At 72.5% G+C, this 57671-nt stretch carries 47 protein-coding genes (2 of these 47 cut by a window edge); 21 read left to right on the forward strand and 26 right to left on the reverse strand.

All coding sequences use genetic code 11. The annotated features are described in order from the left end of the window. The 3 genes in view from ADL15_RS09405 to rubN8 are tightly spaced (at most 29 nt apart) and all read left to right on the forward strand, a layout consistent with a single transcriptional unit that may run on beyond the window. Positions 1–553 carry the 3' end of a DegT/DnrJ/EryC1/StrS family aminotransferase gene (locus ADL15_RS09405; protein WP_067687248.1) on the forward strand. 569 nt of this gene lie to the left of the window's left edge, so only the last 553 of its 1122 coding nucleotides appear in the window; the start codon falls outside the window, past its left edge; it ends in the stop codon at positions 551–553. A gap of 29 nt (positions 554–582) precedes the next feature. Further along, a complete protein-coding gene (locus ADL15_RS09410) occupies positions 583–1818 on the forward strand; it encodes a methyltransferase domain-containing protein (RefSeq protein ID WP_394326921.1) in 1236 nt (411 codons plus the stop codon). Next, the gene (gene rubN8 / locus ADL15_RS09415) at positions 1818–3146 is read left to right on the forward strand and encodes an amino sugar nitrososynthase RubN8 (protein ID WP_083971045.1); all 1329 of its coding nucleotides are present in this window, start codon (positions 1818–1820) and stop codon (positions 3144–3146) included. Before ADL15_RS09410 ends, rubN8 begins: the two co-directional genes overlap by 1 nt. A 16-nt stretch (positions 3147–3162) precedes the next feature. On the opposite strand, the gene ADL15_RS09420 is transcribed toward rubN8, so the two are convergent. The 14 genes from ADL15_RS09420 to ADL15_RS09485 form a co-directional block, all read right to left on the reverse strand. After that, positions 3163–4689 carry an FAD-dependent monooxygenase gene (locus ADL15_RS09420; protein ID WP_067687254.1) on the reverse strand — a complete coding sequence of 509 codons (1527 nt, stop codon included), beginning with the start codon at positions 4687–4689 and terminating at the stop codon, positions 3163–3165. Positions 4690–4770: 81 nt separating this feature from the next. Continuing rightward, positions 4771–6549, reverse strand: a complete 1779-nt coding sequence (locus ADL15_RS09425) for a CocE/NonD family hydrolase (RefSeq protein WP_067687257.1) — start codon at positions 6547–6549, stop codon at positions 4771–4773. Between the two features lie 72 nt (positions 6550–6621). Then, a complete protein-coding gene (locus ADL15_RS09430) occupies positions 6622–7479 on the reverse strand; it encodes a flavodoxin family protein (protein ID WP_067687260.1) in 858 nt (285 codons plus the stop codon). Continuing rightward, positions 7476–7898, reverse strand: coding sequence for a VOC family protein (locus ADL15_RS09435; protein WP_067687262.1), 423 nt, complete (start codon positions 7896–7898; stop codon positions 7476–7478). Before ADL15_RS09435 ends, ADL15_RS09430 begins: the two co-directional genes overlap by 4 nt. Beyond that, positions 7891–9222 (reverse strand): FAD-binding oxidoreductase, encoded by a 1332-nt coding sequence (locus ADL15_RS09440; RefSeq protein ID WP_067687265.1) that lies wholly within the window; start codon positions 9220–9222, stop codon positions 7891–7893. The genes ADL15_RS09435 and ADL15_RS09440 overlap by 8 nt, the downstream gene beginning before the upstream one ends. After that, the gene (locus ADL15_RS09445; RefSeq protein ID WP_067687268.1) at positions 9222–10430 is read right to left on the reverse strand and encodes a family 1 glycosylhydrolase; all 1209 of its coding nucleotides are present in this window, start codon (positions 10428–10430) and stop codon (positions 9222–9224) included. The genes ADL15_RS09440 and ADL15_RS09445 overlap by 1 nt, the downstream gene beginning before the upstream one ends. Beyond that, a complete protein-coding gene (locus tag ADL15_RS09450; RefSeq protein ID WP_067687271.1) occupies positions 10430–11200 on the reverse strand; it encodes an ATP-binding cassette domain-containing protein in 771 nt (256 codons plus the stop codon). Before ADL15_RS09450 ends, ADL15_RS09445 begins: the two co-directional genes overlap by 1 nt. Further along, positions 11197–12219: an ABC transporter permease gene (locus tag ADL15_RS09455; RefSeq protein ID WP_067687274.1), complete on the reverse strand. Its 1023-nt coding sequence runs from the start codon at positions 12217–12219 to the stop codon at positions 11197–11199. The genes ADL15_RS09450 and ADL15_RS09455 overlap by 4 nt, the downstream gene beginning before the upstream one ends. A 2-nt stretch (positions 12220–12221) precedes the next feature. Beyond that, positions 12222–13199 (reverse strand): sugar ABC transporter substrate-binding protein, encoded by a 978-nt coding sequence (locus tag ADL15_RS09460; protein ID WP_067687277.1) that lies wholly within the window; start codon positions 13197–13199, stop codon positions 12222–12224. Between the two features lie 129 nt (positions 13200–13328). Then, positions 13329–14261 carry a ketopantoate reductase family protein gene (locus ADL15_RS09465; RefSeq protein ID WP_067687281.1) on the reverse strand — a complete coding sequence of 311 codons (933 nt, stop codon included), beginning with the start codon at positions 14259–14261 and terminating at the stop codon, positions 13329–13331. Then, positions 14258–15226, reverse strand: a complete 969-nt coding sequence (locus ADL15_RS09470) for a GlcG/HbpS family heme-binding protein (protein ID WP_198170670.1) — start codon at positions 15224–15226, stop codon at positions 14258–14260. Before ADL15_RS09470 ends, ADL15_RS09465 begins: the two co-directional genes overlap by 4 nt. A gap of 84 nt (positions 15227–15310) precedes the next feature. Beyond that, positions 15311–16483 (reverse strand): MFS transporter, encoded by a 1173-nt coding sequence (locus ADL15_RS09475; protein ID WP_083971051.1) that lies wholly within the window; start codon positions 16481–16483, stop codon positions 15311–15313. 73 nt (positions 16484–16556) lie between these two features. Further along, positions 16557–18260, reverse strand: a complete 1704-nt coding sequence (locus tag ADL15_RS09480) for a 2-isopropylmalate synthase (RefSeq protein ID WP_067687288.1) — start codon at positions 18258–18260, stop codon at positions 16557–16559. A 28-nt stretch (positions 18261–18288) separates the two neighbouring features. Continuing rightward, positions 18289–18627 carry a hydroxyisourate hydrolase gene (locus ADL15_RS09485; RefSeq protein ID WP_067687420.1) on the reverse strand — a complete coding sequence of 113 codons (339 nt, stop codon included), beginning with the start codon at positions 18625–18627 and terminating at the stop codon, positions 18289–18291. A 291-nt stretch (positions 18628–18918) separates the two neighbouring features. Here ADL15_RS09485 and ADL15_RS09490 point away from each other — a divergent pair, with 291 nt between their 5' ends. Beyond that, positions 18919–19107 carry a hypothetical protein gene (locus ADL15_RS09490; RefSeq protein WP_067687291.1) on the forward strand — a complete coding sequence of 63 codons (189 nt, stop codon included), beginning with the start codon at positions 18919–18921 and terminating at the stop codon, positions 19105–19107. Between the two features lie 85 nt (positions 19108–19192). Here ADL15_RS09490 and ADL15_RS09495 read toward each other — a convergent pair whose 3' ends face one another. The 5 genes from ADL15_RS09495 to ADL15_RS09515 all read right to left on the reverse strand — a co-directional run bounded on the left by ADL15_RS09495 (position 19193) and on the right by ADL15_RS09515 (position 28554). Continuing rightward, positions 19193–22336, reverse strand: a complete 3144-nt coding sequence (locus ADL15_RS09495; RefSeq protein ID WP_083971065.1) for an AfsR/SARP family transcriptional regulator — start codon at positions 22334–22336, stop codon at positions 19193–19195. A gap of 198 nt (positions 22337–22534) precedes the next feature. Next, positions 22535–23227, reverse strand: a complete 693-nt coding sequence (locus ADL15_RS09500) for a 4'-phosphopantetheinyl transferase family protein (protein WP_067687296.1) — start codon at positions 23225–23227, stop codon at positions 22535–22537. A gap of 8 nt (positions 23228–23235) precedes the next feature. Next, entirely contained in the window at positions 23236–25992 is a 2757-nt protein-coding gene (locus tag ADL15_RS09505) for a helix-turn-helix transcriptional regulator (protein ID WP_067687299.1), read from the reverse strand. A 149-nt stretch (positions 25993–26141) separates the two neighbouring features. Then, a complete protein-coding gene (locus tag ADL15_RS09510; RefSeq protein WP_067687302.1) occupies positions 26142–27335 on the reverse strand; it encodes an FAD-dependent monooxygenase in 1194 nt (397 codons plus the stop codon). A gap of 610 nt (positions 27336–27945) precedes the next feature. Next, positions 27946–28554, reverse strand: coding sequence for a hypothetical protein (locus tag ADL15_RS09515; protein ID WP_067687305.1), 609 nt, complete (start codon positions 28552–28554; stop codon positions 27946–27948). Between the two features lie 86 nt (positions 28555–28640). On the opposite strand from ADL15_RS09515, the gene ADL15_RS09520 reads away from it, so the two are divergent. From ADL15_RS09520 to ADL15_RS09530, 3 genes are read left to right on the forward strand one after another with little or no spacing between them, the layout of a single operon-like run. After that, positions 28641–29975: an AfsR/SARP family transcriptional regulator gene (locus ADL15_RS09520; RefSeq protein ID WP_067687308.1), complete on the forward strand. Its 1335-nt coding sequence runs from the start codon at positions 28641–28643 to the stop codon at positions 29973–29975. 8 nt (positions 29976–29983) lie between these two features. Next, positions 29984–31318: an ATP-binding protein gene (locus ADL15_RS09525; protein ID WP_067687311.1), complete on the forward strand. Its 1335-nt coding sequence runs from the start codon at positions 29984–29986 to the stop codon at positions 31316–31318. 18 nt (positions 31319–31336) lie between these two features. After that, entirely contained in the window at positions 31337–31924 is a 588-nt protein-coding gene (locus ADL15_RS09530) for a TetR/AcrR family transcriptional regulator (RefSeq protein WP_067687314.1), read from the forward strand. A 7-nt stretch (positions 31925–31931) separates the two neighbouring features. Here ADL15_RS09530 and ADL15_RS09535 read toward each other — a convergent pair whose 3' ends face one another. From ADL15_RS09535 to ADL15_RS09545, 3 genes are all read right to left on the reverse strand, one after another. Then, positions 31932–32270: a hypothetical protein gene (locus ADL15_RS09535; protein ID WP_067687317.1), complete on the reverse strand. Its 339-nt coding sequence runs from the start codon at positions 32268–32270 to the stop codon at positions 31932–31934. A 367-nt stretch (positions 32271–32637) separates the two neighbouring features. Further along, a complete protein-coding gene (locus ADL15_RS09540; protein ID WP_067687320.1) occupies positions 32638–33681 on the reverse strand; it encodes an MsnO8 family LLM class oxidoreductase in 1044 nt (347 codons plus the stop codon). Between the two features lie 52 nt (positions 33682–33733). Continuing rightward, positions 33734–34150: a VOC family protein gene (locus ADL15_RS09545; RefSeq protein ID WP_067687323.1), complete on the reverse strand. Its 417-nt coding sequence runs from the start codon at positions 34148–34150 to the stop codon at positions 33734–33736. Positions 34151–34231: 81 nt separating this feature from the next. On the opposite strand from ADL15_RS09545, the gene ADL15_RS09550 reads away from it, so the two are divergent. Then, a complete protein-coding gene (locus ADL15_RS09550; RefSeq protein ID WP_067687326.1) occupies positions 34232–35173 on the forward strand; it encodes a helix-turn-helix transcriptional regulator in 942 nt (313 codons plus the stop codon). On the opposite strand, the gene ADL15_RS09555 is transcribed toward ADL15_RS09550, so the two are convergent. Continuing rightward, positions 35170–35613 carry a chemotaxis protein CheW gene (locus tag ADL15_RS09555; protein ID WP_067687329.1) on the reverse strand — a complete coding sequence of 148 codons (444 nt, stop codon included), beginning with the start codon at positions 35611–35613 and terminating at the stop codon, positions 35170–35172. The two genes, ADL15_RS09550 and ADL15_RS09555, sit on opposite strands and share 4 nt — an antisense overlap. 160 nt (positions 35614–35773) lie before the next feature. Continuing rightward, entirely contained in the window at positions 35774–38026 is a 2253-nt protein-coding gene (gene lon / locus ADL15_RS09560) for an endopeptidase La (RefSeq protein ID WP_232343989.1), read from the reverse strand. 284 nt (positions 38027–38310) lie between these two features. Here lon and ADL15_RS09565 point away from each other — a divergent pair, with 284 nt between their 5' ends. From ADL15_RS09565 to ADL15_RS09610, 10 genes are all read left to right on the forward strand, one after another. Continuing rightward, positions 38311–39558, forward strand: coding sequence for a L,D-transpeptidase (locus tag ADL15_RS09565; protein ID WP_067687336.1), 1248 nt, complete (start codon positions 38311–38313; stop codon positions 39556–39558). A 50-nt stretch (positions 39559–39608) separates the two neighbouring features. Continuing rightward, positions 39609–41273, forward strand: coding sequence for a GGDEF domain-containing protein (locus ADL15_RS09570; RefSeq protein ID WP_157441261.1), 1665 nt, complete (start codon positions 39609–39611; stop codon positions 41271–41273). Positions 41274–41546: 273 nt separating this feature from the next. Continuing rightward, positions 41547–43913 (forward strand): sensor histidine kinase, encoded by a 2367-nt coding sequence (locus ADL15_RS09575; protein ID WP_083971054.1) that lies wholly within the window; start codon positions 41547–41549, stop codon positions 43911–43913. Between the two features lie 47 nt (positions 43914–43960). Next, positions 43961–44386: a roadblock/LC7 domain-containing protein gene (locus ADL15_RS09580; protein ID WP_067687340.1), complete on the forward strand. Its 426-nt coding sequence runs from the start codon at positions 43961–43963 to the stop codon at positions 44384–44386. Continuing rightward, entirely contained in the window at positions 44383–44799 is a 417-nt protein-coding gene (locus ADL15_RS09585; RefSeq protein ID WP_083971056.1) for a DUF742 domain-containing protein, read from the forward strand. Before ADL15_RS09580 ends, ADL15_RS09585 begins: the two co-directional genes overlap by 4 nt. Continuing rightward, a complete protein-coding gene (locus ADL15_RS09590) occupies positions 44783–45385 on the forward strand; it encodes a GTP-binding protein (protein ID WP_067687342.1) in 603 nt (200 codons plus the stop codon). Before ADL15_RS09585 ends, ADL15_RS09590 begins: the two co-directional genes overlap by 17 nt. Continuing rightward, positions 45382–46338 (forward strand): ABC transporter substrate-binding protein, encoded by a 957-nt coding sequence (locus tag ADL15_RS09595; RefSeq protein WP_232343981.1) that lies wholly within the window; start codon positions 45382–45384, stop codon positions 46336–46338. The genes ADL15_RS09590 and ADL15_RS09595 overlap by 4 nt, the downstream gene beginning before the upstream one ends. Before the next feature lie 321 nt (positions 46339–46659). Next, positions 46660–47184, forward strand: a complete 525-nt coding sequence (locus ADL15_RS09600; protein WP_067687346.1) for a PadR family transcriptional regulator — start codon at positions 46660–46662, stop codon at positions 47182–47184. Then, on the forward strand, positions 47181–47858 hold the full coding sequence (locus ADL15_RS09605; RefSeq protein WP_067687348.1) for an ABC transporter ATP-binding protein: 678 nt from the start codon (positions 47181–47183) through the stop codon (positions 47856–47858). The genes ADL15_RS09600 and ADL15_RS09605 overlap by 4 nt, the downstream gene beginning before the upstream one ends. Beyond that, on the forward strand, positions 47855–50104 hold the full coding sequence (locus tag ADL15_RS09610) for an FtsX-like permease family protein (RefSeq protein WP_067687350.1): 2250 nt from the start codon (positions 47855–47857) through the stop codon (positions 50102–50104). The genes ADL15_RS09605 and ADL15_RS09610 overlap by 4 nt, the downstream gene beginning before the upstream one ends. Positions 50105–50181: 77 nt before the next feature. On the opposite strand, the gene ADL15_RS09615 is transcribed toward ADL15_RS09610, so the two are convergent. Continuing rightward, complete coding sequence (locus ADL15_RS09615; RefSeq protein ID WP_083971058.1) at positions 50182–53820, reverse strand: alpha-L-rhamnosidase; 3639 nt, start codon at positions 53818–53820, stop codon at positions 50182–50184. Positions 53821–54026: 206 nt separating this feature from the next. On the opposite strand from ADL15_RS09615, the gene ADL15_RS09620 reads away from it, so the two are divergent. The 3 genes from ADL15_RS09620 to ADL15_RS09630 are packed head-to-tail and all read left to right on the forward strand — an operon-like array spanning position 54027 to position 57348. After that, positions 54027–55415: a ferredoxin reductase family protein gene (locus ADL15_RS09620; protein WP_083971059.1), complete on the forward strand. Its 1389-nt coding sequence runs from the start codon at positions 54027–54029 to the stop codon at positions 55413–55415. A 23-nt stretch (positions 55416–55438) separates the two neighbouring features. After that, entirely contained in the window at positions 55439–56104 is a 666-nt protein-coding gene (locus tag ADL15_RS09625; RefSeq protein ID WP_232343982.1) for a response regulator transcription factor, read from the forward strand. Continuing rightward, positions 56101–57348, forward strand: a complete 1248-nt coding sequence (locus ADL15_RS09630) for a sensor histidine kinase (RefSeq protein ID WP_067687352.1) — start codon at positions 56101–56103, stop codon at positions 57346–57348. The genes ADL15_RS09625 and ADL15_RS09630 overlap by 4 nt, the downstream gene beginning before the upstream one ends. Here ADL15_RS09630 and ADL15_RS09635 read toward each other — a convergent pair. Then, positions 57339–57671, reverse strand: partial view of a hypothetical protein gene (locus ADL15_RS09635; protein WP_067687354.1) — the 3' portion only. The gene runs 291 nt beyond the window's last position; only the last 333 of its 624 coding nucleotides appear in the window; its start codon lies off the right edge, out of view; it ends in the stop codon at positions 57339–57341. The two genes, ADL15_RS09630 and ADL15_RS09635, sit on opposite strands and share 10 nt — an antisense overlap.

Genomic DNA, 57671 nt, shown 5'->3' on the forward strand with positions numbered 1-57671 from the left:
CTACGGTGACGGCGGCGCCGTGATCACCGGTGACGAGCACGTCGACCAGGACGTCCGGCGGCTGCGCTACTACGGCATGGAGGACCGCTACTACGTGGAGCGGACTCCCGGCCACAACAGTCGCCTCGACGAGGTGCAGGCCGAGATCCTGCGGGGCAAGCTGCGCCGCCTCGACGCCTACATCGCGGGGCGCCGGGCCGTGGCGCGGCGATACACCGAGGCGCTGGGTGACCTCGCCGAGCCGGGCGGGCTCGTGCTGCCGGCGGTGTCGCCCGGCAACGAGCACGTGTACTACCTGTACGTGGTCCGGCATCCCCGCCGGGACGAGATCATCGAGCGGCTGCGGGCCTACGACATCGCGCTGAACATCAGCTACCCCTGGCCCGTGCACACGATGACCGGATTCGCGCACCTCGGGTACGCCAAGGGCTCGCTGCCGGTCACCGAGCGACTCGCCGGTGAGGTTTTCTCCCTGCCGATGTACCCGTCGCTGCCGCTCGACCGCCAGCAGGCCGTCATCCGGGGACTTCGCGACGTACTGACCGGTTCATGACACATCCACACTGCTATGGAGGGAGCACTGTGCCGAACGAGCCGGTGGCCGTCACCTGCAAGGTGTGCGGCGGACACGTCCACGAGTTCCTCGATCTCGGACGGCAGCCGCTGTCCGACGCGTTCCGTGAGCCGGAGAGCGTCGCCCCGGAGTTCTTCTTCCGGCTCGCCGTCGGGCGCTGTGAGTCGTGCACCATGGTGCAGCTGACCGAGTCGGTACCGCGGGAGAAGATGTTCCACGAGGACTACCCGTACCACTCGTCCGGGTCCGCGGTGATGCGGGCGCACTTCGCGACCGTCGCGCGGCGGTTCCTCGACACCGAACTGGCCGTGCCGGACCCGTTCATCGTCGAGATGGGCTGCAACGACGGCGTCATGCTCGCCACCATCAACCAGGCCGGTGTACGCCACCTGGGCTTCGAACCCTCCAACGGGGTGGCCGAGGCGGCCCGCGCTCAGGGAATCCGGGTGCGCACCGCGTTCTTCGAGGAGGAGACCGCGGCGCGGGTGCGGGCGCAGGAGGGACCGGCCCAGGTCATCTACGCGGCGAACACCATGTGTCACATCCCCTACCCGGAATCGATCTTCCGAGGTGTCGACGCGCTGCTGGCTCCGGACGGCGTGTTCGTGTTCGAGGACCCGTACCTCGGCGACCTGGTGGCGAAGACGTCCTTCGACCAGATCTACGACGAGCACTTCTTCCTGTTCAGCGGGCACTCGGTGCGAGCCATGGCGGAGCACTACGGGTTCCAGCTGGTGGACGTGGACCGGTTGGCGGTGCACGGTGGCGAGGTCCGGTACACGCTCGCCCGGGCCGGCGCGCGCGTGCCCAGCGCCGCCGTCGCCGGCCTGCTCGCCGAGGAGGATGCCAGTGGCCTGTCCGACCTGACGACCCTGCGCCGCTTCGGCGACAGCGTGCTGCGGGTCCGCGACGACCTGGTGGCGTTGCTGCGGCGACTCCGCGCCGAGGGATCCCTGGTGGTCGCGTACGGCGCCACCGCGAAGAGCGCGACGGTCACGAACTTCTGCGGCATCGGGCCCGAGCTCGTCTCGTACGTGTGTGACAGCACGCCCGCCAAGCAGCACCGGATCACCCCTGGCAAGCACATCCCGGTGCGCCCACCGACGGCGTTCCGCGACCCGTACCCGGACTACGCGCTGCTGTTCGCGTGGAACCACGCCGACGAGATCATGGCGAAGGAAGAGGAGTTCCGGCGCCGTGGCGGGCAATGGATCAGTTATGTGCCGGATGTCCGGGTGCTCTGATGAATCGAGAGAGCGTGAAGCGAGGGCCCGGCATCCCGATCTCCTCCCGGGCCGTCGCCACCGTGCCGGAGACCGGTCCCGGCGTGTCGCGGCCGGTCACGCCCGGCACCCTGGATGACGCGATCACCCGGCCCGGTGGTGAGCTGCTGGCCGTGCTGAGCCGGCACCTGCCCGCGATCCGGTCCGGGGCCACGCCCAACGACCGGGACGGCGCTTTCCCCGTGGCGACCTTCCGGGACTTCGCGCGCGACGGCGTGCTGGGCGCGACCGTGCCCGCGGAGCTGGGCGGCATGGGTGTCAGCCGGCTGCACGACGTGGCGGTCGCGCTGCTGCGGGTGGCCGAGGCCGACGCCTCCACCGCGCTGGCCCTGCATGCCCAGTTCAGCCGGGGGATCACCCTGACGTACGAGTGGCGGCACGGACCGCCGCCCGCCCGCGCCCTGGCCGAACGGCTGCTGCGCGGGATGGCGCGCGGCGAGGCGGTGGTCTGCGGCGCGGTGAAGGACCACCCGGGCGCGGTCACCCGGCTGCGCCCCGACGGCTCCGGTGGCTGGCTGCTGTCCGGCCGCAAGATGCTGGTGACGATGGCGCCGATCGCGACGCATTTCGTCGTCTCCGCCCAGGCGCCCGTGGCCGGGGGCCCGACGCTGCTGTTCGCGCCGATCGTGTCCCGCGACGCCCCGGGGCTCTCCGTCATCGACGGCTGGGAGGGCCTGGGCATGCGGGCGTCCGGCACGCTCGACGTGGCGTTCGACGACTGCCCGGTGCCGGCCGGTGACGTGCTGGCGCGCGGCAGCGTCGGCGCGCACAGCGACGCGGCCCTGGCCGGGCACACGGTCAGCTCCATCACGATGCTCGGCATCTACGCGGGTGTCGCCCAGGCGGCCCGCGACCTCACCGTCACCCGGCGGCCGGGCACACCGTCGGCGGCGACGCGGACCCTGGTGGCCGAGATCGACGCACGCCTGTACGCGCTGCGGGCTACCGCGTCTGCCGCGTTGAGGAACGCCGACGAGCTCTCACCGCGCCAGGACATGGACGCGGACGACCGGGGCCGGCGCATGATGACCCCGTTCCAGTGCGCCAAGCTCATGGTCAACCAGTTGGCGGCGGCGGTGGTCGACGACTGCCTGACCGTGGTGGGCGGGGCGACGTACGTGGCGGGTCACCCCTTGGCGCGGCTGTACCGGGACGTGCGCGCCGGCCGGTTCATGCAGCCTTACACCTACGTCGACGGGGTGGACTACCTGAGTGCACAGGCCCTGGATCTGGAGCACGACAACAACTACGTGAGTGCGCGGGCCGTCCGGCCGGTGGACGGCCGGTGACCGTGCGGCCCGCTGCTCACGTCCGGGCCAGGCCGCCGGCGGTCAACCGCGGCAGGTGCTCGGCCAGCCGCTCGGCGAAGTGGTCCTCCGCGGCGAGCCCGACATGACCGTCCGGACGTACCAGAAAGAGCACCTCCTGGCCGGAAGCGACGTCATAGATCTCCTGCACCGCGTCCACGGTCGCGGGTGACTCGGTGCGGACGTCGAGGATCCGGAGGACAGCTGACGATCCGTGCCGGCCCGCGACGGCGTGGCCTCCCTCGGCCGCTTCGTCGCCGAACGCGAGAACGGTGACATCGGCGCCGCGCAGGAACTCGAACAACCGTGGCCGCGAACCGTCCGGAAGGCTCAGCGGCGCGTCCGGCGCCCGGTCACCGGCTTGCACACCGCCCGGATCCCGCCGGGTCTCGGCGCTGAGCCGGCGTCCGCGGTAGTTGTTCCGGAGCTGGAAGATGTCCGGCACCTCGCCGCGGTCGTCGGCCGTACCCAGGCCCCGCATCAGGCGCGCCGCGAGCGGACGCCGCTCCTCCTCATAACTGTCCAGGAGGTCCTCGGGCGCGCCCGCCAGCACCGCCGCGAGCTTCCAGCCGAGGTTGTACGAGTCCTGGACCGCGGTGTTCAACCCCTGGCCGCCGGCCGCGGGCACGGCATGCGCGGCGTCACCGACGAGAAAGACCCGCCCGACCCGGTACCGATCCGCCAGCCGCTCGTTGGCCCGATGCACGGTGATCCAGCAGACCTCGTCGAAGGTCACCGGGGCACCGCCGGACCGCTCGTCGAACAGACGCTGCACGGTGGCCAGCACGAGAGCGGGTGTCTCCTGCCCCGGCGGGAGCGGGGCGACGAACTGGAAGGTGTCGGTCTCCGGCAGCGGGCAGACCGACACCCGGGCCGCGGCGTCGTCGGGGCGCGACCAGTTGTGCCAGCAGGAACGGTCCAGCCCGGTGGCTCGCACGTCGGCGGTGAGGTATCGCTCGTCGTCCCGGGTCACCCCGTCGAACGCGACGCCGAGAATCCTGCGTACGGTGCTGGCCGCGCCGTCGGCGGCGACGACGTAGGACGAGCGGAGACGTTCCTGCTCCCCGTCCCGGCGGATCGTGGCGGTGACCTCGGTTCCCTCGTCGGTGAGCGCGACGAGCGCCGAGCCGTACTCGACCCGCACGCCGAGGTGTCGCAGGGCGTCCCGGAGGATCTCCTCGGTACGCCACTGCGGAATCATCCAGGTCTCCGGATAGGGAACGGCCGGACCGGCGACCGGCTGGCCGATCCCGAGCATGTCGTAGATCGACTTCTCTCGGGCCGGGCGCCCCGCCCGGTAGGTGCGCCAGCGGGGGAACGGCCCGCCGGAGCGGGACACCTCCTCGACGACGCCGAGCGCCTCGAAGACCTCCAGTGTGCGGGGCTGGATTCCTTTTGCCCGGGAGCCGGTCGACGGTGACGCCGACTGCTCGATCAGCCGGACATCGACGCGACGGCGTGCGAGGTCGAGTGCGGCGACCAGGCCGGCGGGCCCGGCACCGACCACCAGAACGGGGAGATTCACCCAAGGAGTATGTCGCCCGCGGGGATCCCGGCGCCGACGGTGCTGAGGACCGTGGCCGATCGGCGCCGGGACCCGGGGCGGTCAGTCCGGCGCGACCGTGTGGAGGGTGAGCGGGAAGGTTCCCGGACCCACCCCGGTGAGCGTGCGGGTGTACTGCCTCAGGTAGGTGTCGAGGAACGGCGACCGGTCGCCCTGGGTGGGCACGTCGAACCGGGGGTTCTGCAGCGCCAGGTCCAGTCGCGCCCGGGTCACCGCGATGGTGTTGCCGCTCGGGGTGTCGCGCCAGCTGCCGCTGCCGATCGTGCCGATCTGCACGCCGAGCTGGTGACCGGCCTCCAGGGTCCAGTCGGTGGACTTCAGGTCGAACCCGACCCGGCCGGCCTTCTCGATCAGCGCCACGTTCTCGTCGAACATCACCGCGGTCCCGTCCGGTGCGACGTCCCAGAGCTTGACCATGACGTTGCCGGGTGCGCTCGCGCGCAGGGTGAGCCGCGGGGTGGCGGTGATCCGCAGCCGGGACTTCACCGGCGTGGACCAGGTGAAGTAGCTCCCGGACGCCGGGGCCAGGCCGCGCGCGGCGGGCGGTGCGGGGTCCGCGCCGTGCTCCATGTCCCACTGCTGATCGCTCGGCGCGGCCAGGGCCGAGGCGGCGCCGTCGTCGACGTACTCGCCGTCGAGCAGGGTGGCCGTGGTGTCCGAGGACTCGATCGGCCAGGTCGGCTGGGCACGCCACACGCCGGTGCTGTCCTCGATCGCGTACGCCGGGTCGTGCACCGCCGGCCGGATGCCCTTGAGGTAGAAGTCGTAGAAGCGCATCACCTCGTCGAAGAAGCCGGCCCGGCCCTGCAGCAGCTGGCCGGAGCTGTTCGTCTCGTTGCCGCGCACGTGCTCCCACTGCCCGAGCCAGCCGCGCTCGACGCCCCGGTGGTTGTCGAGGTAGCTCTCCATGTCCTCGGGCTTGGTGTTGTTCTCGATGAAGCCCTGGGTGACGAAGAGCGGGGTGTTCGTGCCCTTGGCCCGGGTGGCGAGGTCGCGGGCCCGCCAGTAGGACGAGTCCAGGTCGGGGTTGTCGTTGTTGGTGAGGTTGTCGGCGAGGCACTCGGGGTGGGCCTGCTCGTAGGTCGCGTTCGCCTGGTAGCGGCCGGTGTCGTCGGGCAGCGTCGGCATGGTGGCGATGCTGTTGTAGGCGTTCGGGGTGCCGGTCACGTTCGGGCGGGGCACCTCGTTGCTGAACAGGTAGTTGTACATGTTCCAGACCGGTTCCTGGGCCACCACCGCCTTGAGCGGGCCGACACGCAGGTTGTTGCCGACCAGGCCGGTCACCGCGTCGTACGACTTGCCGTACATCCCCACCTTGCCGGTCGACCAGCGCTGAGTGGCCGTCCACCGGATCGCGGCTCGCACGTCGGCCTGCTCACCCGGGCCCACCCAGTCGAGGCAGCCGGTGCTGCCGCCGAAGCCGCGCAGGTCGACCATCACGTACGTGTAGCCGCGGGCGAACAGGTTCGTGCCGGTGGTGAAGTCGGCGAACCGGCTGGACGGCCCGGTCTGCGGCCACCCCTCCGGACCGGTCTGTCCCGCGTGGCTGAAGTACGGCCCGACAGCGAGGATCACCGGCGTCTTCGCGTGCGGTGGCAGCCCGGCCGGGCGCAGCACGTCGGCGTGCAGTTCGACGCCGCTGTGGTCGGCGGACGGGAAGTACTCCTCGGTCCACACCGCGCCCTCCGGCACGCGCGGGTTCTGCTCGTGGGTGACACCCGGCGGCGCCGGAGTGGCCGCCGTCGCCGGGTTGCTGACGCCGAGAGCCGCCACTGTCATCAACGCCCCGGCGGCGGCCGTCGTCCACCTGCGCACACTCATCTGACCTCCAATGCATAGACCACTATCACTGCCAGATCTGAGGCTAGCGGCTAGGTGTCCGTTGTGGAGGAATCAGGGGCGCAGCATGTGCTCGAACGTCCCGAACTCGGCGGCCCGCCGGTCGATGTCCGCCCGCAGTTTCCCGTGCGCGGCGGCGGTCTCCTGGATCTCCCGGGCGTGCGCGCGCTTCTCGGCCATCGAGATCACCGACGAGGTCAGGTCGGTCCAGCGGATCGTGCCGCCGTCGCCCAGCTCCCCCGCGCTGCCGCAGGTCGCGCACGTGACCGCGGTGCCGGTCAGCTCCACCACGTCGAGGTGGCACATCGGGCACAGCCCCGGCTCGCCGAGGTAGCGCACGTCGTCGAAGGCCAGGCCGAGCTGCGAGACCACGTTGCCGCCGAGCCGGGCGGCGCGCTCCAGGGCGGCGTCGTCGAGCAGGATCGACTGCGGGGTGCCGGCGCCGCCGAAGACGGCCTGGTCGACGACCGCCATGTGCATGGAGAACGCGGTGGTGTGCAGCAGCGGCAGCGCCAGGGTCTTCCACTGCGGGGTGAGCGAGCCGCCGACCGCGAGCAGGCCGGCCACCCGCGGTTTCAGCACCCGCTCGTCGACCCGGAACGGCACGGCCGGCTCGGTGCCGCCGCGGCGCACCGCGGTGAGGTGCTCGATGATGGCGGCGTCCGCGTTCGGCCCCAGCAAGAAGTCGATCACGGTTTTCAGGCGGGCCGCGATGGTGCGCGTCATGATCGGTGTGCTGACGATCAGGCCGTCGCACTCGACCAGGCGTTCCCAGAGCCACCAGAGGTCGTCGTCGCCGCTCAGGTCGGTCAGCCGGACCAGGTGCGCGTCGCCGGCCGCGCGCAGCGCCGCGGTCAGCAGGATCTCGGCGCTGCCGCCGGGCCGGCCGCAGCCGAGTCCCAGAACCTTCATGACGCTGCTCCTCGGGACAGGATCTCGATCAGGTTGCCCTCAGGATCGGCCACGAAAGCCATCCGTACGCCCGGTTCGGGGGACGGCCGCGGTGGCATCACCGGCCGGGCGCCCAGGCCGAGCACCCGGGTGACCGTGGCGTCCAGGTCGGCCACGTCGAACGCCACGTGCCCGAACGTCTGTGACAACGCGGCCTCGGCCGGGCCGGCCGGGCGCGGGCCGGGTGCGGAGCCGGGGCGGTGCAGCAGCTCCAGCCGGTCGCCGTGCGCCCGGTGGATCAGCATCACGATGTCCAGGTCGATCGCGTCGACCCGCAACGCCACCTCCCGGGTGTAGCCGAACGCGGCGCAGTACCAGTCGGCGGCGGCCTCGAGGTCGCGTACCGAGAGCCCGGTGTGGTCCAGGCGGGGCTCAGCCATGGACGTTCAGGCGTTCCCGGTCGGCGGTCAGGTAGGACGCGAAGACCCCGGCCGGGTCCCGGTGCGCGCGGATCTCCTCGAGCCGGCGGTAGTGCTCGTCGGAGAGGAACCGGTCCTGCCGGCCGGTGAAGTCGGTGTCGCCGAGGTAGACGCCGGTGCCGTGCCGGGCGAGGTCGGCGGTCCGCTCGTGCACCCACGTCCGGTACTTCTCGTCGTCCGCCGGGTCGGCGTAGATCGCGTAGGTGGCGAGGTACACGTTGCCCTGCACCGAGAACGCCATGTCGGGCAGCTCGTGATCGGGTGCCCAGCCGTACCAGATGGCGAACGAGTGCTCGGTGTCCAGCTCGCGCCAGAGCCGGCTGAGCAGCGGTTCCAGGACGTCGGCCGGGGCGTCGGTCCAGGTGCAGTCGACCGCGTACCGGTAACCCTCCGGGCTCTGCTCGGCCTGCGCCACGCACTCCCGCGCGATCGAGGTCGGCCCGGTGACCCGGCTGAGCTCCTTGCCCGCGAGGGGACCGTCGCCGAAGACCCGCAGCAGCGTGGCCGCCTCGTCGTCGGAGCCGGCCATCACCGTGGTGTGCAGCAGCAGGGTGGTCTCGCCGGGCAGCCGGGTCGCGGCCAGGACCGGTTCGATCCGCCGGTCCAGGCCCGGCAGCAGGTCGTGCAGCCAGCCGAGCAGCACGGCGGCGTCGTCCGGGTGGAACGTGCGGGTGTCGTGCCACATCACCGCCGGCGCTTCGTAGGTCTGCAGGTGGAACGCGGTGACGATGCCGGGGAAGCCCGGTCCGGCGCCGCGGGCCGCCCAGTAGAGGTCGCTGTGCTGCTCGCTGTCCGCGTGGACCTGCTCGCCGTCCGCGGTGACCACGTCGACGGCCACCACGCTCTCGCAGGCCCAGCCCATCCGGCGGCCGTTCCAGCCCTGCCCGCCCTGAAGCAGGTAACCGCCGAGCCCGACCTCGGGGCAGTGCCCGCCCGGGAACGCGCGGCCGCGCTCGGCGAGGAACGGTGCCAGGTCGAGGCCGCCGCGCACCGCCGGGCCGGCGATCACCACGCCGGTCGCCGGGTCGTAGTCGAGCCGGTTCAGCCGCTCCAGGTCGATCAGCAGCGCGTCGTCGCGCAGGCTCCACGCCGCCCAGGAGTGCCCGCCCGAGCGGACGCTCACGGTCAGGTTCTCGGCGCGGGCCCGGCGCACCCCGGCCGCCACCTGGTCCGCGTCGGCCGGCCGCAGGATCGCCGCCGGGTAGCGCTGCGGGTGCCGGTCGTTGAAGATCCGGCCGGTCCGGGCCGCTTCGTAGCCGTCGTCGCCGCGGCGGATCAGGGACATCACCAACCAGCCTTTCGTACGATCCGCGCGTACTCGGCGGCACTCGGTTTCGGCGTGCGCGCGAACGTGGCCCGGTCGACCTCGACCAGGCCCAGCCTGATGTCGTAGCCGAAGACCCACTCGAAGTTGTCGAGCAGGGTCCAGTGCAGGTAGCCGAGCACCGGCACCCCGTCGTCGATCGCGTCCCGCAACCCGGTGATCGACGGCTCGAGGAACGCCACGCGGGTGGTGTCGTCGTCGGTGGCCAGGCCGTGCTCGGTGACGAAGACCGGGACGCCGGTCTCGGCGTGCACGTAGCGGACCGCGTTGCCCAGCGACGGCGGGTGCACGTCGGAGAACAGCTCCCCCGCGGCGTGCTCCGGGGGCACCAGGCCGTCGCCGTCGTAGCGGGCGCGCTCGTAGTTCTGCACCCCGACGAAGTCGTCGTCGCGCACGAGACGCAGCCACCGGCCGTACACCTCTGATCTTTTACGGTCGCGGACCGCTGTCGTGCCCACCGCCTGGTCGTCCACCACCGCGAGGCTCAGGCCGACCGGCAGGTCCGGGCGACGGGCCTTGATCGCCGCTTTCCCGGCGGTGTGCGCGGCAGCCATGCCGTCCTCGAGCGCGTCGAACTCCTCGGGCAGCGCGACGTTGGCGAGCCGGTAGCGCGGCACGCCGGCCGCCGCGCTCGCCGCGTCCAGGGTGGCCCGTTCCAGGTCGCGCACGAAGTCCGGCATCGGGACCCAGGACAGCAGGCGCGGCAGGTCCGGCTCGTTGAGCGTGATCGCGTACGCGATGGTGTCGCCGATCCGGTCGGTCAGCACCCCGCAGTAGCGCGCGAAGAGCTCCGCGGAGCCGGGGTCCAGCCAGCCGCCGCGTGCCGCGAACCAGTGCGGCGCCGTCATGTGGTTGAACGTCACCACCGGCGCGAGGCCCAGCTCGGCACACCGGTCGGCGATCGCCGCGTAGTGGTCCAGCGCCGCCGCGGAGAACTCCCCCTCGACCGGTTCGACCCGCGCCCACTCCACCGAGAACCGGTACGCGGTCAGGCCCATCCCGGCGACCAGGTCGAGGTCGTCGCGCCAGCGGGCCCAGCTGTCGCAGGCCGGCCCGGACGGCGTCCGGAAGACGGTCGGCGAGACGCTCTCGGCGAACCAGGTGTCGCTCGTGTCGTTGCCGCCCTCGGTCTGGTGCCCGGACGTGGCGACGCCCCAGAGAAATGCCATCAGAACATCGACTCCCGTGCTCCGGTGATCCAGCCGACCAGCTGATCGTTGTCGGTCTCCGCCGCTGTCACGTCGGCGACCTTGCGGCCGCGGTTGAGCACCACGATCCGATCGCACACCGCGGCGGCCAGCGGCAGATCGTGGGTGACCAGCACGCACGCGACGCCCTGCTCGGCCATCCGCCGGATCAGCGCCCGCACCTGCCGGGTCTGCTCGTAGCCGAGCGCCGCGGTGGGCTCGTCGAGCAGCAGCACGCCGTTGCGCTCGCCGGTCACCCGGGTCGCGGCGCGGGCCAGCGCGACCACCTGCCGCTGCCCGCCGGAGAGCATCTCGACCGGCCGGGTCACCGGCGCGGTCCGCACGCCGAGCCGGTCCAGCTCGTCGGCGGCCCGCTTGCGCTGCGCCTTGTGGTCGACGAAGCCGAGCCAGCCGAGCGGGCCCTTGCGCAGGATCTCCCGGCCCAGGTTCAGGTTGGTCGCGATGTCCTGTGCCTCGACCAGCGCGAGGTCCTGGTAGACCATCTGCACGCCGGCCGCGGTGGAGTCGCTCGGCGAGGCGAACGTGGTGGGTTCGCCGTGCACCAGGATCGTGCCGCTGGTCGGCTGGTGCGCCCCGGACATCACCTTGAGCAGGGTCGACTTGCCGGCGCCGTTGTCGCCCAGCAGGCCGACCACCTCGCCGTGCCGCACCGTGACGTCGATGCCGTCGAGCGCGCGCACGTAGCCGTAGTGCATGTCGATGCCGCGCAGTTCGAACACGGATTCCGTCATCGGGTCACCTTCTTGTCGTCTTGCGCCGCGACGACCAGCCGGCGGGAGACCGTGGTGGACACCCATTTCTCCAGGCCCAGCGACGCGAGCAGCAATACCCCGGTCACCGCGGTCGCCCAGTACGGCTGGATGCCCTTGATGGTCAGCCCGTTCGCGATGGTGCCCAGGATCAGCGCGCCGACCAGCACCCGCGGCAGCGACCCGCGCCCGCCGGCGAGGGAGACACCGGCCAGCGCCACCGCGGTCAGCGCGTTGAAGATGATGCCCGGGTTGGCGGCCGGGTTCGCCTCGGTCACCAGCGCCGCCGTGACCAGGCCGCCGAGCGCCGCGCAGAACCCGCTGACCACGAAGCCGAGCACCTTGTACCGGTCGGCGTGGATGCCGGCCCGCCGGACCGCCTCCGCGTTGCCGCCGACCGCCATCAGCCGGATGCCGTCCCGGGTCCGGGTCAGGAACACCGTGCCGGCCACGAACAGCGCGGCGACCACCCAGACCGGCGCCGGGATCCCGGCGAACCGGTCGGTGCCGAGGAACATCAGCCCGGTCAGCCCCGGGATGGTGTACCCACCGGCCAGCGCGGCGGCCAGCCCGGACAGCACCGACAACGACCCGATGGTCACGATGATCGGGTTGAAGCCGCGCAGCGCGATCAGCCCGTTCAGCACACCGACCAGCACACCGACGGCCAGCCCGGCGACGACGCCGAGACCCACCGGCACCCCGTGCGTCATCAGCCAGCCACCGACGCAGCCGGCCATCGCGGCGGTGCCCGGGATGGACAGGTCGAGCGCGCCGCAGATGATGCCGACCGCGATACCGGCCGCGAAGATCGCGGTCAGCGCCGCGGCGTTCGCGATCAGCAGCGCGTTGTCCAGGCTGGCGAAGTACGGGCTGGCCCACAGGCCGAAACCGATCAGCAGCGCGGCCCAGAGGACGAAGATGCCGCGGTCGCGGACGAACAGCAGCCCTCGGACACCGGCCGGGTCGGCGGTCTCCGCGATCGTTGGTTCTGCGGTCACTGTCATCCCTGCGCCGTGATGACCTTCTGCGGCACGATCAGGATCTGACCGTTCGCCTTCGGGTCGGCCTGCATCGCCACCAGGGTGTCGAAGGACTGCGCCATGTCCGCCTGGAACTGCAGCGCGACCGAGGCGTAGATCTTCCCGGACTTGACGTTCGCGAGCACCTCGTCGTTGCCGCCGAAGTCGGTCACGCACTGCGCCGTCTTCCCGGCCGCCGCGAACGCGCCGATCGCACCGAGCGCGCCCTCGTCGTTGGAGGCCATCACCGCCGACAGGCCGGGTTTGCCCTGCAGCACGTTGCCGATCTCGGTCTGCGCGCCGGCCCGGTCCTTGGCGACCACGGTCTGCACGATGCTGGCGCCGGGCGCGGTGGCCTTGAGCGCGGCCGCGGCGGCCTCCTCGAACTCCTTCTTGCCGGCCTGGCCCTCGGAGCTCTGTGCCGCGAGCACCTGGGCGGTGCCGCCCATCTTCTCGTTGACGCACGTGCCGAGCTGCTCGCCGAGGGCCTTGCCGCCGGCCGTGTAGTCGACGTAGTCGAACGTGACGCCCGGTTGCGGGCCGGTGAAGCCGTACTCGTCGGGGCGGCCGTTGACCAGCAGCGGGATGCCCTTGCCCTGCGCGGTCTTGATGATCGGCAGCATCGACGGCGGCGCCACCGCGAGGATCCAGCCGGCGCCGGCCCGCCCGGAGCCGAGCACCTCGCTCAGCTGCTGGGTCTGCTTGCTCGGGTCGAAGTTGGGGTCCTGGACGATGACCTCCCAGCCCTTGCCACCGGCGTAGCCCTTCACGCCCTCGGAAAGTCCTTTGAGGGCCGGCGGGGCGAGCGACAGGGGCGAGAAGACCAGGGTCTTGGGAAGGGCCGCGGAGGTGCCGGTGGTGGATCCACCGGACTCCGAGGCGTGACTGCACGACGCCACCAGCAGCAGCGACGTGGCAAGGATGACGGCGCGCGAGGTGCGCGCAGGATGAGATTTCACGGCCGGACTCCTCCGTACGACGGAACGAGAGCTATCGGACCGGTCCGGCCTCCCCGCAGGCCGTGCCGCGTGGCACTTTCACCAGGTGAAAACGACTTTCTGTGTTGCTGATGGAAACGTAAACGACACTCACCGGGATGTCCAGGACCTCTCCAGGCCGTGCACCAGCGCGACCATGGCGTCGTGCGCGGGCGTGGGCACACCGACCCGGCGGCCCTCGTCCGCGATGCCGCCGTTGAGCACGTCGATCTCGGTCGGCCGCCGCGCCAGGACGTCCTGCAGCATCGACGGCCGGTGCCCGAACGCCTCCCGGATCGCCTCCTCGACCGCCTCGGCGGGGTCGCTGGTCAGCGCGATTCCCGCCGCCCGGCACACCGCCCGCGCCTCCACGATCAAAATCTCCACTTGGGTACGCAGGGCAGGCTCGGTGCACACCTGCCCCACGGTGAGCCCGGTCAGCGCGGCGAGCGGACTGGTCGCCGCGTTGAACACGACCTTCGTCCACTGCGGACCCCGCGCGTCGTCGACCGCGTATGACCGCAGGCCACCCTCGCTGAGCAGCCCGGCCAGCACCCCGATCTCGCCCGGGTACGCCGGTTGCGGCTCGAACGGCCCGAACCACGAGTCGCCGGGCGCGTCGTAGCGGACCGTGCCGGGCGCGGTGACCGCGCCGGCCGTGACGATGGTGCCGCGGATGACCCGGGGCACCACCTCGGCGATCAGCTCCTCGTTGCCGATGCCGTTCTGCACGCTGACCACCGCCGCGTCGGCCAGGGCGTGCCGGGCCGCGGTGACCGCCGCCCGGGTGTGCAGCGACTTGGTCGCCACGATCCCGAGCGCGCAGGGTGGCAGGCCGTCGGCGCTGGTCAGCGCGTGCACCGGCGCGGTGAAGGCGGCCTGGCCGGTCACCGTGAGGCCGCCGGCGGCGATCGCCTCGACGTGGTCGCGCCACGGGTCGACCGCCCAGACCTCGACACCCGGCACCCGGGCGAGGTGGGCGGCGTAGAGGCTGCCGATGGCGCCGCAGCCGAGCACGGCGATCCGGAACGGGCCGGGGCTCACGGCTTCACCACCTCGCGCAGCAGGGCCGCGCAGGTGGCCGGGTTCGCGCAGCCCACGCCGATGCCGCCGACGATCCGGCCGTCCTCGGGCAGCGGCAGGCCGCCCGGGACCGCGAGCACCGGGACCGGGTGCAGGCCGGTGAGTGCGGCGCCGTACCACTGGGCCGGCAGCTCGCTCGGGCAGCCGAACCGGGCGGCGGCGGCCGCGGTGCCGAGCGCGACCTCGACGCCACCGGCCGGCGCGTCGTCCATCCGGTCCTGCTGGATCGGGTCGCCACCCCGGTCGGTCACGGCGACGCTGATCAGCAGGCCGCGCCGCCCGGCCTCGGCCAGCACCCGGTCGGCGAGGTCCCGGGCCCAGGCCAGCTCGGGCTGCCGGGACGCCGGCGGGGCTTGCCGCATCCCGAGGCTGTCCCCGGGCGGCACCACCAGGTCACCGAACCGTTGCGTCCAGCGGGCCAGGTCGTCGCCGTGCTGGCCCGCGTAGGGGACGCCGAGGGCGTACGCGATGAGCAGATCTTCGGGGTTGGCCGGCTGGCCGTCGGCGCTGACCACCTCGGGGGCGACCCCCTCCGGCAGGAACGGGCTGACCGTGGCGCCGGACGCGGCGACCCCGGCGACCACCACGCCGTCCTCGTCGCGCACCGGGATCCCGCCGGCGCCGGGGAAGACCGCTTCCGGGCTGACCCGGACGAAGCCGTCCGCGATCGGCGCCGGCAGCGTGGTCATCCGGCGCAGGTGCTCCGAGCTGGGGATCTGCTGGGTCGCGGCGATCCAGGCCTTGGAACGGGCCCGGGCCATCCCGCCCGGTCCGCCGTGGTCGAGGCGGGACGCGGTGATCAGGGCGCCGCTCGCGCCGACCACCGCGACGCCGCCGCGCAGACCGAGCTGCTCGGCCTTGTCGACGGCGCGGCGCACCAGCGCACGGGCCGCGCGCAGCGATAGATCCTGGGGGTGAGGTGTCATGGTGGACTCTTCCCACTGCATTCTCGACTAGCGAAAGCCACTATCGACAAGCTAGTCCCAGGGTCCGGGGCGAGTCCAGGGCCGTCATCCGGGCCGGTCGGCGCCCTCGTGCCGCAGCACCCGGCCGGCCAGAACCGCGGCCAGCAGGAACAGGGCGGCCACGGTGAGCCAGGCCGGGCCGTAGCCGCAGCGGTCGGCGAGCAGGCCGAGCGGTACCGGCCCGGCCACGAACCCGGCGAAGAAGCCCAGCGACAGCAGCGCCGACGACGGGCCGAGCGGGCCGCAGCGCCGGTCCCGCACGATCAGCACCATGGCGACCGCGTTCGCGCCGACCGCGGTGGCGCCGACCCCGACCGTGCCGGCCCACAGCGCACCCGGGCCGAGCCTGGCGGCGCTCCAGATCAGCAGCGCGGAGGCCGCGGCGCCGCCGGACAGCCGGCGCAGCAGCGGGCTGAGCAGCGGGAGCGCCGCCGCGCGCCGCGACCAGAGCAGGCGCGAGGCGACCCCGGCGACACCGAGCGCCGCGATCAGCACGGCCGAGACCGCCGGGCCCTGGTGCAACCGCTCCTGGCTGTAGAGCACGGTGAAGGTGGCCACCCCGGACACCCCGGAGCCGAGCGCGGCCAGGAAGACCATCAGCAGGCCCAGGTAGCGGTTGGGCCGGGCCGGGCGCCAGCTGAACGCGCGCCGGGCCGGCGGCCGGGCCGGCACCGCGGTGCCCGTCACGACCAGCGCGGCCACCGCCAGCGGCGCACCGGCCAGCAGCACCGCCCGCCAGCCGGCCAGCTCGGTCAGCAGCGGCGCGGCCAGACCGACCACCAGCGCCGAGAGCTGCACACCGGCCTGTTTGCGGCCGACCGCGCCGGCCCGGTCGGCCGGTCCGAGGCTCTCGGTGATCGCCAGGTTGGTGGCCGGGTTGGACATCGCCTGGCCGACCCCGCTGAGCACCATGGCGGCGACCAGCCCGGCGTACCCGGTGGCGAGTCCCATCAGCAGGAACGCGCTCGCGGCGACCGCGAAGAGGGCGAACAGCGCGGCCCGGGCACCGATCCGGTCGACCAGGCCGCCGGACCACAGCGACAGCACCGCGGCGGTGGCGAACACCGCGGCGGGCAACGCGCCCAGCGCGGAACGGGAGACGCCGAACGTCGCGGTGATCTGCGCGCCGACCGCGCCGACCGAGTAGAGCACCGAGGTCGGCAACGCCATCGCCAGCACCAGCGCGGGGCCGAGCGAGCGGGCCCGCGCAGCGATCATCGAAGTCACCCTGTTCCTCGAACGAACTGGACTTCGACCGTAAACAGCCGCGGATCGGGTCGTACACCCCAGATCAGCCGGCGCGCTCCCAGCGCCGCGTTTCAGGGGTACGCCGGGCACCGGCACCGTGCAGCGCCCGGGTGATCACGGCGCGGACCGCGGCCCGGGCGGCCCCGTCCAGGTCGGCGGCGGTGCCGACCCCCCACACCCGGCGCTGCCCGATCACGCACTCGGCGTAGACCACCACGTCCTCGCGGCGCGAGTCGGCGGCGCTCACCCCGATCCGGTGCACCTCGTGCACCTGCATGCCCCAGGAGGCCAGATGTGCCTCCAGGTCACCGAGCGCGTCGGCCCGGCCCGCGCCGACCGCGAACCCGTCACCCTGCACGTGCAGCACGGTCGGCACCGGTTTGCGGAACGCCACCGGGACGGTGACGAACCGGGGTGAGGCGTACTCCTCCAGGAACATCGCGGCGACCTCGTCCGGCGCGATCTCCCGGCCGAGCGCGTCGGCGGCCGCCTGCACCGTGCCGGCGAACTCGATCCGCAGGTCACGGGGCAACTCCAGGCCCTGCCGGCTGCTCAGCACGTAGGCCACCCCGCCCTTGCCGGACTGGCTGTTGATGCGGACCACCGACTCGTACGTGCGGCCCACGTCGTGCGGGTCCAGCGGCAGGTAGGGGATCTCCCAGCGCAGCCGCTCCGGGTCGGCGCCCGCGTCGAGCGCGCGCGCCCGTACGTCGAAGCCTTTTTTGATCGCGTCCTGGTGCGAGCCGGAGAACGCGGTGTAGACCATGTCCCCGCCGTAGGGGTGCCGCGGGTGCACCGGCATCTCGTTGCACCACTCCACGGTCCGCCGGATCCGGTTCAGGTCGCTGAGGTCCAGCCCCGGGTCGATCCCGTGGGTGAGCAGGTTCAGCGCGAGCGTCACCAGGCACACGTTGCCGGCCCGTTCGCCGTTGCCGAACAGGCAGCCCTCGACGCGCTGCGCGCCGGCCAGCACGGCCAGCTCGGCGGAGGCGACCCCGGTGCCGCGGTCGTTGTGCGGGTGCACCGACAGGCACACGTGCTCGCGGCGCGACAGGTTCCGGTCCAGCCACTCGATCTGGTCGGCGAACACGTTGGGCGTGTTGCGCTCGACGGTGGTCGGGAAGTTCAGCGTGATCGGCCGGCCCGGTCCGGGCTGCCAGACGTCCATCACCGCCTCGCAGACCTCCAGCGCGAACTCCGGCTCGGTGTCGGCGAACATCTCCGGCGAGTACTGGAACCCCAGGTCAGAGCCGGCCAGCGTGCGGTCGGCGTACTTCATGAACAGCCGGGTGCCCTGCACCGCGAGGTCCTTGCACTCCGAACGGGACAGTCCGAAGACCGTGCGGCGGAACTCCGGCGAGGTCGCGTTGTAGAGGTGCACGGTGGCCGACCGGGCGCCGGCCAGGCTCTCCACGGTCTGCCGGATCAGCTCGTCGCGGGCCTGCACCAGCACCGAGATGCGCACGTCGTCCGGGATCAGGTCCCGCTCGATCAGCAGCCGCAGGAAGTCGTGGTCGTCCTGGCTGGCCACCGGGAAACCGACCTCGATCTCGGTGAAGCCCATCTCCACCAGCAGCCGGAACATGGCCAGCTTGCGGTCCGGGGTCATCGGGTTCACCAGCGACTGGTTGCCGTCCCGCAGGTCGGTGCTGAGCCACCGTGGCGCGGCGTCGATGGTCCGGCCCGGCCAGGCGCGCCCGGGCAGGTCCACGGTCGCGGGGCGTACGTATCGGTGGTTGCTTGTCACTGGCCGGTCCTTTCGCCAGGCGGTCGGGTCAGGCCCGCTCGCCGAAGTACAAGGAGTACGAGAACGGGGTCATCAGCACCTGGATCTGGCAGGCGTGCAGCTCGCTGAGGACCCGGAACACCACGGTGATCTCGGGGTACGCGGCGCTGACACCGAGCCCGGCGAAGTAGCGGTCGCTGTCGAAGACGATCCGGTACGGCCCGCGGGTCAGCCGCCCGGTCCCGAAGCCGGCGATGCCGCCCGCCTCGTCGGTCTCCGCGCTGGCCACGGCCTGCCACCGGCCGTCGACCCCGTGCTCGAGGCGGGCCCGCACACCGGCCGCCGGTTTCCCGTAGACGCCGTCCAGGGCCTGAGCCGAGACGCTCATGCCGATCACCCACCTGTTCACCACGCCCGGGTGCGGATCCGACCGCGGCGCCCGTGCCGGGGCCGGCCGATCCGGCTCCGGTCCCGATGGTGGGCACGCCCGTTATCGAACCGGCTTCGCCGCGTTATCCCCCGGCCCGCGGCCCTTATCGCCGGCCCCGATAACCCCGGCGATGCCGGAAGCGTGGTGCGGCGATAACCGGGCGATGAGGGGTGTCCCTAGCGTCGGTGGCAGCACGGCGGAAGGTGACACAGCCCGCCGGACCCCACTCACGAAAGAGCAGGTAAACCCATGCGTAAGAACCTCGCCACCGCGTCGGTCAAGGTCGCTTTCGCCATCGTCCTGACGGCCGCTCCGGTCGCCGCGGTGTTCGCCGCGACGGCCACCGGCACGGCGCCGGCGAGCCACTCGGTCAGCGTCCAGTCCGAGGGTGGCACCCCCAGCCCGACCGCCACCACCGACGACACCAAGTGGGGCTGAACGGCGACTGAGCGCCACCGTGGCGCCCGATGACCCCCGGACCGGCCGGCCGGGATCGTCGCGGGACGTCAGCTCGCGGGCGACGTCAGCTCGCGGGCGTACCGAACACCGCACCAGCGATCGGATCCAGCGCCGCCGCGTCCCGGCCCACCGGGTTGTCCGCGGCCGTGTAGGCGTCACTGAGCAACCCCAGCACCTGCGCCTCCAACTGCGGCGCGGAGATCGCCCGGAACAGTCCCAGCGAGCGATGCAGGTGGACCACCGCCTGCGGCGGATTGCCGACCGCCATCGCCAGCTCGCCGAGGACCATCGAGACCCGGGCCTCGATCAGTCGTTCGGTCGCCGCGCAGGCCAGCTCCATCGCCTCGCGCAGCGCCTCACCGGACTCCGCATACGCGCCGGCCCGCAGATACGCGGTGCCCAGCCCCTGCAGCGTGTACGCCTGCCCCACCGGATCGCCCAGCTCCCGCACCACGGCGACGGCCTGCCGCAGCACCGCGATGGCGGCCTGCACCTCGCCGGCCTGCAGGTGCGTCTCACCGAGCCGGTGCAGCACCTGCGCCTCCACCCGCCGGCTGTTCGCGCGCCGGGCGTAGTCGAGCGCCTCCGGGAGCAGGGTGCGGGCCGCGTCCAGGTCACCGAGCTCCAGTTTGATCTGCGCGATGCTCTGCAGCACGTAGGCCACGGCGACCAGGTCGTCACCGGTCCGGAACGTCTCCAGCGCCTTCTGGTAGTTCTCGGTGGCCTCGGTGTACCGCCCGCTGAGCCGGTCGATGTACGCCACGTACCGGCTGACCATCGCCCTCCCGTGCAGGTCACCGACCCGCTGGAACAGGTCGTCGGCGCCGGCCAGCAGGCGTACCGCCTCCGGGAAGCGCTGCTCGCCGATGTGCAGCGAGCCGAGCGAGTACAGGATCGCGGCCTGCCCGCGCTCGTCACCGGCCTGCCGGGCGGCGTCCAGCGCGACCTGGTGGGTCTCCCGCCAGTCGCTCAGGTAGATCCGCGACTCGAAGAGGGTGACCGCGGTCATCGCCAGGCTCCAGCTGTGCGCGGCCAGCCCGGCCTGCGCGGCCTGCCGGACCGCGGCGACGATGGTGAGCCGTTCCCGCTCGAACCAGGGCAGCGGCGGATCGACCAGCTGACGGACCTGCCGCGCGGGCAGCTCGTGCAGCGGCGCCTCGGTCTGCACCCGCAGGTAGTCGCCGTACAGGCCACGGCGCGCCTCCTCGGCCAGGAACAGCAGCGCGCCCATGGCCCGTTGCAGCGCCTTGTCGCGCTCCTCCACCGAGTCCTCGGCGACCAGGCGCTCGCGGGCGAAGACCCGGATCAGGTCGTGGAAGCGGTACTGCGCGTGCACGCCACGGCCGTCGCTGCTGGTCTCGATCAGCTGCGCGTCGGCCAGGTCGTCGAGCAGGTCCTGCGCGTCGCCGAAACCGGTGTCCAGCAGGGCGGCCGCCGCCCAGCCGGAGAAGTGCGGGAAGTCCAGCACGGTGAGCAGCCGGAACAGCCGCCGCGCGTCGTCCTCGAGGTGGTCGTAGGTCAGCGAGATGCTGGCCCGGATCCCCATCCCGCTGTGTTTCAGCTCGTCCAGCCGGCGGGCCTCGTTCGCCAGCCGTTCGACCAGGTGCTCGACGCTCCAGTGCGGACGCGCGGCCAGCCGGGCGCCGGCGATCCGCAGCGCCAGCGGCAGGTGCCCGCACAGCTCGGCCAGCTCGGCGGTGGAGTCCGGCTCGGCCTCGATACGTTCCGCGCCGGCGATCCGGGAGAGCAGCTCGGTGGACTGCTCGGGGTTGAACACGTCGACGTCGATGTGCACCGCGCCGGGCAGCCCGGCCAGCCGGCTGCGGCTGGTGATCAGCATCGCGGACTGCGAGGTTCCCGGCACCAGCGGCCGGACCTGGCCCTCCCCGCCGGCGTTGTCGAGCACCACCAGCATCCGGCGGTCGGCGAGCAGCGCCCGGTACAGCTCGGCGCGTTCCTCGAGCAGCTCCGGCATCTGGGTGCCGGTCACGCCGAGGGCGCGCAGGAAGCGTTCCAGCACCCGCATCGGGCCGACCTGCTCGGTGTGCCGGCCGTGCAGGTCGGCGAAGAGCTGCCCGTCCGGGTACCGCGCGGCCAGCCGGTGCGCGGCGTGCACGGCGAGCGTGGTCTTGCCGATACCGGGTTTGCCGGCCATCACCACGACCGGCACCGCGAACTGCGCGGCGTCCTCGGCCAGGCCGAACTGGCCGTGGATGGCCGCGATCTGCTGGCTGCGCCCGGTGAAGTCGGCGATGTCGGTGGGCAGCAGGCAGGGCACCGGCGAGAGGCCGGGCCCGGCCGCCGGCACGGCCGACACCGGTGGCGCGCTCGGTGGCGCCGCCGGCGACGCCGGGGATGTCACGCCGGCCGGGTCCCGGATCGGATCGACGATCACCGGCGGCACCGGCGGCGGCACCGGGTCCATCGGCCGCGGGCTGAGCACCACGGCCGGCTCCGGCAGGGCCAGCGTGGCGTCGCCGGTCAGGATGGCGTGCTCCAACCGGCGCAGCTCCTCACCCGGTTCGAGGCCGAGCTCGTCGATGAACAGCCGGCGCGCGGCGCGGTAGGTGTCCAGGGCCTCGGCCTGCCGGCCGGAACGGTAGAGCGCGAGCATCAGGTGCTCGCGCAGCCGGGCCCGCAGCGGGTGCTCGCCGACCAGGGCGCCCAGTTCGTCGAGCAGCTCACGGTGCCGGCCGAGCCGCAGCTCCAGCTCGATGCACTCCTCGGTGGCGGTGAGCCGGCGCTCGGCCAGCCGGTCGGCGGCGCCCTGCACCACCCGGCTCTCGATGCCGTCCAGCGCCGGGCCGCGCCACAGGGCCAGGGCCCGGCGGTACTGGGCCGCGGACTCCGCCGGACGCCGGAACTCGCGCAGCTGGCGGGCCTGGGTCAGGGCTTCCTCGTAGCGGTGCAGGTCGAGGCTGCCGTCCGGCACCTGCAGGGCGTACCCCTGGGTCCGGGTGATGATGGCGTCCGGGTGGCCGTGCCCGGCGAAGAGCCGGCGCAGCGCGGAGATGCAGATCTGCACCTGGACCCGGGAGGTGGACGGCAGGTCGTCGCCGTACAGGGCCTCCATCAACCGGGTCACCCGGATCACCCGGTTGGACTCGAGCGCCAGCGTGGCGAGAACGATCCGCTGACGCTGACCGCCGAGCTCGACGAGCTGCTCGCCGATGAGCACCTCGAGAATTCCCAGAATGAGAATCTGCACGTGCGCCTCCTTGAGCGGGGCCGCCCGCTCACCGCTGATCACAGCCGGGCACGTCAGAAAACCCCCGTATAGCCCCCGTATAGAAGGAAGGCTATGCAAGTACGGCCGGTAGCGCTACCCGCTGTGACTGCCGGAGGTCCGACCTTCGAACACAAGAATTGCCCGGTCAACCCCTTGCCCTACCGACTGGTAACTCCGTTAAGAGTGCGTTGCGCGCCGGTGACCCGGCAGCACGATCGCGGTCAGGATCAGCCCCTGCTCGACCAGCCAGCGCCCGGTGAACCCGGTGAGCCGGTGGCCGGCCACCCGGGGTCCGACCACCAGCAGCCGCGCGTCGAAATCCCCGGTCAGCGCGCCGGCCGACCCCGGCCGCAGCGTGATCACCGCGTCGTCGAAGTCCAGCCACCGCTGGGCGAGCGGGTACCACGACTTGTAGACCGCCTCCTTGGCGCAGAACAGCATCCGGTCCCAGCGGATCTCCGGCCGGGCCTGGAGCAACTCGGCGATGTGGACACGTTCGTCCGGCAGCGCCACCGACTCCAGCACCCCGGGGGTCAGCGGCTCGTCCGGCTCCGCGTCGATACCCACCGTGGTGATCGTCGCGGCGTCGGCGACCACCACACCCCGGTAACCGGCACAGTGGGTGATCGAGCCGACCACCCCGGCCGGCCACAGCGGCTCGGCGAGCCGACCGGAAAGGATCGGCACCGCCGGCCGGCCGAGCCGCGCCAGGCCGGCCCGGGCACAGTGCCGGGCGGTGGTGAACTCCCGGCGCCGCTTCTCGACCGCGGTGGCCACGATGCCCTCCTCCGCGGGCAGCAGCGTCGCGTCCGGCAGGTCGTCGAACGTGTCGACCGCCATCACGCCGGCGGGCAGGATTTTCTCGATCATGTCGTCCCTCAGCCGGCCGGGGTGAGCGTTGCGTCCAGGTTCGCCGGCAGGTCACTGCGGCGGGTGACGTTCAATTTCCGGTACGTACGGGTCAGGTGCTGCTCGACCGTGCTCGTGGTGATGTAGAGCTTGTCGGCGATCTCCCGGTTCGTGTAGCCGACCGCGGCCAGCGCGGCCACCCGCCGTTCGGCGTCGCTGAGCGTCCCGGCGGCGGGGCCGGTCACCACGGCCGGGGCCGGCTCGCCGGACTCCCCCGCCTCGTCCGGCGCCAGGGCCCGGTGCAGTGGGGCGGCCTCACACCCCTCGGCCAGCGCCCGGGCCCGATGCGTGATCATGCCGGCCCGCCGGGACTCGCCGAGCGCCTGGTACGCCTGGGCCAGGTCGGCCAGGGCGTGTGCCAGCTCGTACCGGTCGCCGCTGGTCTGCAGCAGATCGGCGGCCTGGCGCAGCAGCATCGGGCGGTGCCGGGCCTGCTCGGTGGCGGCCAGCAGCCGCAGCCCGATCCCGCGGGCCCGGGGCATCGGCCCGGTGCACCGCGCCAGCTGCTCCTCGACCAGCTTGCGCGCCTGCAGCGGCCGGCCCATCCGCAGGTTCGCCTCGGCGGCGTCGGACCGCCAGGCGACCAGCCCGGGAGCGTCCAGCCCCCACGCGATCATCAGGTCGCCGCAGCGCTGGAAGTCGCGCAGGGCCAGCGCGGGGTGCTCGGTGGCCAGGCTGTACCGGCCGCGGGCCTGCAGGTAGTGCAGGCCGTACCGGGTCTGGAACATCGCCTCTGGCACCGGCTGGTCGAGCTGCTCGCGGACGTCGTCGAACTCGCCCATCGCGATCGACGCGATGATCAGCAGCGACAGCGGGTGCCCGATCGCCACCCCCCAGCTGGCCGGCGGCATGATCTCCAGCGCGGTACGGGCGTACCGCGCCGCCCCGGCCAGGTTGCCGGTGCGCACCGCCACCTCGGCGCGGACCACGGCGAGCCGGGCCTGCCGGCTGGGTGCCCGCCGGGTGTACGCCTCCTCCACGAACAGGTCGCACCAGCCGGCCGCCTTGTCGGCGTGCCCGGCGTAGGTCAGCGCCAGCAGCGCGCTCTCCACGGTGTCCAGGGACATCTCGTCGAGCCGGGAGCCGCGCAGGATCCGCTCCAGCGAGTCACCCAGGTCCGGGCCGGGACTGGAACTGATCACCGAGGAGAGCGCCCGGGCCGCGGCCAGCCGGCGACTGGCCGACACCGTGCCGGCCGTGGCGGTGGTCTTCGGCAGCCGGGCCACGAACGGGGCGTACGTGCAGCGCAGCCACGGCCGGGTGGCGGCCAGCTCGGCGGCGGTGTCCGGGTCGAGGTCGGCGCCGTGCGCGGCGAGGTGGTCGAGCACGTGCTCGGCGTCGCGGAACTGCCCGTGCCAGAGCAGCGCCTTGGCCAGCACGATCGCGTCGCTGCCGCGCAGCACGCCCTTGTCCAGGGCGCCGGTCAGCTCGGGCAGGTACCCCGCCGACGTGCTCGGGTTGATCCGCCACTCGGCACGGACCAGGGTCGTCATGATCCGCACGCGGCGCCGGTCGTCGGTGCAGGCCTTCCAGGCGAGCTTGAGGTAACGCACCGCGGCCTCGACGCGCCCCTCGCGCAGCGCCTGGCGGGCGGCGTCCTCGAGCACCGTGACGCCCCAGCTCTCCTGGACGTCACTCGCGCCGACCAGGTGTTCGGCGACCACCCGGGTGGAGGCGCCACGGTCGTAGGTGAGCACCGCGGCGCGGCGGTGCAACTCGGCGCGCTGCTCCTGGCGTACGTCGCCGAGCACCGCGGCGCGGGCCGCCGGGTGCCGGAACGCGCCCATGCCGAGCAGGCCGGCCGTGGTCAGCGCCCGGACCGCCTGCGCCACCTGCTGGGTGTCCAGCCCGATCAGGGCGTCCAGGCTCTCCGGGTCGTCGAGCACCGCGACGCCGCGCGCCACCTCGAGCAGCCGGGCCTCGCCACGGTGCAGGCAGGCCATCACGGCCGTGGTGTAACCGTCGCCGGCGACCGGGCCGTCCGGCGCCGCGCCGGTCTCGGCGAGCGCCTGCCGGTGATCGGTGGCCAGGCCCTCGACCAGCAGCGCGTTGCCGCCGCTGAGCCGGTGCCACTGCTCGGCGAACCGGCCGGCGGTCTCCGGGCCGGCCAGTTGCCCGGCGAGCTCGCGGACGCCGTCGCCGGTGAGCGGCTCCAGGTGGATCCGGTTGCCGGAGGCCGGGCGCAGCAGCTCGTTCTGCCACGCCGGGTCGCCGGCCGCCTGGAACGTGCTGCGGGTGACGACCAGCAGCACCCGGGCCGGGCGGGCCCGGCGGGCCAGGTAGGACAGGCAGACCAGCGAGGCCCGGTCGGCGTGCTGGACGTCGTCGACCAGCAGCGCGAGCGGGAACCGCCCGGCCAGCTCCAGCAGGATGGCGCACAGGCCGTGGATGACCTGCGGGTCGAGCTGGCCGCCGGTCGCCAGCACCGCCTTGGTGCCCTCCAGCAGCAGGCTCATCGCCCGGTCCCGGTCCTCCGTGGGCAGCGGCGCGTCGTGGAACAGCTGGCCGAGCAGGGCGAGCGGCAGGTCCCGTTCGTCCGCCGAGCCGGTCGCCGTGACCGCCAGCGCGCCGCGCTCGATCGACCGGTCGGCGAGGACGTTCAGCAGCTCGCTCTTGCCGGTCGCGACGGTGCCGGTGACCAGGGCCACCCGCCCCCGGCCGGCGACCGCGTCGGCCAGGAGTTCGTCGAGGCAGGCCACGGCCTCATCGCGCTCGATAAGTCCCATGATGGACCTCCGTGTCGGATCCCCGTCCCCCGGCGGGAGGTGCCGCTTCCACCGGGGAGGCGACCGGACATCCCGGCTGCCTGCCTCCACTGTGGGACCGACCGCTATCGGGGCGCCTTCGTACCCTTATCGCCGGGCCGAACCGCAGGTCAGGGCCGGTCCGCCGTGGTGGGGTAGGCAGGCAGCTCGATGGCGTTGGCGGCCTTGTGCAGCGGGGCCATCATCGCCGCCATCATCCGGTCGCGGCCGGGCAGGCGGGACATCACACTCAGCATCACCATTGAGGTCCGCACCTGGCCGGCGCTGCTCAACACCATCCGCTTGACGTTGGCCGGGCCGAGCTTCTGGTTGCGCTCGGCGAACGGCCGCATCCTTTTCTCGTACGCCGTGAAGGCCGCGGTGTGGTCCCCGCCGGCCGCGGCCAGCTCCCCGGCCAGCAGGTACGCCCCGACCAGCGCGAGGCTGGTGCCCTGGCCGGAGGAGGGAGCCGCACAGTAGGCCGCGTCGCCGACCAGCGCCACCGGGCCGGTCGACCAGCGGTCCATCCGCACCTGCAGCATCCGGTCGTAGTAGAGGTCGCCGGCGTCGGCCGCCGCCTCCAGCAGCCGCGGCACCTCCCAGCCCTGATCCGCGTAGGCCTCGCGCAGCGCCTGCCGCGGGTCGCTCTCGTCGATCCCGTCCGGCGCACTGAACAGGAACATCGCCTTGGCGCTCGGTGCGCCGGCGGTGCTGTAGACCAGCGTGGTGCGGCCCGGGCTGACGTAGGTCAGCTCCTCGCGGTCCAGGCCCAGGTGGTTGGGGACCGAGGCGATCGCCACCCGGTAGCCCAGGTCGGTGACGAAGCCGGCCTCCGGCCCGAAGGCCAGCGCCCGGGTCCGCGAGTGCACCCCGTCGGCGCCGACGATCAGGTCGAACGTGCCGGTGCGGCCACTGTCGAAGGTCACCGTGTGGCCGTCGATCGCGGCGATCGCGTCGCCGAACCGGTAGTCCACCTCGTCCTTGGTCAGGTCGAACAGCAGGCGGGTCAGGTCGCCGCGCAGGATCTCCGCGTCGGCCTCCTCGCGTCCGCCGAAGACGTCGCCGTTCATGCTGGCCACCCGCTTGCCGGTGCGGTCGACGACCGCTCCGGAGCGCACGTCGGTGCGCCGCTCGCGGATCGCCGCCAGCAGCCCGGCCCGGCGCACCACCTCGAGCGCCGCGCCGCGGACGTCCACCTTGTAGCCACCGTCGCGCAGAGCGGGCGCCCGCTCGACGACCGTGGGCGTGAAGCCGTGGCGGCGCAACCAGTACGCCAAGGTCACGCCGGCGACACCGGCGCCTGAGATGAGGACCGTCTTCGTCATGCCTCGACGATACGCACGTGTAAGACACTTGTGCAAGACGTTTGTACAAGCAATGTAGACGCCTGGATCCTGACGCCCTGAACGCTGCGCCAGAACAGCTGCGACGACCAGCCCGATCCCGAAAACCCCAACCGCCCGCCCACCGCCGCCTCCTGCCTGAGCCCAATAACGGCCATCACGCCCAGCCCGGCCCACCAAGTCGGCCCCACGGCCCTCAAACCGCACCCATAACGGCCGTCGGAGCCAGCCGGGCCCACCAAGCTGGCCCTCACGGCCCTCAAACAGCACCCATAACGGCCGCCGGAGCCAGCCCGGCCGGCGGGGATGTGCGGCTGGTTCTGGCGGCCGTTAAAACGGGCTTGATAGGGCCGTGAGAGCCAGCCGGGGGCGGGAGCCGCGCCGCCCGCCTGGGGACGCGGAACATCGCGTGCTCCACGCCGTACCGTGTGCTCGGGCCGCCCCGGAACGGTCCGCGCCGGATCGCCTGCCGGGACCGGCCGCTCACCTTGCGGGACGGCAGCGACCGACCGCGGGCCGCGGCGGGCGCGGTGCACCGTGACGCACCGCCCGCCCCGCCTGGCAGCCGGCCCGCAGCTTGCCTGATCCTCCGCTACGACGCGCAGGTCCAGGAGACCGTGCCGGAGACGGCCGGGCCGCCGCCGCCCTTGGTGCCGTCGGCGTTCTGCGTCGACAGGTCGGTGAAGACCCACGAGCCGCCGCCCTTGCCGTCGGTGGTCACCGTGCTGGTGGTGTTCGACTGGGTGAAGTAGAGCTCCCCGCCGAAGCTGACCCCGGGCGGGCTCCCGGTGTCGGTGAGCGTGCCCCGCTCGTACGTCCCGGCACCCCGGTAGTCCTTGATCATCGCACCGACGAAGACCGTCTTGCCGTCGATGGTGTCGGTCAGCATCTGCGGCAGGACGAAGTACGCCCGGCCCTCGTCGTCCTTCTCCCCCGCGCCGTACTGGTCGCAGGACGTGTAGTCGACGCCGTTGTTGGTCGGCATCGGCGCCTTGCTGGTGCCCTTGAGCGTGACCGCGCCGGTGACCTCCACGGTCACCTCGGTGTGCACGCTGCCCACCGACATGCCGGTGTCGCCGACGTCGCCGGAACCGCCGTCCGCCGCTTCCGAGGCCGAGCCGCAGGCCGCCGTCGCCGACACCAGCACCACCATGGCGGCGGCGCCGGCCAGCCGACCAGATCGATTGATACCGCTGAACATCCCTTTTGCTCCCCGTCCCCTGGCTTTCGTCGCTGACCTGGTTAGCGTGTGGGCGGGCACTGAAGAAACGCTTAAGACGGAGAACCATGCGGTACGAGGTACTCGGCCCGGTCCGGGTGATCACCGGCGACGGCCTCCCGGCCGCACTGCCTCCGCGGATGCGCGCCCTGCTGGCCGCGCTGATCGCCGCCGCGGGCCGCCCCGCCTCCGCGGCCCGGCTGATCGCCGAGCTGTGGCCCGGCGAGGTGCCGCCGACCGCCGCGAGCGCCCTGCAGGTGCACGTCTCCGGCCTCCGCAAGATCGTCGGCGCGGCGCTGACCACCTCGTCCGGCGGGTACGCGCTCGACGCCCGCAGCGACGCCGACGAGTTCGCCGCGCTGGCCGCCACCGGCGCCCTCGACGAGGCACTCGCGCTCTGGCGCGGTCCCGCGTACGAGGGTGGTGGCACCGGCCCGATCGTCGCCGCGGCCGCCGCGCGCCTGGAGGAGTCGCTGCTCGCCACCCGCGGGCAGTGGGCCGACCGGGAAGCCGGGGCCGGGCGCCCGGTGCTCGCCGGGCTCAGCGCCTGGGTGGCCGCCGAGCCGACCTCCGAGCCCCTCGTCGAGCGCCTGATGCTGGCGCTGCACCGGGCCGGGCGGACCGCCGACGCCCTGGACCTCTACGACCGCACCGTGCTGGCGCTGTCCGAGTACGAGACCGAGCCCGGCACCCGGCTGGCCGCGCTCGCCGCCGCGGTCCGCCGCCGTGACCCCACCCTCGACCAGCCGGTACCCGGGCTGCCCGGCTCGCGCAGCCGGTTCATCGGCCGGCGCGCCGAGCTGGACCGGGTGATCCGGCTGCTCGGCACGAACCGGCTGCTCACCGTCGCCGGCACCGGCGGGGCCGGCAAGACCCGGCTCTCCGTCGAGCTGGCCCGCGAGGTGGCCGCCGAATACGAGTCGGTGCACATCGTCGAGCTGGCCGGGCACACCACCGGGATGCTCGCCGAGCGGGTCGCGGCCGCCGTCGGTGCCCGCGAGGAACCGGGCGTGCCGGTGGCCGGCAGTGTCGCCCGCCGGCTGTCCGGCCGGGTCCTGCTGGTGCTGGACAACTGCGAACACGTCCGGGCCGACGCCGCCCGGCTGGTCTACGACCTGCTGCCGCTGGCGCCGGGCCTGCGGTTCGTCACCACCAGCCGGGAACCGCTCGGGCTGCCCGGCGAGGTGGTCTTCTCCCTCGACGGGCTGGCCACCCCGGAGCCGGGTGCCGACGCCGCCCGCTCGGACGCGGTACGCCTGTTCAACGACCGGGTCGCCGCGGCCCGCGGCGGTGTCGCGCTGCGCCCGGCCGAGCTGCCGGTCGCCGCGAGCTGTGCCGCCGCCTCAACGGGCTGCCGCTCGCGCTCGAGCTGGCCGCCGCCCGGCTGCGCACCCTGCCCCTGACCGAGGTGATGTCCCGTCTGGACCGGCGCCTCGACCTGCTCGTCGGCACCTCGCCGGAGACCCGCCACCAGACCATGCGGGCCGCCATCGACTGGGACTTCGACCTGCTCGACGCGGTCCAGCAGGAGGTGTTCGGCCGGCTCGGCGTCTTCGCCGGCGGGTTCGGGCTCGCCGCCGCCACCGCGGTCGCCGGGCGCGACGCCGCCGAACCGCTCGCCCAGCTCGTCGACCGGTCCATGGTGGAACAGGCCGGCGACCGCTACCGGCTGGTCGAGACGATGCGCCAATACGCGGCCGAACGCCTGCCGGCCGGCGACCCGGCACACGACCGGCACGTCGCGGTCTGGGCCGAGCTGCTCGCCGCGCCGCGCCCGCTCGACGCGGCCGGGCACAGCCGGTGGCTGGCCACGGTCGAGCAGGACTACGACAACATCGTGGCCGCCCTTGACCGGTCGCTCGGGCACGGCGACCCGGGACAGGGGCTGAGCATCGCCGCCGCGATGTGGTGGTACTGGTGGGTCACCGGCCGGGTGGCCGAGGGCCGTTCCTGGCTGGGCCAGGCCCTGGCCGCCGCGCCGGCCACACCGACCCCGCCGCGCGGGCAGGCCCTGCGCGGCGCGGCCTCGCTGGCCCGCAGCTCCGGCGACCTGGCCGCCGCTCGCGCGCTCGGTGAGCAGAGCCTGGCCGTCTTCCGCGAGCTGGGTGACCGGCCCGGCACGATCACTGCGCTCAACAGCCTGTCCATCACCGCACAGGGGCAGCAGGACTACGACGGCTCCCTGTCGTACGGATATGACGGTCTGGCCCTGGCCGAGCAGGACGGTGACCGGCGGGGGATCGCCGCGGCGATGAACAACACCGCCGGGACGCTGCGCTGCGCCGGGCGGCTGGACGAGGCCGGACCGCTGTTCGAGCGGGCCCTGGCGGTGTTCCGCGAGATCAGCGATCCGCGGGGCGAGGCGGCCGCGCTGAACAACCTCGGCATCGTGTCCCGCCGTCGCGGCCGGCTCGCCGCCTCCGCCGGGCACATGCGCGCGGCGCTGCGCATCTACACCGACCTCGCCATCGTCGAGGGGCAGGTGGACGCGGTCGAGGGGCTGGCCCAGCTGGCCGTTCTCGACGGCGACCCGGCGCGCGGGCTCACCCTGCTGCTGCTCGCCGCCCGGGAACGCGTCACGCTCGGCTCGTCACTGTTCACCCCGGACGAGGTGGCCGACCGCGACTCGGCGGAACGCGCGGCCCGCGAGTCACTGACCGCCGACGAGATCACCCGGGCGGTCCGCGCGGCCGCCGGGACCACCCTCGACGCGGCGGTTGCACTGTTGTGTGAGAGAAATGTCTGAGACGGTAGCCTGACCGGTATGGGAAACCGAGAGGCTCTGCTGGAGGGCGCGAAGCGCTGCCTGGCCGAGAAGGGCTACGCCCGCACCACCGCCCGCGACATCGCCACCGCGGCCGGCACCAGCCTGGCCGCCATCGGCTACCACTACCGCACCACCGAGGCCCTGCTCAACGCCGCGCTGTTCGAGGTGATGCAGGAGTGGGGCGACGAGATGGCCCGGGCTCTGGCCACCGACGACCTGGCCGACGCCGGCCCGCTGGAGCGTTTCGAGGCCGTCTGGATCCGGATCATCGATTCGTTCCGGACGCACCGGTCACTGTGGGCGATGCAGCTGGAGGCCCTGACCCAGAGCCAGCACCAGCCCGAGGTCCGCGCCCAGCTCGCCGAGGGTCTGTCCGCGGCCCGCCTCGGCCTGGCCGAACTCTTCGACGTCTCCCCGGCCCCGTCCTCGCCGGCGCTGAACGCCGCGGTCGGCGCCTTCCACCAGGCCCTGCTCACCGGCGTCCTGACTCAGTGGCTGATCGACCCCGATCAGGCCCCGTCCGCCGCCGATCTCACCGCCGCCCTGCGCCGCCTGGCCACCACGATCGCACCGGCCCCCGCCTGACCCCGCCTCAGGCCGCGTTTCGGGTCGGACCGCCGGCAGCGACGGCGGGTGCGATCGCTGCCACCGCGCGCAACAGGTCCGCGACGGAAATGGTCTTCTCGTCGTCGGCTCCCGCGAGCCCGGCGAGGATCCAGTCGCGCATCAACCTGGTGGGCTTGATCCCGGCAGCCCTGGCCACCGCCCGGACCCGTTCGTAGTCGGCGACATCCAGACGCAGCGAAACCGTCACCTTGGGCTCGCTCTCCAGCACCGGGGGCAACTCGGCAGTGACCCCGTGATCGAAGACGAGCCGGTTCTCGGCGACTGCCTCGGCAAGCCCGGCCATCCGCACCTCATGGCTGCTCATGACGGCTCCTCTCCCACTGATCCAGCTGGCACTGCTCCTCAATCATCGACAAGCAGGCGCACGACATCCATCCACCGTATTGCGTTCGCAACACGCCTGCCATCAGCCGCCGAGACGTCTGCGCGTGCCGACAACTCAGCGGCATCGACCCGGCTTCGGGTGCCCCGATTGCCCATGACCCGCGGTTAGTCCCTCGCCTTCGGAGGGGCGGTGCGAGCACGCAGTATCAGATTGCGGCCCGCCACCGCCCCCATAGGGGCGGCACCCGCACGCAATCCCCGATCGCGTGCCACTACCGCCCCGAACCCCGGCCGATCGCGGGCTCCCACCGCCCCGCCAAACCCGAACGCGCGCTCCCACCGCCCGTTCACAGCCGACCGCGCACCCCCGCCGCCCCTGTGGAGTCGAGCGAGCGCGCCGCCCCGCCGACCATCGCTGCCACCGCCGCATCCGACGCCGCCAGCGCCTCACGGTCGAACGTGCTCCCCGCGGCGACCACCTCCGCCGCCCCGGTCCGCTCGATCAGCTCGGCGAGCCGGCTCTCCACCCCCGCAGGCGTCCCGGTGATCGCCGCCGCGGCCACCTGCTCCAGATACTGCTGTTCGCGCGAGGTCCGGCTTCCGGACCGCACCGCGGCCACCGGTTCCAACGGCGGGAAAACCCCTGTGGTACGACTCCGTGCCATCGCCCACGCCTCCGGCAGCAACAGCTCTGCCGCCTCCGCCGCGGTGTCCGCCACCAGCACGTCCAGGCTGATCGCCACCCGTGGCACCGGCTGCTGCGCGGACGGCCGGAACGCCCGCCGATACTCCGCCAGCGCCGCCAGCCCCGGCTCCGGATCACCGGCCACCCCGAGCAGCGGCCCGCCCACGATCACCGGGAGCCCCAGCTCGGCCGCGACCCGCAGCCCGCTCCCGGTGGCCAGCACGTGCAGCGGCACCGCACCCTCCGGACGCGGATGCAGGGTGATCTCCGCCGTCCCGTCCAGGAATCCGCGCAGCTCGGCCAGATCCGCGGCGAAGTCCCGGTCCACCTGACGCAGCGCCCGCCGTACCGGTGGGGTGAAACCGGGCGACCGCCCGAGCCCGAGGTCGACGCGGCCCGGAGCGAACGCGGACAGTGTCGCGAACTGCTCGGCCACGACGAGCGGCTGGTGGTGCGGCAGCATCACCCCGGCCGACCCGAGCCGGATCGTGCTCGTGGCACCGGTGATCGCGGCCAGCAGCACGGCCGGCGCGGCCCCGGCGATGCCCGGCACCCCGTGGTGCTCCGCGACCCAGAACCGCTGGTAGCCGAGCCGCTCGGCGTGCCTGGCGCGCGCCACGGTGCCCCGCAGCGCCACCGCCTCGACCTCACCGGCCCGAGTCCGGGACCGGTCCAGCAGAGAGATCTGACACTCGGCGTTGATCACAAAGGGTGCAGCGCCTTCCGGCCGAAGGCTTGTTCCCAGATGCGGCTCAGCATCAGCCAGCCGACGCCTTGTTCCCCGATGCCGCGAGGACGTCGCGGTAGTGCTGGTTGAGCATGATGCCGAGGACGTTGCCGAACGGGTCGGTGACCGACGCGGTGACGTAACCGGGCCCGCGCTCGACCGGCTTCTCGTATTCCGTCGCGCCCAGCTCCAGCAGCCGGGCGAAGACCGCTTCGAGGTCGTCGACGGCCCAGTAGACGATCGCGCCGCCCGGCTCCCGGCCGTGCGGGCGCGGGGCGAACCGCGCGTTCACGATGCCGAGTTCGTGCTGGTAGTCCCCGACCCGCCACTCGAGATAGCCGCCCTCGCGGACGAAGTACGGCTCGATCCCGAGGAAGGTCGTGTACCAGGTGCGGGCCGCGTCCAGGTCCTCGGCGAAGAAGGTGACGGTGGTCAATCCGCGAAGCATGGCTGTTCCTCTTTCCGTCGACGTCTCCGCCCCATCCTCGCGGCTTAAGTGCTCACCTTCTGAGCACTTATCCTCAAGGACATGCGTGCGGACCGGCTCGTCGCCACCCTTCTGCTGATGCAGGCGCGCGGCCGGGTGACCGCCGCGGAGCTCGCCGCCGAGCTGGAGGTGTCGGTGGCGACCGCCCGCCGCGACCTCGAAGCCCTGTCCGCCGCCGGGATCCCGGTCTATCCGCAGCCCGGCCGGCACGGCGGCTGGTCGCTGGTCGGCGGGGCCCGGACCGACCTGACCGGGCTGACGGCCGCCGAGGCGCAAGCGCTGTTTCTGCTGGCCGGCCCGGCGGCGGGTGTCTCCCCAGCGGCCAGGTCGGCGCTGCGCAAGCTGGTCCGCGCGCTGCCGGCGCCGTTCCGGGCGGACGCGCAGGCCGCCGCCACGGCCACCCTCGTCGACCCGACCGGCTGGGGTGAGCGGGCCGGTTCCCGCCCGGAGATCGTCGACCGGCTGCAGGACGCGGTGGTCCGGCGGCTCCGGATCCGGTTCGCCTACCGGGGCGCGGAGCGGGTGGCCGACCCGTGGGGGCTCGTCGACAAGGACGACATCTGGTATCTGATCGCCGGCACCGAGCGGGGCCGGCGCACGTTCCGGGTGGATCGTGCCGGCGAGCTGGTGGTCACCCCGGAGACCTTCGAGCCGCCGGCCGGGTTCGACCTGGACGAGGCGTGGCAGACCGTGGTCGGCGAGGTCGAGGAGAAACGGGCCGGCACCCGGGCCGAGCTGCTGATCGAGGAACGCTTCGCGTGGGTGCTGCGCGACCACTTCGGCCGGCACTGCGAGCAGCTCGAGGTGCTCGCCGACGGCCGCGCGCGGCTCCGGGTCGGCGCGCCGACACCGCGCGACATCGCCCGCACGCTGGCCGGGTGGGGAGCCATGGTCGAGGTCCTCGACCCACCCGCGGTCCGCGCCGAACTCGCTCGCATCGGCGCGGAACTGTCCGAGCGCTACCAGCCTCGGACGACGCCCTAGACGGCGGCTACGGCCAGGGTCGGGTTCACGCACTCGTCCACGTCGAGGACCATCAACAGCCGGCCCTCGGTCTTGTACGTCCCGGTCACCATCCGCCGGGTCGGGCCGGTCAGCGTCTCCGGCGGCGGCTCGAACGCGCTGTCGTCGAGGTCGGCGACCAGCCCGATCCGGTCGACGAGCAGGCTGACCGCCTCGCCGGCGACCCGCACCACCACGTTGATGACCGGACCGGTGATCGGCCGCGGCGCCAGCCCGAACCGGACCCGCAGGTCGACGGTGCCGATCACTTCGCCGCGCAGGTTGAACAGCCCGCCGTACGCGGGCGGGGCCAGTGGCATCGCCGTGTAGTGCTCGTTGAGCAGGACTTCCTGCACCGCACCGACCGGGACGCCGAAGAAGTGGTTCTCGACGTCGAAGGTGACGAACTGCTGGGTGAGCACGGTGTCTCCCGGATTGTTTCACTGGCCGCCAGGCTGCGCCGGGATGTGCCACCTGCTGTATTCGGCACATCCCGGGCAGACACCAGAAGAAATGACCGCGGATCGCCCGGCACAGAGACGTGGCCGGCGAGGGAGACCCCGCCGGCCACGTCCCCGCCCGTCAGGCCGCGGCGACCGCTTCCACGGACACCTGGTCCAAAGCGGTCTTCAGGATGTCGCGGACGTCCGCGACGATGTGCACGGTCAGCGCCGCGAGCACGTCCTGAGGCACCTCGTCGAGGTCCGGCTCGTTGCGCTGCGGCAGGTAGATCTCGGTGAGACCGGCCCGCTGCGCGGCGAGCAGTTTCTGCTTCACCCCGCCGATCGGCAGCACCCGGCCGGTCAGCGACACCTCGCCGGTCATCCCCACCTCGGCGCGCACGTTCCGGCCGAGCAGCAGCGAGACCAGCGCGGTCGTCATGGTGACGCCCGCCGACGGCCCGTCCTTGGGCACCGCGCCGGCCGGCACGTGCAGGTGGATCGGGTGATCGAGCTGCTCCGGCGAGATGCCGAGCTCGTCGGCGTGCGCCCGCACGTAGGAGAGCGCGATCTGCGCGGACTCCTTCATCACGTCACCGAGCTGACCAGTAACGGACAGCCCACCCTTGTCGCCGGGCAGCAGGGACGCCTCGATGTAGAGCACGTCGCCGCCCATCCCGGTCACCGCCAGGCCGGTGGCCACGCCGGGGACCGCGGTCCGCTCGGCCGACTCCGGCATGAAGCGCGGCCGTCCGATCAGATCTTTCAGATCGCCCGCCGAGACCGTGGCCGGCAGAGATCCGAGCGCGGCCTTGCGGAACGCCTTGGCCAAAAGCCTTTCCATCGTACGAACGCCGGCCTCGCGGGTGTAGTTCGCCGCGATCTCGCGCAGCGCGTCGTCGGTCACCGTCACCTCACCCGGCGACAGGGCGGCCCGCTCCAGCTGCCGGGGCACCAGGAAGTCGCGGGCGATGGCGACCTTGTCGTTCTCGGTGTAGCCGTCGATCGCGATCAGCTCCATCCGGTCGAACAGCGCCTGCGGGATCGTCTCCAGGGTGTTCGCCGTCGCGATGAACAGCACGTCGGACAGGTCGAGATCGAGGTCCAGGTAGTGGTCGCGGAACGTGTGGTTCTGCGCCGGGTCCAGCACCTCGAGCAGTGCCGCTGCCGGGTCACCGCGGTAGTCGCTGCCGACCTTGTCGACCTCGTCGAGCAGCACGACCGGGTTCATCGAGCCGGCCTCCTTGATCGCCCGTACGATCCGGCCGGGCAGCGCGCCGACGTAGGTGCGCCGGTGCCCGCGGATCTCGGCCTCGTCGCGCACGCCGCCCAGGGCGACCCGGACGAACTTGCGGCCGAGGGTCTTCGCGACCGACTCGCCCAGCGAGGTCTTGCCGACGCCGGGCGGGCCGGCCAGCAGGATCACTGCGCCGGAGCCGCGGCCGCCGACGGTCGTCAGTCCCCGGGACTCGCGACGGGCGCGGACGCCCAGGTACTCGACGATCCGCTCCTTGACCTCGTCGAGGCCGTGGTGGTCGGCGTCGAGCACCGCGCGGGCCGCGCCGAGATCGGTGTTGTCGGTGGTACGCGTGGCCCAGGGCAGGTCCAGCACGGTGTCGAGCCAGGTGCGGATCCAGCCGGCCTCGGGGTTCTGGTCACCGGCGCGTTCCAGCTTGTCGACCTCGCGCAGCGCCGCCTCGCGGATCGGCTCGGGCAGGTCGGCCGCTTCGACCTGGGCACGGTAGTCGTCGGTGCCGTCGGCGTCGCCCTCGCCGAGTTCCTTGCGGATCGCCTTGAGCTGTTCGCGCAGCAGGTACTCGCGGTTGCGCTTCTCGACCGACTCCCGTACATCGGTCTCGATCTTGTCGTTGACCTCGGACTCCGCCAGGAAGTCCTTGGTCCAGTCGATCAGCAGCCGCAGCCGGGCCGTGACGTCCGGGGTCTCCAGCAGTTCACGCTTGCGGTCGTTGGACAGGTACGGCGCCCAGCCCGCGGTGTCGGCCAGATCACCGGGGTCGTCGATGGCGCTGACCGAGTCGAGCACCTGCCACGCCTCCCGGCGCTGCAGCACCGAGACCACCAGCTGCTTGTACTCGGCGGCCAGCTCACGGGCGGCCTCGCCGCCGGCGACGGCCTCGACCGGCTCGGCCTCGACCCAGAGCGCCGCGCCGGGGCCGGTCACGCCGCTGCCGATCTTGGCGCGGACACCGGTGCGCAGCACGGCGGCGGGCGTGCCGCCACGGAACTTGCCGACCCGCTCGACCACGGCCACCACACCGTAGGACGCGTACCGGTCGTCGAGCCGCGGGGCGATCAGGAGCTCGGCGTCGGCCGAGGTGCGGGCGGCGTCCACGGCCGCCTGGGCCTTCTCGTCCAGCTCGACCGGCACCACCATGCCGGGGAGCAGCACGATGTCTTCTAGGAACAGAACGGGGAGTCGCTTACTGGTCACCGGGTACCTCCGAGGAGTTGAGTACAAGCGGCTCAACCTCGGCCGGGCCCCGGATCTTCCGGTGTTCACTGCCAGCGAAAACGTGACCTGGGACATCGACGGGTTGACAACGTTCGTGGACTTGGGCAGATTGATCAAATTCGGCGGACAACCTTTTGCCGCCCCTGCGCGTGTTACCGGGTGCGCGGCCCGCCAGGGCAGCAGCGGACCCCTCGATTGCGAGAGTCATGATTCAGCGACGCAAGGTCATCGTCGGCGCTCTCGGAGTGGCCGCCACGGCCACCGCCGCCGGTTGTTCCGCACACGCCTCGGCCAGCGCCGGCAGTGCCGTCTGGACCCAGCCGGTCTCCGACGACCAGGCCGCACCCGTCACCGAAGGCACGCCGGCCTCGACCGTCCAGCTGACCGTCACGCCGGCCGACAAGGCCACCGGATGGGGCGTGACGAAGCCGATCACGGTCGCCGCGGCGGGCGGCACGCTGCAGAAGGTCACCGTCACGGCGGGCAAGGCGAAGATCGACGGTGCGGTCCAGGCCGACGGGACCTGGCGTTCGAGCGAGGACCTCTCGTACGACAAGACGTACAAAGTGGTGGTGACCGCCGCGGACAGCTCCGGCGTGGCCACCGAGCAGACCTCCACCTTCGCCACGGTCAAGCCGAAGCACCTCACCCACATCACGTTCCAGTCGAACGCGCTGAACGTGCTCAAGGACGGTGGCACGTACGGCGCCGGCCAGCCGGTGATCGTGGCGTTCAGCCGGGCCGTCGACAAGGAGAAGGCCGAGAAGGCGATCGCGATCACCACGTCGCCGTCGGTCGAGGGCAAGTTCTACTGGGTCAACGACAGCACCGTGCACTGGCGTCCGGCGAAGTACTGGACCAGCGGGACCAGCATCAAGGTCAGCGTCGACATCCACGGCAAGAACCTGGGCAGCGGTGTCTACGGCGAGAAGAACGCGTCGGCGAACTTCCGGATCGGCCGTCAGCTGATCGCGATCGCCGACAGCCGGACGCACCAGACGAAGGTCTACATCGACGGCAAAGTGGTCCGCACCATGGCCAGCAGCTTCGGGATGGGCGGCACCACCAAGGGCGCGCAGGGCCAGGAGATCAATTTCTGGACCGCCGGTGGCCCGCACGTCGTGCTCTCCAAGGAGCGCACGCACAGCATGAGCTCGTCGAGCTACGGCGTCACCGACCCGAAGAACCCGTACTACTACGGGGACGAGGAGATCGAGTACTGCACCCGGATCTCCTATTCGGGCGAGTTCCTGCACGCTGCCCCGTGGAACCGGTCGCTGGGCCGGGCGAACAAGTCGCACGGCTGCGTCAACCTCAGCACCGCCGACGCCAAATGGGTGTACGAGAACTTCATCGTCGGTGACGTGGTCGACGTCAAGAACAGCCCGCGCACCCTGCAGATCTGGAACGGCCTCGGCGACTGGACCGTCTCGTACGACCGCTACGGCCGCTGACCGCGGGCCGGACGCTCAGTTCCGGGCGCTCCCGGCCGATAGAACCGAGCGTGAACGCTCAGCCTGTGATCGAGACCATGGACGACGCGGCGTCCATGGTCCTGCAGGCGCAGGAGCACCTCGACATGGCCCGGTACACCCCGGCCATGGAGCTCGCCGTGCGCGCCGAGACCCTGGCCGGCACGCCCGCCGTCCGGGCACACGCGCTCGCCGTCATCTCCGCCTGTCACCACCGGCTGGACCGGTACGCGCAGAGCATCGAGGTCGGGCTGCAGGCCGTCCGGTTGTGGCACGAGCTCGGCGACCTGGCCGGCGAGTCCTCGGCCCGCTCCACCATCGCGCGGGTCCTGATCCTCACCGGTGACCTGACCGAGTCGCTCGACGAGGGCCTGATCGCCCTGGAGCTGGCCGACCTGAGCGGCGAGTTGCGGCCCCGCCTGCTGGCGCTGACCGCGATCGGCATCGTGCACCTGTGCCTGCGCCAGCACGAGTTGTCGATCGAGTACTGCGAGCGGGCCGCCGAGACCGCGCGGCTGCTCGGTGACGTCGCGGTGCACGGCAGCCTGATCGACACCATCTCCTGCGTCTTCATGGGCCAGGCCTACGCCGCCCGCGAGGAGGGCAACGAGGAGGCCGCGCTCTCCTACGGCCGGCTCGCCGCCGACCGGGCCCGTGAGGCCATGGAGATCGGCCGTCAGTGCGGGCACCGCTATTACCAGGTGAACGCGCTGGGCAATCTGGCCGAAGGGCTCGCTTTCATCGGCCGCCCGGCCGAGGCGCTGGAGCTGATGGACACCATCCAGATCGATCCGGAACTCGATTCGGTCTCCATGGTGACGCATCTGCTGGACACCCGCGGATGCGTCCACCTGGCGCTGAAGAACTACGACCAGGCCGCCCGGCTCTTCGCCGAGGCCCTGGAACTGTCCGCGGGCAACAACACCGCGATGTATTACTGCGAGCACCTTTCCGAGGCGCACGAGAAGAACGGCGACTTTCGCGCCGCCCTGGAGTACCACAAGCGTTTCCACACGCTGTTCACCCTGGTCGCCTCCGAGGCGGCACAGCGCAGCGCCAGCATCGCCGCGATCCGCCTGGAGACGTCCCGGGCGCAGGACTACGCGATGCGGGAACGGGCCCGTGCGGAGGAGCTCTACCACTCGAATCTGGAGCTGACCCGGCACGCCGAGAGCCTGCTGCAGCAGAGCCTCGAGGACCCGCTGACCGGCCTGGCCAACCGCCGGCTGCTGGACCGGCTGCTGGAGACCGAGGGGCAGCGGTACTCGATCGCGCTGCTCGACGTGGACCACTTCAAGCGGGTCAACGACAGCTACTCGCACCAGATCGGCGACCAGGTGCTGCGCCAGCTCGGCGCGCTGCTCCTGCAGTCCAGCCGGCCGGCCGACCACGCGGCCCGCTACGGCGGCGAGGAGTTCGCCCTGCTGCTGAGCGACCAGGGCGACGAGCCGGACGAGGCCGTCGCCGAGCGGCTGCGCGAGCTGATCGAGGCGTTCGACTGGACGCCGATCGCACCGGGCCTGCGGGTCACCGTGAGTATCGGCATCGCCGCGCACCACGAGGCCGGCTCGGCCACCGCGCTGCTGGAAATCGCGGACCGCCGCCTGTACGAGGCGAAGAACGGCGGCCGTAATCGGGTGGTGGGCCCGGAAAGCCCGTCCCCTTCCACCGCGCCGGGTTTCACAGCCAGCAACTGAGAGCGCTCCCAGATGACCTTGAGTAATCGCACCGCTGCATAAAGAGGTTGCAGCGCCGTAAATTTCGGTTCGCGGTGTTGACCATCAAGGACAAAGAGCAGATCCTATTCCGGCGATCGCGAATGATCGGCCCCATTCCCCCGGGGGGCCGCATTTTGCGCTGCGCCGTTCTCGGCTTCGCTAAACAAACTTAACGGTATTTCCGTAGTCACTTCGACTTTGTCTGCCGGCCGTGACCTCGCCGGGCAGGCAGTCGACAGAGGAGCTGATCGCTTGTCCGTCCACGTTGAGGGCGCCGAGCAGACCGAGCCGGGCCACGCCAGCCCGCCCGACCCCAGCGCCGCCCCCCGACACCAGACGTCCCCACGTCGCCGGACCGGCGGCACGATCCGCCGGCGCGTGGTCCGCACCCTGGCCCTGCCGGTCGCGACCACCCTGGTGCTGCTCTCCATCGTGGCGGTCGGCGAGATCGAGAACTTCCGGACGGCGTCGGCGACCTCGCACGCCGTCACCATCGACCTCGCGGTCCAGGAGCTGATCCAGGGCCTGCAGACCGAACGTGGCCTGGCCGCAGGCCTGCTCGGCGGCAACGACGGGTTCCGCACCGAGCTGCAGCGGGCCCGCAACGAGGTCGACCTGGGCCGGGACGCGGTGCAGCGACTGATCACCGACGACGACGATGTCGAGAACCGGACCGCCGCCGCGGTGCGCGAACTCGACGGCCTGACCAGCGTCCGGGCCGGCACCGACACCGGCTCCGGCAAGCAGGTCGCCACCATCGGCTACTACACCGACCGCATCGCCGAGCTCGGCAACCTCGACTTCGACCTGGACAGCACCGGCGACGAGGAGCTGCGCCGGGGCGCGACCGCGCTGGAGGCGCTCGGCGACGTCAAGGAGGCCACCGCCCAGGAGCGGGCGTTCCTCAACGGCGTCTTCTCGGCCGGCGGTTTCAAGCGCGGCGAGTTCCTGCAGTTCGTCACGATGCGCGCCACCAAGGACGCGGCGCTGACCGCGTTCGACCGCTACGCGGACCCCGCCTCGCGGGCGGCCCGGGACTACACCCTGGACACCGGCGCGGCCCGGGAGGCGGCCTACTTCGAGCGGGTCGCCCTGCTCTCCGGTGACGGCAAGTACCTCCAGGTCAACCCGCAGTCCTGGTGGTCCGCGCAGACTACCGTGCTCGACGACATGCTGCAGCTGGAGCACCACGTCGGCTCGGTCATCGCGGCGCGCGCCTCGACGCTCGAGGACGACGCCTCGGTCCGGATGGGTGTGCTGCTCGGTGCGGTGCTGCTCTGCCTGGCCGGCTCGGTCTGGCTCGCCACCGTCGCGTCGAAGTCGGTGGCCCGGCCGCTCGCGCTGCTGGCCGGCGAGGCCAACCAGCTGGCCAGCACCCAGCTGCCGGATGCGGTCCAGCGGGTGTCGGCCGGTGCCGACACCGAGCCACCGCCCCCGGTGCTCGTGCCACGCGGCGCCAGCGACGAGGTCCGGCTGGTGGCCGACGCGTTCGACCGGGTGCAGGAGACCGCGTACGCGCTCGCCACCGAGCAGGCGCAGCTGCGCCGCACCGCCGCCGAGTCGATGGCCAACCTGGGCCGGCGCAACCAGAACCTGCTCCGCCGCCAGCTGGCCTTCATCACCAAGCTGGAGCGCGAGGAGGCCAGCCCGACCGGCCTGGCGAACCTCTTCGAGCTCGACCACCTGGCCACCCGCATGCGCCGCAACGCCGAGAGCCTGCTGGTCCTGGTCGGCGCGGCGAGCCCGCGCCAGCTCACCGAGCCGCTGATGGTCCCGGACGTGATCCGCGCCGCGGTCTCCGAGGTCGAGGAGTACCGCCGGGTCACGCTGCGCCGGGTGGACGACGTACTGGTGGCCGGCTCCACGGTCAGCGGCATCGCGCACATGCTGGCCGAGCTGATCGAGAACGGCCTGTCGTTCTCCCCGCCGGACATGGACGTGGAGATCCACGGTCGCCGGATCGGCACCGGTTACCTGATCGCGATCACCGACCAGGGCGTCGGGATGTCCCCGGACGACATGCAGCGGGCCAACGCCCGGCTGCGCGGCGAGGGCGACTTCATCACCGCACCGGCCCGGTTCCTGGGCCACTACGTGGTCGGCCGGCTCGCCCTGCAGATGGGCATCGACGTGCAGCTCACCCCGTCGCCGGTGACCGGGGTGACCGCGCGGATCACGCTGCCCGCCGAGATCCTGACCGACCAGCCGGTGATCAGCGCGTCCCGGCCGTCCCGGCAGCCGGCCCGCCAGGTCACCTCCACCGTCGAGTCGGCCCGGCCGCTGCGGCTGCCGACGGCCGAGAAGGCGCCCGCCCCGGCGGCGGCGGCGAGCACGGTGGTCACGGCCGACCGGCCGTTCCAGCCCGCCGCCATCGAGTACGTGGCGATGGACGACACCGTGCCCAGCTTCGCCGACGACACCGCTCCTCGTACCCCCAACGGCCTGCGCAAACGCATCCCCCGCGCCCAGCGCGCCCAGCCCCGGGCGGACGCGCCCAGCACCGCGCCGGTCGACCGGCCGGCCCCGATCAGCGACTCACCGGACGCGGTGCGGGACCGGCTCAACGCGCTGCGCGGTGGTATTCAGCGCGGTAACGCCGAAACCGCGGGGTTGCCGTGACCGGCACTCCGAAATGGCCCCTTGGCAGCAACCTGGAAAGAAGAAAAATGAGCGTTGACACCTCGGCGGATCGGCACCAGTTCAACTGGATGCTCGGCAACTTCGTTCACCAGACGGACGGCGTGCGCGACGCCGTGGCGGTGTCCTCCGACGGGTTGCTGATCGCCAGCTCGGACGGGCTGAACCGGGCCGAGGCGGATCAGCTGGCCGCGATCGTCTCCAGCCTGGCGAGCCTGGCGCGCAGCGCGTCCCGCCGGTACGACTTCGACGGCCTGAAGCTCATCATGATCGAGATGCATCGGGGCTTCCTGCTGGTCTCGGTCATCTCCGGCGGCAGCGTCCTCGGCGTGGTGGCCGGCAGCGAGTCCGACCTCGGGCTGGTCGGTTACGAGATCTCGCTGCTCGCCGACCGCTTCGGCAGCATGCTCACCCCGGCCCTGATCGCAGAGTCCCGGCAACACCTGCCGCTATGAGCGAGTCCTCGTGGGGCTCCGAGTCGGAGCTGTTCCCGTACGCCGGTGGGCCGTTGACGCCCACCGGGCGGCATTCCGGCGACATGGACGAGGATCCGGTGATCCGTCCGTTCATGCTCACCAACGGACGCACCCAGCCGCTGCACGACGGCCTGCGGATCGAGACGTTGTTGCGCGCGGCACCGGCCGCGCTGTCGGCACCGCTGCGCTTCGAGTCCCGGCGCATCGTCGAGCTCGCGCAGTCACCGATGTCGGTGGCCGACCTGGCGGTGGCACTGCGGGTGCCGCTCGGCGTGGTCCGCGTGATCGTGGCCGACCTGATCACTCAAGGGTTCCTCGACGTGGAAATACAGCCCGAGGAGTTCTCCACCAGTTTGATCGAAAGGATCAGGGACCGTGTCCGGGCGCTCTAGCGAGCCGTCGGCAGCGCACCCCATCGCTGTCAAAATCGTCATCAGCGGCGGATTCGGGGTCGGCAAAACCACCTTCGTCGGTGCTATTTCCGAGATCGAACCGCTGGTCACCGAGGCCGAGCTGACCGAGAAGTCGATCGGTATCGACGACACCTCGGCGGTCTCCGGCAAGACCACCACCACTGTCGCGCTGGACTTCGGCCGGATCACCCTCGACGACGCGCTGCTGCTCTACCTGTTCGGCACGCCCGGGCAGGACCGGTTCGCGTTCCTCTGGGACGACCTGGTCACCGGGGCACTCGGCGCGATCGTGCTGGTCGACACGCGGCGGATCGAGGACTCCTTCCCCGCGATCGACTACTTCGAGGAGCACGAGATCCCGTTCATCGTCGGTATCAACCGATTCCCCGGCGGACAGCAGTTCTCCCCGTCGGAGGTCCGGGACGCGCTGGGCGTCAGTCCGGGCGTACCCATGGTGCAATGCGACGCCCGTGACCGGGAATCGGTCAAGAGTGTGCTGGTGTCCCTGACCGAGGAGGTCCTGGCCAAGCGCGCGAACCGGGAGCGGGCGGGGTCGACGTGGTGAGGCGCCGGCTCGCCCGGGCGCTCGCCGCCCTCGGTCTCGCGGCGCTGGCCGGCTGCTCGGGCACCGAGGCGGCGATCGTCGCGCCGCCCGGCGTGCCCAACCCGGTCGGCTGCGGCACGGTGAACATCGCGGTCAACCCGTGGTCGGGGTACGCCGCGAACGTCGCCGTGGTCGGATACCTGCTCAAGACGGAACTGCGCTGCAGCGTGGTGACCACCGAGCTGAGCGAGACCACGTCGTGGGCCGGGCTGTCCGACGGCACCATCGACGTGATCCTGGAGAACTGGGGTCACGACGACCTGAAGAAGAAGTACATCGACGGCCAGAAGGTCGCCGTGCAGATGGGCCTGACCGGCAACAAGGGTGTCATCGGCTGGTACGTCCCGCCGTGGATGGCCGAGACCTACCCGGACATCACCGACTGGACCAAGCTCAACGACCGCGCCGACCTGTTCAAGACGTCGCGCTCCGGCGGCAAGGGACAGTTCCTGGCCGGCGATCCGTCGTTCGTCACCAACGACGCCGCCCTGATCAAGAACCTCAAGCTCGACTACTCGGTGGTCTTCGCCGGCAGCGAGGACAAGCTGATCGCCGCGTTCCGCCGGGCCGAGCGGGACAAGACCCCGCTGATCGGGTACTTCTACGCGCCGCAGTGGCTGCTCTCGGACATCAAGCTGACCCACATCCCGCTGCCGAACTACACCCCCGGCTGCGACAGCGTCCCCGACAAGGTCGCCTGCGACTACCAGCCGTACGACCTCGACAAGATCGGCCGCAAGGCGTTCGTCGACTCGGGCAGCCCGGCGGCCACCTTCATCAAGAACTGGACGTGGACCAACGCCGACCAGAACGAGGTCGCCAAGGACATGACCCAGAACCACCTCTCCGCCGACGACGCCGCCAAGAAGTGGGCCGACGCCCACCGCACGACGTGGGAGAAGTGGCTCGACTGACCAGCACGACAGGTCACAGAAGTACGGTTCTGAGAACCATACTTCTGTGACCTTTTCACGTGCGGTCTCGGCTGGTGCTCAGGGGTGCCTCCGGGGCGTTGAGACAGCCCCCAGCGCCAGCCGGGGCCGTGCGGCGCGCTGCGGCCTGGGGTGACAGCGGTCTTGCGGGGCCTCACGGGCGGGACGTGGCTCGTAGCCTGCGGACGAGCGCTCCGTAGTCGTACCGCATAGGGCTGACCCGAAGCGGACGCCTGCCTCGCGCCGGACCGATTCCGGCGAGAAAGCGGCCCTCCTATGTACCCATGTGTATAGTCACGCGCCATGACCATCGCCACCGCTTTTCTGGCGTTGCTCGAGGACCGGCCGCAGCATGGGTACGACCTCAAGCGCGCCTACGACCAGCACTTCGGCAGTGATCGGCCGCTGCACTACGGGCAGGTGTACACCACGCTCGCCAAGCTGCTGAAGAACGGCCTGGTCACCGTCGACGGGACCGACGGTGAGGGCGGGCCGGACCGGAAGCGGTACACGATCACCGAGGCCGGGGTCACCGACGTGCAGCGGTGGCTCGCGGCGCCCGAGAAGCCTGATCAGTATCTGCAGAGCGCGCTCTACGCCAAGGTGATCGGCGCGCTGCTCACCGGGCGGTCCGCGGCCGACGTGCTGGACGTGCAGCGCGAGGAGCACCTGGTGGCGATGCGGGAGCTGACCCGGCGCAAGCGGGCCGGTGACCTCGCCGACCGGCTGATCTGCGACCACGCGCTGTTCCACCTGGAGGCGGATCTGCGCTGGCTGGAGCACACCACGACGGTCCTCGACGAGCTGGCCGGGCAGGTCCGGCGATGAGCGCGCTGCTGGTGGCCGAGCAGCTGCACAAGACGTACGGCACGACGACCGCCCTGACCGGCGCGGACCTGGCCGTGCACGCCGGCGAGATCGTGTCGGTGATGGGCCCGTCCGGGTCCGGCAAGTCGACCCTGCTGCACTGCGCCGCCGGGCTGACCGCGCCGGACGGTGGCCTGGTCACCTATGCCGGGCAGGACCTCTTCGCGCTCGGCGACGTCAAGCGCAGCGCGGTCCGCCGTCGCGAGTTCGGCTTCGTGTTCCAATTCGGACAGCTGGTGCCGGAGTTGACCGCCCTGCAGAACGTCGCCCTGCCGCTGCGCCTCGACGGCGTCGCCCGCCGGGTGGCCGAGCGCCGCGCCGCCGGGCTGATGGACCGGCTCGGCCTGGCCGAGAAGGCCCCGGCCCGGCCCGGTGAGCTCTCCGGCGGCCAGCAGCAACGGGTCGCGGTGGCGCGCGCGCTGGTCACCGGACCGAAAGTGATCTTCGCGGACGAGCCGACCGGCGCGCTCGACTCGGTCACCGGTGAACAGGTGATGGACCTGCTCACCGACGCGGCCCGGGCGACCGGCGCCGCGGTCGTGCTGGTCACCCACGACGCGCGGGTCGCCGCCTACGCGGACCGCGGCGTGGTCGTCCGCGACGGCCGCAGTTCCAGTAGAGCCGGTGTGCGATGAGGCGGATCCTGGCCGAGCTGGGCCTCGGTGTCCGGCTGGCGTTCGCCGGTGGCCGCCGCGGCGGGATCCGCACCGCGATGGCGACCCTGGGCGTCGCGATCGGCGCGGCCGGGCTGCTGTTCGCGGCGTCGGCGCCGGTCATGCTCGACACCCGGCACCAGCGCACCGAGGCCCGCTCGGACTACGTGCGCGGCGAGGTGATCCCGGCCGGGCGGACCACGATCGTCGCGAGCGCCGACGCGCAGTGGCGGGACAACCCGATCCGCGCGCGGCTGATCTGGCCGGAGGTGCCCGACGCGCCGCTGCCACCGGGTGTCCCGGCGTTCCCCGCGGACCAGCAGATGTACGTGTCCCCGGCGCTGCGGGCGGCCCTGGCCGGGCCGGACGGGGCGACCCTGCGCCGGCAGATGCCGTACGACATCGTCGGCACCATCGCGCCGATCGGGCTGTCCGGGCCGCACGAGTTCGCCTACTACGCCGGGTACCAGCGGGTGACGACCCTGGTCCAGCGGGGTTCCTGGCGGGTGGACCGGTTCGGTTTCCCCGAGGAGCCAGCTCCCGGCACCGGCTCGTACGTGCTCGTGGCGGTCCTGCTGGCCACCCTGCTGCTACCGGTGGCGATCTTCATCGGGGCCGCGCTGCGGTTCGGCGGGGACACCCGCGACCGGCGGCTGGCCGCGATCCGGCTGATCGGCGCGGACAGCCGGGCGGTGCTGCGGATGGCCGTCGGCGAGAGCCTGGTGCCGGCCGGGCTCGGCCTGCTGCTCGGCACGGCGCTGTACCTGGCGGTGCGCAGTCAGATCGCCCGCTTCTGGCTCTTCGACATCAGCGTCTACCCCTCCGACGTGCACCCGGTGCCGGTGCTGGCCGTCCTCGTGGTGGCGGTGGTCACGGCGCTGTCGGCCGGGGTCACCCTGCTGAGCTTCCGCGGTGTCACGGTCGAGCCGCTCGGGGTGCTGCGCCAGGCGGCGACCTGGAACGGCCGGCTCTGGTGGCGGCTGATTCCGCTGGTGGTGAGCCTGGCCCTGCTCTACCCGATCCTGCTCGGCCGCACCGACCTCGGCGAGCAGCGGACCGGGGCCGGGGTGGTGCTGCTGATCGCGGCGCTGGTGCCGCTGCTGCCGTACCTGGTGCCGCTGGTGGCCCGGGTGCTGCCCGACGGCTCGGTGTCGTGGCAGCTCGCCTCGCAGCAGCTGCGGCGCAACCCGACCGGTTCGACCCGGGCGATCAGCGGCATCGTCGTCGCGGTGGCCGGTGCGATCGCCCTGCAGTCGCTGTTCGGTGCGGCCGAGGGGCACCGCTACGGGCCGACCGACCCGGCCGACCCGGCGTTCCTCCTGCAGGCCTGGGGCCAGCAGAGCCCCGAGGCCATGCGCGAGCGCACCGCGGCGTTCGAGCGGGTCGACGGCGTCCGGGCCGGCACGGTGGCCAAATACGGGCTGATCAGTGACGGCAACTACGCGAACTATCTGATCGTCGGCGACTGCGCGGCGCTGCGCCAGATCGCCGCCCTCGATGGGTGCAAGCCCGGTGACGCGTTCACCGCCGGGCGGGTGGGCCGGACGATGACCGTCGACATCAGCGACACCGCGCCGGTCGCGGGCCCGACGATCCCGGTGCCGGCGCACGCCCGCCACGCGACGCTGACCGGCTCGGATGCGGAGAGCACCGGGCCCAGCGTGCTGCTGACCACCATGCCCGCGAAGCTGGCCGGCGTCGAGCCGAGCTTCGTCGAGACCCGGATGTTCACCACGAAAGAGCCGGCCGACGTCGCCGGGCAGGTGCGCGGGGTCGCCGCCGAGGTCGAGCCGCTGGCCATGTTCACCGCGATGGTGCCGGAGGCCGACAAGTTCGGGTCGCTGCGGACCGCCCTCGACATCGGCTCCACGCTGATCCTGCTGATGATGGCGGCCGGGCTGCTGCTCGACGTCACCGCCCGGCTGCACGAGCGGCGCCGCATCCTCGGCGTGCTGTCCGCGGTCGGCGCCCGCGACGGCACGGTCATCGCTTCGGTGCTGCTGCAGGTGGCGGTGCCGGTGGTCGCCGGCCTCACCCTCGCCGCCGGCGCCGGGGCGGTGCTCGGCGCGCTGCTGATGCGGATGTCGGAGATCCCGATCCGGTTCGCCGCGGCGACGATCCTGACCCCGGTCGCGGTCGGTGCCGGGCTGGTGCTGGTCACCACGGTGGCGGTGCTGCTGCCCGCGGTCCGCCGCGTGACGCGGACCGAAGAGCTTCGGTACGAGTAAGCCGCCAGCGCGGCCGCGGAAGGTACGAGTGAGCCGCCGGTGCGGCCGCGGGAGGACCGCGGCCGCACCGGGAACGGTCAGGAGACCGTGAAGGTGTACCGGCCCGAGCCGACCGTGTACGACGCCACTCCGTTCGCGTAGCCCTGCGGCACCGCCTCGGCCGGGGCGGTCACCGCCGCCGCCGAGCCGGCCGGCACCCGGACCACGGCGGTGGCGTTCGGCGGGACCACCACCTCGAGGGCCAGGGCCGCGCCGGTGCGGCGCCAGGACGAGCTGCTCACGCCGTACGCCGTGGTGAGAGACGCCGCAGCGGTCGTGAGCGGACCACCGGGCCTCGGCGCGACGAGGACCTGCCGGTAGCCGGGCGACGCCGGCCCGAGACCACCGACCTCCCGGTAGAGCCAGTCGCCGACCGAGCCGAGCCCGTAGTGGTTGAACGAGTTCATCCCCGGGTCCTGGAAGCCGCCGTCGGTGGTGATGCCGTCCCAGCGTTCCCAGATCGTCGTCGCGCCCTTCGCGCTCATCCAGCCCCAGCCGGGATAACCGGGCTGCAGCAGGATCCGGTACGCGGTGTCGACGTGCCCGTGCGCGGCGAGCACCGGCAGCAGGTTCTCCACGCCCATGAAGCCGACCGACAGGTGCCCGTCCCGCGCGGCGACCGCGGCCGCGAGCCGATCCGCCACCGCCTGCACCCGGGCCGGCGGCACCAGGCCGAACCCGAGCGCCAGCACGTACCCGGTCTGGCTGCCGCTGCCCACGGTCCCGTCCGCGGCCACGAACCGCGTGGTGAACGCGGCCCCGATCCGGTCGGCGAGCGTGCCGTAGGCGGTGGCGTCGGCGGCCCGCCCGGTGGCCGCCGCCATCCGCGACAGCAGCCGGGCCGACCAGCCGAAGTACGCCGTGCTGGTCACGTCGTTCGGGGTGTTGTCGTTGACGTTCAGCCAGTCGCCGAAGGTCTCGTGGTCACGGATCAGGTCGCTGCCCGCGGTCGCCCGCAGGTAGTCGACGTAGCGGCGCATCGCGTCGTAGTGCCGGTCCACCACGGACAGGTCGCCGTAGCGCTGCCAGATGTTGTACGGCACGATCACGCCGGCGTCGGCCCAGCCCGCCTTGCCGGCGCCTCCGATCACCGCGGGCGCCACGTCGGTGAACGCCCCGTCGGCCTGCTGCGCGTCGACCAGGTCGTCGGCGAACTTGGTGAGCAGCCCGTGGGTGTCGAACCCGAACGTCGCCGTGGCGCTGAACGCCGCGATGTCGCCGGTCCAGCCGAGCCGTTCGTCGCGCTGCGGGCAGTCGGTCGGTATCGAGAGCATGTTGGAGCGCGCGCCCCACAGGATGTTGTGGGCGAGCTGGTTGACCAGCGGGTCGCTGGTGCTGAACGTGCCGGTCCCGGCGCCGGCGGTCCACGCGGCCCGGCCGGTCAGCGAGCCGGCGACCGGGGTGCCCGGGAAGCCGGTGATCTCGACGTACCGGTAGCCGTGCACGGTGAAGTGCGGTTCGAACACCTCGGCGGCGCCGGTGCCGGCCAGGGTGAACGTGTCGGTGGCCTGGGCGGCGCGCAGGTTGGTGGTGTAGAGCGTGCCGTCCGGGTTGAGCACCTCGCCGTGGCGCAGGGTGACCTTCGTACCGGCCGGGCCGGTGACCCGCAGGCGGTTCCAGCCGGTGAAGTTCTGGCCCAGGTCGACGATCCACACGCCCGGCTTCGGCTGGGTGATCGCGACCGGGGTGAGGTCCTTCTGGACCGTGACGCCCGGGTCGACCTGGGCGACAAGTGGCGGCAGCGCCTCGGCTCGCACGGTCACCGGCGTGCCCGTGCCGGGGTTGATCCGGGCGTCCTGGTTCTCGCCCTGGTAGAGGTCGTCGTCGACGATCGTGCTGGCGGTCACGGTCCACGAGCCGTCGGTGAGCACCTCGGCCGTGGTGCCGTCGGTGTACTCGATGGCGAGCCGGGCCGAGTACCAGGGTGTGGCGCCGTAGATCGCGGTGCCGGCGAACCCGACGTTGCCGGAGTACCAGCCGTTGCCGATCAACGCGCCGAGCGTGTTGCCGCCCTGCTTGAGCGCCGCGGTCACGTCGTGGACCCGGTACTGCACGCGTTTGCGGTAGTCGGTCCAGCCGGGCGCGAGCCGGTCGTCGCCGACCTTCGTACCGTTCAGGTAGGTCTCGTGCAGGCCGAGCGCCGTCGCGAACAACCGTGCCCGGGCGATCGGCTTCGCGATCACAAAACCCTTGCTCACGTACGGGGTGGGGCGCGGGACCGCCACCGACGTGCCCCACGGTCCCGCCCCGGACGCCGCGGTGACCTGCGCCCCGGGCCAGGCAGCGTCGTCGAACCCGGGCTGCTCCCAGCCGGCCGGTGCGCTCGTCGCGCTCTTCCAACCGGCGTCGGTGACGACCACCGTGGAACCGACGGTCAGCTTCGCGATCACGCCGGCCGGTCCCGCGCTGGTGTTGGTGCCCGCGATCGCGAGGGTGTTGGCGCCGGCCCGCAGCGCGGCGGTCACGTCGATCGTGGTGGCCCGCTTCCACGAGTCGGTGACCCGGCGCGACGCGCTGACCTGGGTGCCGTTGACCCAGACGTCGGCGGTGTCGTCGCCGGTGACCACGAGCACCGCCCGGCCGGACGGCGTCAGGTCGACGGTGCGCCGGAAGTACCGGGTGCCGGCGGGCGCGCTGCTGGCCGGGTCGCCCTCGGGGTACCAGATCCAGCTCGCTCCGGTCAGGTTCGCGGTCGCCGGGGCGCCGATGAAGGCGGCCTTCCACTCGGTGCCCGGGTCGTAGAGGCCGGTGTCGAAGGTGGCCGGGGCGCTCCACGGGCTCGGCCGGCCCTGCGCGTCCCAGACCCGGACCCGCCAGTGATAGGTCCGGTTGCTGGCCAGGCGGGTGCCGCCGTAGGCGACGTCGACGCTGTCGCCGGACGCGACCTGGCCGCTGTCCCACACGTCGGCGCCGGTGGCCTGGGTGCCGACGGTGAGCTGGTAGCGGCCCTGGATCTGACCGGCGACGGTGGCGGCCAGCCGCCAGCCGAACAGCGGCGCCACCGCGTCGATGCCGAGCGGGCTGGTCCGCCGCTGGGTGGTCAGCCCGGCCAGGGTGACCGGCGACGCCGCCCCGGAGGGCGGTGCGGCCACCTGCCGGTTCCACGGCGCGATCCCGTAGGCGCCGAGGACACTCGCGGTCACCCAGGTCTCGGGTACGGCGGCCGCGGCCTGCCACGACCCGTCGGTGACCAGGTCGACGGTGCCGGCGGCGGTGCTGACGCGCAGCCGGCCGAGCAGCCCGGCCGGTCCGGTGCTGGTGTTGCGCACCGCGATCCGCAGGGTGTTGAGACCGGGGCGCAGGGCGGCGCCCAGGTCGACGTAGCGCGCCTGCTTCCAGGCGTCGGCGACCCGGGGTGAACCGGTCAGCCAGGTGTCGTTGAGCCAGACGTCCACGGTGTCGTCACCGGTGACGACGAGCTGGGCGTCGGTGTAGGGCCCGGCCGGGACGGTGAATTCCCGGCGCAGGTAACGGGTGCCGGCCTCGGTGGTGCTGCCGGGGTGCCAGATCCACTGGGCGCCCTCGAGACTCGCGGGTGCCGGGAGCGGGATCTGCGGGAGAACGGCCGCGTCGGCCCCGGTGGCGGGGAACGCGGCGGCGGCGAGAACGGTGGCGGCGCCACCGAGCACGGTACGACGGGACAGTTTTTGGGCAGGGAGTGGCGCGGGAGCGGCCATGCGGGCCTCCTGGGAGCGGGGCGACGACGTTCAGAGGATTTGAACGTTTCAAACGCCCGCTCACGAGCCTAGATCCCCAAGAAGATCCACTCAAGCATCCATCGAAGCTGATGCGATTCCCCGGCGGGCGTTCCAAGAAAGCTGGAAGATTCGCCCGCCAGATTCGGAGGTGATCGAAAGCAGTCTCTGGCGAAGCGAGTTCTCCCATGACGATGCACCCCCTGCCGGACGACGGGCGCCGGCGCCGCTCGGACCGCCGGGTCCGGGCGGCCGGCCTGCTGAAGGCCGTCTTCTGGCTGACCGTCGCGATGACGGTTGTGCTCTTCGGGCTCTGGGGCGGCCCGGAGCGGCTCACCCCGGGCACGGCGCTGACCTCGGCGGGCACCATGGCCGGCCTGATCGGCACCGACCTGGTGCTGGTGATGGTCTTCCTTGCCGCCCGGGTCCCGCTCGTCGACCGGATCGTCGGCCACGACGTCGCGCTGGCCTGGCACCGCACCCTCGGCGAACCCGCGCTCTACCTGATCCTCGCGCACTTCGCCCTGCTGACCGTCGGGCGCGCCACCGAGAACGGCCGCAACGTCGCCGCCGAGACCCTGGCCCTGATCGGCGGCCCCGACGACACCGGCCTGGCCTACCTCGGGCTCGCGACGTTCCTCCTCGTCGTGGTGACCTCGGCCGTGGCGGCGATCCGGCGGTGGTTCAGCCACGAGGCCTGGTTCGCCGTGCACGCGCTCAGCTACCTCGGCATCGTGATGGCCCTGCCGCACCAGAGCATGGACGGCGCGGTCCTCGACCCCCGCTCGAACCGGTACGTGTACTGGCTGACCCTCTACGCGATCGCCTTCGGCGCGATGCTGGTCTTCCGGGTCGTCGTCCCGATCGTGCGCAGCGCGCGGCACGGCCTGCGGGTCACCCGCGTCGAACGCATCGCCCCGGACGTGGTCTCCATCCACCTCACCGGGCGGCACCTGGACCGGCTGCGCGCCGCGGGCGGGCAGTACGCCATCTGGCGGTTCTGGACCCGCGCCACGTGGTTCCACGGGCACCCGGTCTCGCTGTCGGCGGTTCCGACCGCGACCACGGCGCGGATCACGGTACGGGCGCTGGGCAAGGGCAGCGACCGGATCAGCCGGGTGCGCCCGGGCACCCGGGTGGGCTTCGCCGGGATGTTCGGCATCTTCACCGCCGCGGCGCGCAGCAGCCCACGGCTGGCGGTCGTCGCGGCGGGTGTCGGCGTCACCCCGGTACGGGCGCTGCTGGAGGACTCCGCGCTCCGGCCCGGTGAGGCGACCATCGTGCTGCGGGGCAGCGGCGAGGACGACCGTTACCTGTGGGACGAGGTGAGCGCGCTGGCCGAGACGACGGGGAGCCGGCTCGTCCTGATGCCCGGGTCGCGGGCGCCGGGCGGGGACTCGTGGATGTCGGCTCAGGCCGTACAGGAAGGGGTGGTGATCGAAAAGGTTTTTCCGGACCTGTCGGATTCTGATCTGTACGTCTGCGGGCCGCCGGCCTGGGCCGACGCCGTCGTCCGGGACGCGCGCGCCACCGGTCTGCCGGCCGCGCAGATCCACCTGGAGAGGTTCGGCTGGTGAGCGCCGTTGTCTACGATCCTGCTGTGCCCGAGCGCCCGCGCCTGCTTCTCGCCGAGGACGACCCGCGGCTGGCGGCCATGCTGATCAGCCTGTTCGGCGGCGAGGGTTACGACGTGACACACGCGAGCGACGGCCAGCGGGCGCTGCACGAGGGACTCACCCGCCGGTTCGAGGTCCTGGTGCTCGACCGGGGGCTGCCCGCGATCGAGGGTCTCGACGTGCTGACCCGGTTGCGCGGTCGCGGCGTCCGCACGCCGGTGCTGGTGCTCTCGGCGCTGGGCAACCCGGCCGACCGGGTGGCCGGCCTCGACCGGGGCGCGGAGGACTACCTGGCGAAACCGTTCGACCTCGCGGAACTCCTCGCCCGGATCCGGGCGCTGGTGCGCCGCCACGAGACCGTGTCCCCGGTGCTCGCGGTGCCGGGCGGCGACTTCGACACGGCGGCCCGCACGGTGACCACCGCCGCCGGGCTGATCGCCCTCTCCGACGGGGAGGCGCGTCTGCTGGAACGCTTGGCGCGGCGGCACCAGCAGGTGTTCGGCCGGGGCGACCTGCTGGCCGTGGTCTTCCCCGACGCGACCGACCCGGGAGTGGTCGACACGTACGTGCACTATCTGCGCCGCAAGCTCGGCCGCACCGCGGTGCACACCGTCCGGGGCATCGGCTACCGGCTGGGCCCGCTGCGATGACGCCGAAGCAACCCGAGCTGGCCAGGGCGTCGGCCCGGCTCACCGTGCAGTTCGCGGCCCTGATGGCACTCCTGCTCGTCATCGTGCTCGGGCTGGTCCTCGTCCTTTTCAAGATCAGCATGGATGCGGTGACCGAGAAGGATCTGTGGGAGGCGTCGCAGCTCGACACCTCGCAGATCGCACCGAGCGGTATCTTCGTGACCGTTTTCGACGGCGGCACGGCTGTCGGCGGCGGCACGGCTTCCGGCAGCGGCACGGCTTCCGACGGCGGCACGGTGACGGTGCCCGACGGGCAACCGGCCGGGCTCGTCGACCGGGACGCGGCGCGACGGGTGTTCGCGGGCGACGACCCGGTCGTGCGGGAACGCACCGTGGCCGGCCGCGACTACACCACCCGCACCACGCGGCACGGCGACCGGGTCGTCCAGGTCACCGCCGAGGGGCACCGCAACGAGGAGAGCCTGCGACGGCTGGCCTACGTACTGCTGCTGGCCGGGGGCGCCGCGCTGGGAGTCGCCGTGCTCGCCGCGCACGTGATGGCCCGGCGCGCGATCCGCCCGATGGCCGAGGCCCTGGCCGGTCAGCGCCGGTTCGTGGCGGCCGCCAGTCACGAGCTCCGCACGCCGCTCACGCTGCTCAGCACGCGGGCGCAGCTGCTGACCCACCAGCACCGCGACGACGTGCCCGCCGAGGTCGCGGCGGCGCTCGACGAGATGACGCGCGACTCCCGTACGGTGACCAGGATCCTCGACGACCTCCTGGTCGCCGCCGACCCGCGCACCGCGACCGACGACGATCCGGTTGATCTGGTCGCGACCACGGACGCGGTCGTCGCCGCGATGCGCGAGCGGGCCCAGGCTCGTGGGATCGCCCTCGACCGTTCCGGATCAGCGGAGCGGGCCGTGGTCCGGGGCAGTGGGGCCGCGCTCGCCCGGCTCTGCACCGCGCTGGTCGCCAACGCGATCGACTACGCCGGCACGGCGGTGACGGTGCGGATCGCTGTCGAAGGCCGCACCACGGTCGTGACCGTTCTCGACGACGGGCCGGGATTCGCGCCGGAGATCGTGGGGCACGCGTTCGCCCCGTTCGTCACCGGGCGCCCGGCCGGCGACCACTCCGGCCTGGGCCTGGCCATCGTCGCGGAGATCGTGCGGCGGCACCACGGCCGCGTCCACATCCGGCCGGACGGCCATGGGGCGGCGGTCGTGGTGCGGTTGCCGCTGTCCGCTTCGGGCTATCCGTAGTTGAACATTCCCGCGTACGGATCGGGCTCGCCGGTCCACGGGTCCACGCCGGACCGCAGGCGGCGCCGATACTCCGTCCGGGTCAGGAACATCGCGCTCCCCCGGCCGAACAGGTACACGTCGCCCAGCGGGCAGCCGGCGAAGTCCCCGCGCAGATGCCGGACCAGGAACTCGACCATGCCGCAGTCGTAGCGCCGCCAGATGCCCTCGCCCCGGTTATAGAGCAGCACCGGCCACCGCTCCGGGTCCGGACCGGACGCGTCCCAGCACAGGTTGTCGCCGCTGGAGTCCAGGCCCCACAGGATCAGCCGGGGACTCGTGCC

The organism is Actinoplanes awajinensis subsp. mycoplanecinus (assembly GCF_001509495.1).
Lineage (GTDB): Bacteria > Actinomycetota > Actinomycetes > Mycobacteriales > Micromonosporaceae > Actinoplanes > Actinoplanes palleronii.

What these genes read in the sequence shown, in the direction of transcription:
- ADL15_RS09605 (WP_067687348.1), top strand. Translation starts at nt 47,181, where the DNA reads ATGAGCGCGCTGCTGGTGGCCGAGCAGCTGCACAAGACGTACGGCACG.
- ADL15_RS09440 (WP_067687265.1), bottom strand. Translation starts at nt 9,222, where the DNA reads ATGTCCCTGATCCGCCGCGGCGACGACGGCTACGAAGCGGCCCGGACC.
- ADL15_RS09515 (WP_067687305.1), bottom strand. Translation starts at nt 28,554, where the DNA reads ATGTTCAGCGGTATCAATCGATCTGGTCGGCTGGCCGGCGCCGCCGCC.
- ADL15_RS09565 (WP_067687336.1), top strand. Translation starts at nt 38,311, where the DNA reads ATGATTCAGCGACGCAAGGTCATCGTCGGCGCTCTCGGAGTGGCCGCC.
- ADL15_RS09430 (WP_067687260.1), bottom strand. Translation starts at nt 7,479, where the DNA reads ATGAAGGTTCTGGGACTCGGCTGCGGCCGGCCCGGCGGCAGCGCCGAG.
- ADL15_RS09525 (WP_067687311.1), top strand. Translation starts at nt 29,984, where the DNA reads ATGTCCCGTCTGGACCGGCGCCTCGACCTGCTCGTCGGCACCTCGCCG.
- ADL15_RS09450 (WP_067687271.1), bottom strand. Translation starts at nt 11,200, where the DNA reads ATGACGGAATCCGTGTTCGAACTGCGCGGCATCGACATGCACTACGGC.
- ADL15_RS09510 (WP_067687302.1), bottom strand. Translation starts at nt 27,335, where the DNA reads ATGACGAAGACGGTCCTCATCTCAGGCGCCGGTGTCGCCGGCGTGACC.
- ADL15_RS09500 (WP_067687296.1), bottom strand. Translation starts at nt 23,227, where the DNA reads ATGATCGAGAAAATCCTGCCCGCCGGCGTGATGGCGGTCGACACGTTC.
- ADL15_RS09475 (WP_083971051.1), bottom strand. Translation starts at nt 16,483, where the DNA reads ATGATCGCTGCGCGGGCCCGCTCGCTCGGCCCCGCGCTGGTGCTGGCG.
- ADL15_RS09435 (WP_067687262.1), bottom strand. Translation starts at nt 7,898, where the DNA reads ATGGCTGAGCCCCGCCTGGACCACACCGGGCTCTCGGTACGCGACCTC.
- ADL15_RS09610 (WP_067687350.1), top strand. Translation starts at nt 47,855, where the DNA reads ATGAGGCGGATCCTGGCCGAGCTGGGCCTCGGTGTCCGGCTGGCGTTC.
- ADL15_RS09470 (WP_198170670.1), bottom strand. Translation starts at nt 15,226, where the DNA reads ATGACACCTCACCCCCAGGATCTATCGCTGCGCGCGGCCCGTGCGCTG.
- lon (WP_232343989.1), bottom strand. Translation starts at nt 38,026, where the DNA reads ATGGTGGTGCCGGTCGAGCTGGACGAGAAGGCCCAGGCGGCCGTGGAC.
- ADL15_RS09600 (WP_067687346.1), top strand. Translation starts at nt 46,660, where the DNA reads ATGACCATCGCCACCGCTTTTCTGGCGTTGCTCGAGGACCGGCCGCAG.
- ADL15_RS09520 (WP_067687308.1), top strand. Translation starts at nt 28,641, where the DNA reads ATGCGGTACGAGGTACTCGGCCCGGTCCGGGTGATCACCGGCGACGGC.
- ADL15_RS09485 (WP_067687420.1), bottom strand. Translation starts at nt 18,627, where the DNA reads ATGAGCGTCTCGGCTCAGGCCCTGGACGGCGTCTACGGGAAACCGGCG.
- ADL15_RS09535 (WP_067687317.1), bottom strand. Translation starts at nt 32,270, where the DNA reads ATGAGCAGCCATGAGGTGCGGATGGCCGGGCTTGCCGAGGCAGTCGCC.
- ADL15_RS09425 (WP_067687257.1), bottom strand. Translation starts at nt 6,549, where the DNA reads ATGAGTGTGCGCAGGTGGACGACGGCCGCCGCCGGGGCGTTGATGACA.
- ADL15_RS09545 (WP_067687323.1), bottom strand. Translation starts at nt 34,150, where the DNA reads ATGCTTCGCGGATTGACCACCGTCACCTTCTTCGCCGAGGACCTGGAC.
- ADL15_RS09585 (WP_083971056.1), top strand. Translation starts at nt 44,383, where the DNA reads ATGAGCGAGTCCTCGTGGGGCTCCGAGTCGGAGCTGTTCCCGTACGCC.
- ADL15_RS09550 (WP_067687326.1), top strand. Translation starts at nt 34,232, where the DNA reads ATGCGTGCGGACCGGCTCGTCGCCACCCTTCTGCTGATGCAGGCGCGC.
- ADL15_RS09490 (WP_067687291.1), top strand. Translation starts at nt 18,919, where the DNA reads ATGCGTAAGAACCTCGCCACCGCGTCGGTCAAGGTCGCTTTCGCCATC.
- ADL15_RS09620 (WP_083971059.1), top strand. Translation starts at nt 54,027, where the DNA reads ATGACGATGCACCCCCTGCCGGACGACGGGCGCCGGCGCCGCTCGGAC.
- ADL15_RS09580 (WP_067687340.1), top strand. Translation starts at nt 43,961, where the DNA reads ATGAGCGTTGACACCTCGGCGGATCGGCACCAGTTCAACTGGATGCTC.
- ADL15_RS09445 (WP_067687268.1), bottom strand. Translation starts at nt 10,430, where the DNA reads ATGGCATTTCTCTGGGGCGTCGCCACGTCCGGGCACCAGACCGAGGGC.
- ADL15_RS09530 (WP_067687314.1), top strand. Translation starts at nt 31,337, where the DNA reads ATGGGAAACCGAGAGGCTCTGCTGGAGGGCGCGAAGCGCTGCCTGGCC.
- ADL15_RS09505 (WP_067687299.1), bottom strand. Translation starts at nt 25,992, where the DNA reads ATGGGACTTATCGAGCGCGATGAGGCCGTGGCCTGCCTCGACGAACTC.
- ADL15_RS09630 (WP_067687352.1), top strand. Translation starts at nt 56,101, where the DNA reads ATGACGCCGAAGCAACCCGAGCTGGCCAGGGCGTCGGCCCGGCTCACC.
- rubN8 (WP_083971045.1), top strand. Translation starts at nt 1,818, where the DNA reads ATGAATCGAGAGAGCGTGAAGCGAGGGCCCGGCATCCCGATCTCCTCC.
- ADL15_RS09615 (WP_083971058.1), bottom strand. Translation starts at nt 53,820, where the DNA reads ATGGCCGCTCCCGCGCCACTCCCTGCCCAAAAACTGTCCCGTCGTACC.